The 57671-nt window shown below is 44.2% G+C and carries 58 protein-coding genes, 2 tRNA genes and 2 pseudogenes; 44 read left to right on the forward strand and 18 right to left on the reverse strand.

The genetic code is table 11. From position 1 onward, the window contains the following. Positions 1-101: 101 nt before the first annotated feature. Positions 102-178 (forward strand) — tRNA-Asp (locus ACQEXU_RS15925). A gap of 35 nt (positions 179-213) precedes the next feature. Continuing rightward, positions 214-290 (forward strand) — tRNA-Trp (locus ACQEXU_RS15930). Positions 291-657: 367 nt separating this feature from the next. Here the strand turns inward: ACQEXU_RS15930 and suhB are convergent. After that, on the reverse strand, positions 658-1461 hold the full coding sequence (gene suhB, locus ACQEXU_RS15935) for an inositol-1-monophosphatase (protein ID WP_427011573.1): 804 nt from the start codon (positions 1459-1461) through the stop codon (positions 658-660). Positions 1462-1637: 176 nt separating this feature from the next. Between suhB and trmJ the strand changes: the two genes are divergently transcribed. The 11 genes from trmJ (at position 1638) to ndk (ending at position 10027) form a co-directional block, all read left to right on the forward strand. Then, positions 1638-2363, forward strand: coding sequence for a tRNA (cytosine(32)/uridine(32)-2'-O)-methyltransferase TrmJ (trmJ, locus tag ACQEXU_RS15940; RefSeq protein ID WP_427011574.1), 726 nt, complete (start codon positions 1638-1640; stop codon positions 2361-2363). Positions 2364-2482: 119 nt separating this feature from the next. Next, positions 2483-2989, forward strand: a complete 507-nt coding sequence (gene iscR / locus ACQEXU_RS15945; RefSeq protein ID WP_367988287.1) for a Fe-S cluster assembly transcriptional regulator IscR — start codon at positions 2483-2485, stop codon at positions 2987-2989. A 31-nt stretch (positions 2990-3020) separates the two neighbouring features. Beyond that, a complete protein-coding gene (locus tag ACQEXU_RS15950; protein WP_427011575.1) occupies positions 3021-4235 on the forward strand; it encodes an IscS subfamily cysteine desulfurase in 1215 nt (404 codons plus the stop codon). Positions 4236-4274: 39 nt separating this feature from the next. Continuing rightward, positions 4275-4658: a Fe-S cluster assembly scaffold IscU gene (gene iscU / locus ACQEXU_RS15955; protein ID WP_239837389.1), complete on the forward strand. Its 384-nt coding sequence runs from the start codon at positions 4275-4277 to the stop codon at positions 4656-4658. Positions 4659-4725: 67 nt separating this feature from the next. Continuing rightward, positions 4726-5049, forward strand: a complete 324-nt coding sequence (iscA, locus tag ACQEXU_RS15960; protein ID WP_427011576.1) for an iron-sulfur cluster assembly protein IscA — start codon at positions 4726-4728, stop codon at positions 5047-5049. Positions 5050-5104: 55 nt separating this feature from the next. Beyond that, entirely contained in the window at positions 5105-5620 is a 516-nt protein-coding gene (gene hscB / locus ACQEXU_RS15965) for a co-chaperone HscB (RefSeq protein ID WP_005424897.1), read from the forward strand. Positions 5621-5641: 21 nt separating this feature from the next. Beyond that, entirely contained in the window at positions 5642-7495 is a 1854-nt protein-coding gene (hscA, locus tag ACQEXU_RS15970; protein ID WP_427011577.1) for a Fe-S protein assembly chaperone HscA, read from the forward strand. A gap of 13 nt (positions 7496-7508) precedes the next feature. Then, positions 7509-7847 (forward strand): ISC system 2Fe-2S type ferredoxin, encoded by a 339-nt coding sequence (gene fdx / locus ACQEXU_RS15975; protein WP_005424889.1) that lies wholly within the window; start codon positions 7509-7511, stop codon positions 7845-7847. Positions 7848-7892: 45 nt separating this feature from the next. Continuing rightward, positions 7893-8087 carry a Fe-S cluster assembly protein IscX gene (iscX, locus tag ACQEXU_RS15980; protein ID WP_367988292.1) on the forward strand — a complete coding sequence of 65 codons (195 nt, stop codon included), beginning with the start codon at positions 7893-7895 and terminating at the stop codon, positions 8085-8087. 150 nt (positions 8088-8237) lie between these two features. Next, positions 8238-9533 (forward strand): aminopeptidase PepB, encoded by a 1296-nt coding sequence (pepB, locus tag ACQEXU_RS15985; RefSeq protein WP_427011578.1) that lies wholly within the window; start codon positions 8238-8240, stop codon positions 9531-9533. 65 nt (positions 9534-9598) lie between these two features. After that, a complete protein-coding gene (gene ndk / locus ACQEXU_RS15990) occupies positions 9599-10027 on the forward strand; it encodes a nucleoside-diphosphate kinase (RefSeq protein WP_367988294.1) in 429 nt (142 codons plus the stop codon). 48 nt (positions 10028-10075) lie between these two features. Here ndk and csdA read toward each other — a convergent pair whose 3' ends face one another. From csdA to ACQEXU_RS16010, 4 genes are all read right to left on the reverse strand, one after another. After that, the gene (csdA, locus tag ACQEXU_RS15995; RefSeq protein ID WP_427011579.1) at positions 10076-11287 is read right to left on the reverse strand and encodes a cysteine desulfurase CsdA; all 1212 of its coding nucleotides are present in this window, start codon (positions 11285-11287) and stop codon (positions 10076-10078) included. Further along, entirely contained in the window at positions 11281-11886 is a 606-nt protein-coding gene (locus ACQEXU_RS16000; protein ID WP_427011580.1) for a DJ-1 family glyoxalase III, read from the reverse strand. The genes csdA and ACQEXU_RS16000 overlap by 7 nt, the downstream gene beginning before the upstream one ends. After that, positions 11883-12773, reverse strand: a complete 891-nt coding sequence (gene panE / locus ACQEXU_RS16005) for a 2-dehydropantoate 2-reductase (RefSeq protein ID WP_427011581.1) — start codon at positions 12771-12773, stop codon at positions 11883-11885. Before panE ends, ACQEXU_RS16000 begins: the two co-directional genes overlap by 4 nt. A gap of 110 nt (positions 12774-12883) precedes the next feature. Next, on the reverse strand, positions 12884-13684 hold the full coding sequence (locus ACQEXU_RS16010; RefSeq protein ID WP_367988298.1) for an outer membrane protein OmpK: 801 nt from the start codon (positions 13682-13684) through the stop codon (positions 12884-12886). Positions 13685-14030: 346 nt separating this feature from the next. Here ACQEXU_RS16010 and ACQEXU_RS16015 point away from each other — a divergent pair, with 346 nt between their 5' ends. From ACQEXU_RS16015 to ACQEXU_RS16025, 3 genes are all read left to right on the forward strand, one after another. Beyond that, positions 14031-14606: an LON peptidase substrate-binding domain-containing protein gene (locus tag ACQEXU_RS16015; RefSeq protein ID WP_427011582.1), complete on the forward strand. Its 576-nt coding sequence runs from the start codon at positions 14031-14033 to the stop codon at positions 14604-14606. A gap of 63 nt (positions 14607-14669) precedes the next feature. Next, positions 14670-15254 (forward strand): sigma-70 family RNA polymerase sigma factor, encoded by a 585-nt coding sequence (locus tag ACQEXU_RS16020; RefSeq protein WP_427011583.1) that lies wholly within the window; start codon positions 14670-14672, stop codon positions 15252-15254. Beyond that, positions 15251-15925, forward strand: a complete 675-nt coding sequence (locus tag ACQEXU_RS16025; RefSeq protein WP_427011584.1) for a ChrR family anti-sigma-E factor — start codon at positions 15251-15253, stop codon at positions 15923-15925. Before ACQEXU_RS16020 ends, ACQEXU_RS16025 begins: the two co-directional genes overlap by 4 nt. A 72-nt stretch (positions 15926-15997) precedes the next feature. Here ACQEXU_RS16025 and ACQEXU_RS16030 read toward each other — a convergent pair. From ACQEXU_RS16030 to ACQEXU_RS16050, 5 genes and pseudogenes are all read right to left on the reverse strand, one after another. Beyond that, positions 15998-17029: pseudogene (locus ACQEXU_RS16030) on the reverse strand (AmpG family muropeptide MFS transporter); the annotation flags it as partial. A gap of 486 nt (positions 17030-17515) precedes the next feature. Continuing rightward, positions 17516-17863 (reverse strand): annotated as a pseudogene (locus tag ACQEXU_RS16035) (AmpG family muropeptide MFS transporter); the annotation flags it as partial. Positions 17864-17922: 59 nt separating this feature from the next. Continuing rightward, entirely contained in the window at positions 17923-18468 is a 546-nt protein-coding gene (locus tag ACQEXU_RS16040; protein WP_427011585.1) for a peptidylprolyl isomerase, read from the reverse strand. Positions 18469-18470: 2 nt separating this feature from the next. Further along, a complete protein-coding gene (locus ACQEXU_RS16045) occupies positions 18471-19040 on the reverse strand; it encodes a YajG family lipoprotein (RefSeq protein ID WP_367989137.1) in 570 nt (189 codons plus the stop codon). 62 nt (positions 19041-19102) lie between these two features. Further along, a complete protein-coding gene (locus ACQEXU_RS16050; protein WP_427011586.1) occupies positions 19103-20236 on the reverse strand; it encodes a methyltransferase in 1134 nt (377 codons plus the stop codon). Positions 20237-20392: 156 nt separating this feature from the next. Between ACQEXU_RS16050 and bolA the strand changes: the two genes are divergently transcribed. From bolA to nqrM, 9 genes are all read left to right on the forward strand, one after another. Beyond that, the gene (gene bolA, locus ACQEXU_RS16055; RefSeq protein WP_427011587.1) at positions 20393-20707 is read left to right on the forward strand and encodes a transcriptional regulator BolA; all 315 of its coding nucleotides are present in this window, start codon (positions 20393-20395) and stop codon (positions 20705-20707) included. 417 nt (positions 20708-21124) lie between these two features. Next, complete coding sequence (locus ACQEXU_RS16060; RefSeq protein ID WP_367988307.1) at positions 21125-22465, forward strand: Na(+)-translocating NADH-quinone reductase subunit A; 1341 nt, start codon at positions 21125-21127, stop codon at positions 22463-22465. 3 nt (positions 22466-22468) lie between these two features. Beyond that, on the forward strand, positions 22469-23710 hold the full coding sequence (locus tag ACQEXU_RS16065; RefSeq protein WP_427011588.1) for an NADH:ubiquinone reductase (Na(+)-transporting) subunit B: 1242 nt from the start codon (positions 22469-22471) through the stop codon (positions 23708-23710). Beyond that, positions 23700-24470 carry a Na(+)-translocating NADH-quinone reductase subunit C gene (locus tag ACQEXU_RS16070; RefSeq protein ID WP_427011589.1) on the forward strand — a complete coding sequence of 257 codons (771 nt, stop codon included), beginning with the start codon at positions 23700-23702 and terminating at the stop codon, positions 24468-24470. Before ACQEXU_RS16065 ends, ACQEXU_RS16070 begins: the two co-directional genes overlap by 11 nt. After that, positions 24470-25102 carry an NADH:ubiquinone reductase (Na(+)-transporting) subunit D gene (locus tag ACQEXU_RS16075; protein WP_367988310.1) on the forward strand — a complete coding sequence of 211 codons (633 nt, stop codon included), beginning with the start codon at positions 24470-24472 and terminating at the stop codon, positions 25100-25102. The genes ACQEXU_RS16070 and ACQEXU_RS16075 overlap by 1 nt, the downstream gene beginning before the upstream one ends. Before the next feature lie 7 nt (positions 25103-25109). Beyond that, positions 25110-25706: an NADH:ubiquinone reductase (Na(+)-transporting) subunit E gene (nqrE, locus tag ACQEXU_RS16080; protein WP_367988311.1), complete on the forward strand. Its 597-nt coding sequence runs from the start codon at positions 25110-25112 to the stop codon at positions 25704-25706. Between the two features lie 33 nt (positions 25707-25739). Continuing rightward, positions 25740-26963, forward strand: a complete 1224-nt coding sequence (nqrF, locus tag ACQEXU_RS16085; RefSeq protein ID WP_367988312.1) for an NADH:ubiquinone reductase (Na(+)-transporting) subunit F — start codon at positions 25740-25742, stop codon at positions 26961-26963. 136 nt (positions 26964-27099) lie between these two features. Beyond that, positions 27100-28104: an FAD:protein FMN transferase gene (locus ACQEXU_RS16090; RefSeq protein ID WP_427011590.1), complete on the forward strand. Its 1005-nt coding sequence runs from the start codon at positions 27100-27102 to the stop codon at positions 28102-28104. Between the two features lie 21 nt (positions 28105-28125). Further along, positions 28126-28359 carry a (Na+)-NQR maturation NqrM gene (nqrM, locus tag ACQEXU_RS16095; RefSeq protein ID WP_367988314.1) on the forward strand — a complete coding sequence of 78 codons (234 nt, stop codon included), beginning with the start codon at positions 28126-28128 and terminating at the stop codon, positions 28357-28359. Between the two features lie 27 nt (positions 28360-28386). Here the strand turns inward: nqrM and ACQEXU_RS16100 are convergent, their stop codons facing one another. After that, positions 28387-29601 carry a response regulator gene (locus ACQEXU_RS16100; protein ID WP_427011591.1) on the reverse strand — a complete coding sequence of 405 codons (1215 nt, stop codon included), beginning with the start codon at positions 29599-29601 and terminating at the stop codon, positions 28387-28389. Between the two features lie 160 nt (positions 29602-29761). Between ACQEXU_RS16100 and dinB the strand changes: the two genes are divergently transcribed. Beyond that, positions 29762-30832: a DNA polymerase IV gene (dinB, locus tag ACQEXU_RS16105; RefSeq protein WP_427011592.1), complete on the forward strand. Its 1071-nt coding sequence runs from the start codon at positions 29762-29764 to the stop codon at positions 30830-30832. Here the strand turns inward: dinB and ACQEXU_RS16110 are convergent. After that, positions 30816-32738 carry a RecQ family ATP-dependent DNA helicase gene (locus ACQEXU_RS16110; protein WP_427011593.1) on the reverse strand — a complete coding sequence of 641 codons (1923 nt, stop codon included), beginning with the start codon at positions 32736-32738 and terminating at the stop codon, positions 30816-30818. The two genes, dinB and ACQEXU_RS16110, sit on opposite strands and share 17 nt — an antisense overlap. A gap of 113 nt (positions 32739-32851) precedes the next feature. Between ACQEXU_RS16110 and ACQEXU_RS16115 the strand changes: the two genes are divergently transcribed. Beyond that, positions 32852-33328, forward strand: coding sequence for a GreA/GreB family elongation factor (locus tag ACQEXU_RS16115; protein WP_427011637.1), 477 nt, complete (start codon positions 32852-32854; stop codon positions 33326-33328). 68 nt (positions 33329-33396) lie between these two features. Continuing rightward, positions 33397-34140, forward strand: a complete 744-nt coding sequence (locus ACQEXU_RS16120; protein WP_427011594.1) for a YggN family protein — start codon at positions 33397-33399, stop codon at positions 34138-34140. 70 nt (positions 34141-34210) lie between these two features. Here ACQEXU_RS16120 and ACQEXU_RS16125 read toward each other — a convergent pair whose 3' ends face one another. Beyond that, positions 34211-36754, reverse strand: a complete 2544-nt coding sequence (locus ACQEXU_RS16125; protein ID WP_427011595.1) for an Ig-like domain-containing protein — start codon at positions 36752-36754, stop codon at positions 34211-34213. Positions 36755-37092: 338 nt separating this feature from the next. Between ACQEXU_RS16125 and ACQEXU_RS16130 the strand changes: the two genes are divergently transcribed. After that, entirely contained in the window at positions 37093-38457 is a 1365-nt protein-coding gene (locus ACQEXU_RS16130) for a sodium-dependent transporter (protein WP_427011596.1), read from the forward strand. A 69-nt stretch (positions 38458-38526) separates the two neighbouring features. Here the strand turns inward: ACQEXU_RS16130 and ACQEXU_RS16135 are convergent, their stop codons facing one another. The 4 genes from ACQEXU_RS16135 to ACQEXU_RS16150 form a co-directional block, all read right to left on the reverse strand. Continuing rightward, positions 38527-39621: a succinylglutamate desuccinylase/aspartoacylase family protein gene (locus tag ACQEXU_RS16135; protein WP_427011597.1), complete on the reverse strand. Its 1095-nt coding sequence runs from the start codon at positions 39619-39621 to the stop codon at positions 38527-38529. After that, entirely contained in the window at positions 39581-40486 is a 906-nt protein-coding gene (gene rimK, locus ACQEXU_RS16140) for a 30S ribosomal protein S6--L-glutamate ligase (RefSeq protein ID WP_004415299.1), read from the reverse strand. The genes ACQEXU_RS16135 and rimK overlap by 41 nt, the downstream gene beginning before the upstream one ends. Next, complete coding sequence (locus tag ACQEXU_RS16145) at positions 40486-40926, reverse strand: ATP-dependent zinc protease family protein (protein WP_367988322.1); 441 nt, start codon at positions 40924-40926, stop codon at positions 40486-40488. Before ACQEXU_RS16145 ends, rimK begins: the two co-directional genes overlap by 1 nt. A 292-nt stretch (positions 40927-41218) precedes the next feature. Then, entirely contained in the window at positions 41219-42691 is a 1473-nt protein-coding gene (locus ACQEXU_RS16150) for an aminoacyl-histidine dipeptidase (protein WP_427011598.1), read from the reverse strand. 983 nt (positions 42692-43674) lie between these two features. On the opposite strand from ACQEXU_RS16150, the gene ACQEXU_RS16155 reads away from it, so the two are divergent. The 15 genes from ACQEXU_RS16155 (at position 43675) to pgpA (ending at position 57168) form a co-directional block, all read left to right on the forward strand. Continuing rightward, positions 43675-44964, forward strand: coding sequence for an NCS2 family permease (locus ACQEXU_RS16155; RefSeq protein WP_367988324.1), 1290 nt, complete (start codon positions 43675-43677; stop codon positions 44962-44964). A gap of 73 nt (positions 44965-45037) precedes the next feature. Beyond that, positions 45038-45502, forward strand: a complete 465-nt coding sequence (gene tet(34), locus ACQEXU_RS16160) for an oxytetracycline resistance phosphoribosyltransferase domain-containing protein Tet(34) (RefSeq protein ID WP_367988325.1) — start codon at positions 45038-45040, stop codon at positions 45500-45502. Positions 45503-45588: 86 nt separating this feature from the next. Further along, on the forward strand, positions 45589-46836 hold the full coding sequence (gene frsA, locus ACQEXU_RS16165; protein ID WP_367988326.1) for an esterase FrsA: 1248 nt from the start codon (positions 45589-45591) through the stop codon (positions 46834-46836). Positions 46837-46938: 102 nt separating this feature from the next. Next, the gene (crl, locus tag ACQEXU_RS16170; protein ID WP_427011599.1) at positions 46939-47328 is read left to right on the forward strand and encodes a sigma factor-binding protein Crl; all 390 of its coding nucleotides are present in this window, start codon (positions 46939-46941) and stop codon (positions 47326-47328) included. 122 nt (positions 47329-47450) lie between these two features. After that, complete coding sequence (gene proB / locus ACQEXU_RS16175) at positions 47451-48590, forward strand: glutamate 5-kinase (protein ID WP_427011600.1); 1140 nt, start codon at positions 47451-47453, stop codon at positions 48588-48590. A gap of 10 nt (positions 48591-48600) precedes the next feature. Further along, positions 48601-49851 carry a glutamate-5-semialdehyde dehydrogenase gene (locus tag ACQEXU_RS16180; RefSeq protein ID WP_427011601.1) on the forward strand — a complete coding sequence of 417 codons (1251 nt, stop codon included), beginning with the start codon at positions 48601-48603 and terminating at the stop codon, positions 49849-49851. Positions 49852-49955: 104 nt separating this feature from the next. Further along, the gene (gene nrdR / locus ACQEXU_RS16185) at positions 49956-50405 is read left to right on the forward strand and encodes a transcriptional regulator NrdR (protein WP_427011602.1); all 450 of its coding nucleotides are present in this window, start codon (positions 49956-49958) and stop codon (positions 50403-50405) included. Positions 50406-50417: 12 nt separating this feature from the next. After that, complete coding sequence (gene ribD / locus ACQEXU_RS16190; protein WP_427011603.1) at positions 50418-51530, forward strand: bifunctional diaminohydroxyphosphoribosylaminopyrimidine deaminase/5-amino-6-(5-phosphoribosylamino)uracil reductase RibD; 1113 nt, start codon at positions 50418-50420, stop codon at positions 51528-51530. Then, complete coding sequence (locus ACQEXU_RS16195; RefSeq protein WP_427011604.1) at positions 51531-52187, forward strand: riboflavin synthase; 657 nt, start codon at positions 51531-51533, stop codon at positions 52185-52187. It begins immediately after the preceding gene. 50 nt (positions 52188-52237) lie between these two features. Further along, positions 52238-53347, forward strand: coding sequence for a bifunctional 3,4-dihydroxy-2-butanone-4-phosphate synthase/GTP cyclohydrolase II (gene ribBA / locus ACQEXU_RS16200; protein ID WP_427011605.1), 1110 nt, complete (start codon positions 52238-52240; stop codon positions 53345-53347). 245 nt (positions 53348-53592) lie between these two features. After that, complete coding sequence (locus tag ACQEXU_RS16205; RefSeq protein ID WP_427011606.1) at positions 53593-54489, forward strand: 1,4-dihydroxy-2-naphthoyl-CoA synthase; 897 nt, start codon at positions 53593-53595, stop codon at positions 54487-54489. Between the two features lie 188 nt (positions 54490-54677). Further along, complete coding sequence (ribH, locus tag ACQEXU_RS16210; protein WP_193288390.1) at positions 54678-55148, forward strand: 6,7-dimethyl-8-ribityllumazine synthase; 471 nt, start codon at positions 54678-54680, stop codon at positions 55146-55148. Further along, a complete protein-coding gene (gene nusB, locus ACQEXU_RS16215) occupies positions 55148-55615 on the forward strand; it encodes a transcription antitermination factor NusB (protein WP_367988334.1) in 468 nt (155 codons plus the stop codon). The genes ribH and nusB overlap by 1 nt, the downstream gene beginning before the upstream one ends. A 75-nt stretch (positions 55616-55690) precedes the next feature. After that, the gene (gene thiL, locus ACQEXU_RS16220; RefSeq protein ID WP_427011607.1) at positions 55691-56665 is read left to right on the forward strand and encodes a thiamine-phosphate kinase; all 975 of its coding nucleotides are present in this window, start codon (positions 55691-55693) and stop codon (positions 56663-56665) included. Further along, a complete protein-coding gene (gene pgpA, locus ACQEXU_RS16225; RefSeq protein WP_367988336.1) occupies positions 56662-57168 on the forward strand; it encodes a phosphatidylglycerophosphatase A in 507 nt (168 codons plus the stop codon). Before thiL ends, pgpA begins: the two co-directional genes overlap by 4 nt. Before the next feature lie 76 nt (positions 57169-57244). Here pgpA and ACQEXU_RS16230 read toward each other — a convergent pair whose 3' ends face one another. Continuing rightward, a complete protein-coding gene (locus ACQEXU_RS16230; RefSeq protein WP_427011608.1) occupies positions 57245-57628 on the reverse strand; it encodes a DUF3461 family protein in 384 nt (127 codons plus the stop codon). Positions 57629-57671: the final 43 nt, after the last annotated feature.

Below are 57671 nucleotides of genomic sequence, written 5' to 3' on the forward strand. Positions count from 1 at the left end.
CAGAAGTGAAACGAATTAGCGCCGATGGTAGTGTGGGGCTTCCCCATGTGAGAGTAGGACATCGCCAGGCTTTAAATTTAGACTTTAAGTCTAACCAGTGCGGAGCGGTAGTTCAGTTGGTTAGAATACCGGCCTGTCACGCCGGGGGTCGCGGGTTCGAGTCCCGTCCGCTCCGCCACTTATTCGAGAGTCGTCTCATAAAATACGAAACTTAGGGGTGTAGCTCCAATTGGCAGAGCAGCGGATTCCAAATCCGCGTGTTGGGAGTTCGAATCTCTCCACCCCTGCCATATTTAAGGCCTTAGTCGAAAGACTAAGGCCTTTTTGCTTAAACCGCTAACTTCCATTCTTTCTGCTTCGCTTTTTCTCCAAGAGTATACCTTTCGGAACTGCATCAAAATATCTGCATACGGCTAGTTACTTTGATACTTGTTGTGTTGTTGAAATAATTCAACCTAGTTACATGAAAGAGATTCAGAAAATTTTACAGCTAAAGTAAGTTTTCAACTTTTTTCCCACCAGAACTCGTGCATATATAGAAGTCACTTCCTGTTTTCTGCGAATCAGAAAATGTAGGAGTTTCATTTACAAGTCGTGTAGTACAAAAAAGCCCACTCTAATTAGTGGGCTAAGAATTCAGCTGTGACGGAGTTAGTATTATTTCAAAATAGCATTGTTGCCGTTTTCACGAACATGTTTTAGTAAGTTTTTAACGCCGCGTGCGCTAGATGCTACAACGTTACCTGACTTCATGTATTCTGTGCCACCAGCAAAATCGGTAACAATTGCACCAGCTTCACGAGCAATTAGCTCACCAGCTGCAATGTCCCATGGTTTTAAGCCAAGCTCAAAAAAGCCATCTACACGACCTGATGCTAGGTAACATAAATCAAGTGCCGCAGAGCCTGTGCGACGGAAATCGGCACAATCAACGAACAAAGAAGATAAGATCTTAAAATAAGATTCAGAATGCTGCTTTTGTTTGAATGGGAAGCCAGTTGCTAAAACAGTGCCTTGAAGATCTTTTACTTCTTTCACACGGATGCGAGCATTATTAAGCTGAGCACCGGCACCGCGCTGCGCAGTAAATAGTTCATTCAGCATAGGATCGTAAACACAGGCTACTTCTGTTTTGCCTTTCAGGCGTACAGCGATAGAAACAGAGAAGTGAGGCAAACCTTTAACAAAGTTTGTAGTGCCATCCAGTGGGTCTATGATCCATTGCACGTCTGAGTCTTTACCTTCAATAAGGCCGTTTTCTTCGGCGATGATGCTGTGATCAGGGTAAGAGTTTTTGATCACATCAATAATGATTGCTTCTGCTTCTTTGTCTACGTTAGTTACAAAGTCATTAGTGCCTTTCTGAGTAGATTCAATTTTCTCAGAGTTTTCAAGTGATTTAGCAATATGATTGCCTGCTTTTCGTGCAGCACGAATAGCAATATTTAGCATAGGATGCATAGAAATTTCCCAACGGATGTTAAAGAACAGAAAAACGGGCGCAGTATACACATACTCTACTCAAAATGGAAGTGATGTTTTTTTGAACTTTCAATCGGTGAATTATCATAGGACCTGACTATTTTAGTCGGGTATGTGGTAAGATTCTGCGGCTTAATTTGTACTGGAACTATCACATGCTAGACAACGTAAAAGTCGTACTCGTAGGAACTTCTCACTCTGGAAATATTGGCTCAGCAGCAAGAGCGATGAAGGTGATGGGGTTAAGTCGTATGGTGCTTGTTGACCCACAATGTGAAGTCGATGCTCAAACAGTAGCGCTTGCCGCTGGTGCTAGTGAAATTGCTTTGAATGCAACGGTCGTGTCGACGTTACAAGAAGCGATTGAAGATTGTAATCTAGTGGTTGGTTCGAGTGCTCGCTCTCGGACATTGGAATGGCCAATGTTAGAGCCTAGAGAGTGTGGTAAAAAGTTCGTTGAGTTTGGTAAGTCCTCAAATGTTGCTTTAGTTTTTGGGCGGGAAAGAACAGGACTGAGTAATGATGAATTACAAATGTGCCATTATCATGTTTGCATACCTGCAAACCCTGAATACAGTTCACTTAATTTGGCAATGGCAGTACAAACATTAAGCTATGAAATAAGAATGGCATTTTTGGAGGATCAAGCGGCTGAATATCCAGTTCAACCAGAGCATGATTACCCAAGACATAAAGAGCTCGAACTTTTTTATGCACACCTTGAAAAAGTGATGCTCAATACCCAGTTTTTAAAAGAGCAACAGCCCGGAAAAGTCATGAATAAGATTCGTCGCTTGTTCAGTCGTGCTAGACCAGAGAGCCAAGAGCTCAATATTTTACGAGGCATTCTAACTGCAATAGAGCGTAAGATATCGAACTAACTAATCCATATTAATTTAATGGTTAAATACCTGACTAATTTAGTCAAATAAATACTTGACCAATTTATGTGGTTATGAAAAACTTCATAGTACATAAACGATGTGGATACGGGTGAGTTATGAGACTTACATCTAAAGGAAGATATGCTGTTACAGCCATGCTGGACGTTGCGTTACATTCACAGCAAAGCCCAGTACCTCTTGCTGATATTTCTGAACGTCAGGGAATTTCTCTTTCATACCTAGAACAACTGTTTTCTAAGTTGCGTAAAGCAGGCTTGGTTGCGAGCGTTCGAGGCCCTGGTGGTGGTTACCGCTTAGGTGCAGAAGCAGATACAATTGCTATCGGAACAGTGATCGCGGCTGTAGATGAGTCGGTTGATGCAACTAAATGCAACGGTAAGGGTGATTGCCAAGGTGGTAGTCGCTGTTTAACGCACACTTTGTGGCGTGATTTAAGTTCTCGAATCAGTGGTTTTTTGAACAACATCACTTTGGGTGAACTGATGCGAGATAACGAAGTCCTTGAAATTTCAGATCGTCAAGATGTTGATTTGGCGATCAATCATGGGTTGGCAAATAAAAAAATCAACACCGCACCCATTGGTGTAAATGCCCGCTCGTAATGCGGTCAGTGTTTTTACATTGGAGTAGAGAATGAAACTGCCTATTTATCTAGACTATTCGGCAACATGCCCTGTGGATCCTCGTGTTGCTGAGAAAATGGTTCAGTACATGACGATGGATGGTACCTTTGGTAACCCAGCATCTCGTTCACATCGTTACGGCTGGCAGGCAGAAGAAGCAGTAGATACCGCTCGTGAACAAATTGCAGACCTCCTAAATGCAGATCCTCGCGAAATTGTATTCACATCTGGAGCGACAGAGTCTGACAACCTTGCTATTAAAGGTGCAGCACATTTTTACTCTAAGAAGGGTAAACACGTAATCACTTGTAAAACAGAGCATAAAGCGGTACTTGACCCATGTCGTCAACTAGAACGCGAAGGCTTTGAAGTGACTTACCTAGAGCCAGAATCAAACGGTCTGATCGATCTAAACAAACTTCAAGCAGCAATGCGTGAAGACACTGTTTTAGTATCAATCATGCACGTTAACAACGAGATTGGTGTCATCCAAGACATCGCTGCAATCGGCGAGCTATGTCGTGAACGTAAGATTGTTTTCCATGTGGATGCTGCACAGTCTGCGGGCAAACTACCAATCGATGTTCAAGAATTGAAAGTTGACCTAATTTCACTGTCTGCGCACAAAGTATACGGTCCTAAAGGCATTGGCGCACTTTACGTACGTCGTAAGCCTCGTATCCGTCTGGAAGCGCAAATGCACGGTGGTGGTCATGAGCGTGGCTTCCGTTCAGGTACACTTCCAACTCACCAAATCGTGGGTATGGGTGAAGCGTTCCGTGTAGCGAAAGAAGACATGCAAAAAGATTACGATCACGCGCTAGCACTTCGTAACCGTCTTCTAGATGGCGTTAAAGATCTAGAAGCAGTAACGGTGAACGGTGACCTAGAACAGCGTGTTCCACACAACCTAAATGTGAGCTTTGCATTCGTAGAAGGCGAATCGCTATTGATGTCACTGAAAGACCTAGCCGTTTCTTCTGGTAGTGCTTGTACATCAGCGAGCTTAGAGCCATCTTACGTTCTTCGTGCACTTGGTCTAGATGACGAATTAGCGCACAGCTCAGTACGTTTCTCATTTGGTCGTTTCACGACTGAAGCAGAAATTGATTATGCAATTGAACAAATCCGCGTAGCCGTTACAAAGCTACGTGACATGTCTCCTCTATGGGATATGTACAAAGAAGGGATTGATTTGAGCACTGTTGAATGGGCTCACCATTAATCATTCCAAGGAAAGGTAGAGGATTCGAGGTAATTTATCATGGCATATAGCGAAAAAGTAATTGATCACTACGAGAACCCACGTAACGTTGGTTCGTTCGATAAAGAAGACCCAGCAGTAGGCAGCGGCATGGTTGGCGCGCCAGCTTGTGGTGACGTAATGAAGCTTCAAATCAAAGTGACGCCAGAAGGCATCATTGAAGATGCGAAATTCAAAACATACGGTTGTGGTAGTGCAATCGCTTCAAGCTCTCTTGTAACTGAGTGGGTTAAGGGTAAGAGTATTGATGAAGCGGCAGCGATTAAAAATGCTGAAATTGCAGAAGAGCTTGAATTGCCACCAGTGAAAGTACACTGCTCAATTTTGGCAGAAGATGCGATTAAAGCAGCGGTTGCTGACTACAAGAAAAAACACCAAGATTAAGTAATCTGTATATAATGGGAGCCGTGCTCCCATTCCGAAACGTAATTTAGACAGACTAAGGTGCAGTATGGCCATCACAATGACAGAAACAGCGGCAAGTCGCGTAAAAGCATTCCTAGATAACCGAGGTAAAGGGATCGGTTTGCGTCTTGGAGTGAAGACGACAGGCTGTTCCGGTATGGCTTATGTACTTGAGTTTGTTGATGATCTAAATGAAGAAGACGAAGTATTCGACCACTCAGGTCTGAAGATCATCATTGATAAGAAAAGCCTAGTATACCTAGACGGTACTGAGCTGGATTACGTTAAGGAAGGGTTGAATGAAGGCTTTGAGTTCAACAACCCGAACGCGAAAAGTGAATGTGGTTGTGGTGAAAGCTTCAACGTCTAATTGATTGTCCTTCTGGGCAAACGAGTCCAGAAGGCTTTACTAGGACCCGATCTTAATGAATCACTTTGAATTATTTGGGCTACCAAGTCAGTTTCAGCTGGATGGTAGCCTTCTTTCTTCTCAGTTCCGAGAACTACAAAAACGCTTCCACCCAGACAATTTTGCGACCGCCTCTGAGCGCGATCGCTTGATGGCTGTCCAAAAAGCAGCGCAAATCAACGATGCGTATCAAGTACTTAAGCATCCTATCTCTCGCGCTGAATACATTCTGGCAGAAAACGGCACAGAAATTCGTGGTGAGCAACAAACCATGCAAGATCCTATGTTCCTAATGGAGCAAATGGAACTGCGTGAAGAACTGGAAGACATTGCTGACAGCTCTGATCCTGAATCAGCGCTTTTTGACTTCGATTCTAAGGTCAGCAAAATGTACAAACAGCATTTGGCGAGTGTAGAACAAGAACTTGATCAAGGTCTTTGGGCGGAAGCTGCAGACCGAGTTCGTAAACTCAAATTCATTGCCAAGCTAAAGAACGAAATTGAACTGGTTGAAGATAAACTCCTCGGCTAGTTAGCGCGACAAGGACCCATCATGGCACTACTTCAAATCGCAGAACCGGGCCAAAGCTCGGCACCTCATGAGCACAAGTTAGCAGCGGGTATCGACTTAGGTACCACCAACTCTTTGGTTGCATCTGTTCGCAGCGGCGACGCAAAAACACTGACAGATGACCAAGGTCGTAGCATTTTGCCGTCTGTGGTGAACTACGCACAAGATACGGCGTTAGTTGGTTACGAGGCCAAAGCAAAAGCAGAGCAAGAACCAGAAAACACCATTATTTCAGTAAAACGTCTGATTGGTCGCTCACTAAAAGACATTCAAGCTCGCTACCCATCTTTGCCTTACCAATTTAAAGAAAGCGACAACGGTCTGCCTATTCTGCAAACTGCGCAAGGTGACAAGAACCCGATTGAAGTGTCTGCCGATATTCTTAAATCACTAGGCAAACGTGCTGAAGAGACACTAGGTGGTGAGTTAGCTGGTGTGGTTATTACTGTTCCTGCTTACTTTGATGATGCTCAACGTGCTGGTACAAAAGATGCGGCGAAATTGGCGGGTCTTCATGTACTGCGTCTGCTTAACGAGCCGACAGCTGCAGCGATCGCTTACGGTCTAGACTCTGGTCAAGAGGGCGTGATTGCGGTTTACGATCTAGGTGGTGGTACATTCGATATCTCTATCCTACGTTTGTCGAAAGGTGTATTTGAAGTATTAGCAACAGGCGGTGACTCTGCGCTAGGCGGCGATGATTTTGACCACCTATTAGCGGATTACCTAATGGAGCAAGCTGGCCTAGAAGCACCACTTTCTGCTGAGAAAAACCGTGCACTACTGAACATTGCAACAGCAACTAAGATTGCTTTTTCTGAGCAAGACAGCGTTGATGTTGATGTATTTGGCTGGGAAGGCTCAGTGACTCGTGAGCAGTTCGAAGATCTGATTCGTCCGCTAGTGAAGAAAACCCTGATGTCTTGCCGTCGTGCACTGAAAGATGCAGATGTGGATGCGGAAGATGTACTTGAAGCTGTTATGGTCGGTGGTTCAACACGCACATTGCTTGTTCGTGAAATGGTTGGTGAGTTCTTCAGCCGTACACCACTGACGAGCATTAACCCAGATGAAGTTGTTGCAATAGGCGCGGGTATCCAAGCAGATATCCTAGCGGGTAACAAACCTGACTCTGAAATGTTGCTTCTGGACGTTATTCCTTTGTCCCTTGGCATTGAAACCATGGGCGGCTTGGTTGAGAAAATCATTCCACGTAACACCACCATCCCAGTGGCTCGCGCACAAGAATTTACGACGTTCAAAGATGGTCAAACGGCAATTAGCGTGCACACCGTACAAGGTGAGCGAGAAATGGTGGATGACTGCCGCTCACTGGCTCGTTTCTCATTGAAAGGCATTCCACCAATGGCGGCTGGTGCTGCACACATTCGCGTGACGTACCAAGTGGACGCTGATGGCCTGTTGTCTGTCACCGCGATGGAAAAGAGCACGGGTGTCCAAGCTGAAATCCAAGTGAAACCTTCTTACGGCCTAAGCGATGATGAAGTAGCAAATATGCTGCGTGACTCGATGACTTACGCGAAAGAAGATATGCAATCTCGCGCACTGGCTGAGCAGCGCGTAGAAGCGGACCGTGTGATTGAAGGCTTGATTGCAGCGATGCAAGCTGATGGTGATGAACTACTATCAGACCAAGAGAGACAAGACCTAGTAAAAGTGATTGAAGCGCTGATTGAACTGCGCAACGGCGAAGATGCGGACGCCATCGAGCAAGGCATCAAAGACACCGACAAAGCAAGCCAAGATTTTGCGTCACGCCGTATGGATAAATCGATTCGAGCTGCACTGTCAGGTCAGTCAGTTAATGATATATAAGAGATAAGTAGTTATGCCTAAGATTATTGTATTACCACACGAAGATTTGTGCCCAGAGGGTGCAGTGTTGGAAGCAAACACTGGTGACACCGTTCTAGACGTAGCACTAAAAAATGGCATTGGTATCGAGCATGCATGTGAAAAATCATGTGCATGCACTACCTGTCATGTGATCATTCGTGAAGGTTTTGATTCGCTAGAAGAGAGTGAAGAGCTAGAAGACGACATGCTAGATAAAGCATGGGGTCTGGAGCCTGAGTCTCGCCTTGGATGCCAAGCGAAAGTAGCGGATGAAGACTTGGTTGTAGAGATCCCTAAATACACGCTAAACCACGCATCAGAAGATCACTAATACTATCTCCCCAATATAAGGGATGAAGCAAAAGGAAGACGAGCAATGAAATGGACAGATTCACGCGACATCGCGATTGAGCTTTGTGATAAGTTTCCTGATTTAGATCCTAAAACTGTACGTTTTACCGATCTCCACCAGTGGATCATGGAACTAGATGAGTTTGACGATGAGCCAAGCCATTGTAATGAAAAGATTCTAGAAGCGGTTATTCTGTGCTGGATGGATGAGATGGACTAGAAATCTCACAGAGTTAACAAATTTTACTAAAAGAAACGGACCTTCGGGTCCGTTTCTTTATCAAATTGACATTTTAACCCTACATAATGCTAACATCCGTTAGTTACTACAATAATGGCGACAAAACGCTAATTAAGACAAGGAGAAACCATGTCTACACAGATGTCGGTATATTTAAGCCAAGAAGCGGCGGCTGCCCAATGGGGCGATAAAGCTATTCTATCTTTCAACGAGAGTGGGGCAACGATCCACCTTGGGGAAGGTCATGATCTCGGTGCGATTCAACGTGCTGCGCGCAAGCTTGAAGGGCAAGGCATTCAAGCGGTATTTTTGGCGGGTAATGGCTGGGACTTAGAAACAGTTTGGGCATTCCAACAAGGGTACCGAGCGCCAAAGAAAAAGGCGACACTAGAGTGGACAGCGTTAAGTGAAGAAGACGAAGCTGAACTGAAGGCTCGCATTAGCGCGACAGAATTTGTTCGCGATATCATCAATAAGCCAGCTGAAGAAGTTGCACCACGTCAGCTTGCAACCATGGCTGCTGAATTTATTAAGTCTGTTGCACCTGAAGGCACAGTGACAGCAAAAGTTGTAAAAGATAAAGACTTACTTACCGAAGGGTGGGAAGGTGTTTATGCGGTAGGTCGTGGCTCTTCACGCACGTCAGCCATGCTGCAGCTAGATTTTAACCCAACGGGTGATGAAAACGCGCCAGTATACGCATGTTTAGTGGGTAAAGGCATTACGTTTGATTCAGGTGGTTATAGCATTAAACCATCTAACTTTATGACCGCGATGAAAGCTGACATGGGCGGTGCGGGTACTATCACTGGTGGTTTAGGGCTTGCGATCATGCGCGGTTTAAATAAACGTGTGAAACTGATCCTTTGCTGTGCTGAGAATATGATCTCTGGCCGTGCACTTAAACTTGGTGACATCATTACTTATAAAAATGGTAAGACGGTTGAGATCATGAATACCGATGCGGAAGGTCGATTAGTATTGGCTGACGGTCTTATCTACGCAAGTGAACAGAAGCCTGAGCTGATCATTGATTGTGCAACGCTAACAGGGGCTGCGAAGAATGCTTTGGGTAATGATTACCATGCATTAATGAGTTTTGATGAGGAGCTCTCTCACCAAGCTCTTACTGCTGCAAATCATGAGAAAGAAGGGCTATGGCCATTGCCATTGGCTGATTTCCATCGTGGTATGCTGCCTTCAAACTTTGCTGACTTGTCTAATATTAGCTCTGGTGATTACTCACCTGGTGCAAGCACGGCTGCGGCATTCTTGTCTTACTTTGTTGAAGATTACAAGAAAGGCTGGTTACACTTTGACTGCGCAGGCACGTACCGTAAGTCAGCGTCTGATAAATGGGCAGCTGGCGCGACAGGCATGGGCGTACGGACTCTGGCTCGCATTCTTACAGAACAAGCTAAATAAAAGCTTTGAGCAGCCTGAAAGGGCTGCTTACTATAACTACAAAGACTGAAGTAAAAGGATACCTTATGGCTCTAGAAAGAACTTTTTCTATTATCAAGCCCGACGCTGTAGAACGTAATCTTATTGGTGAAATCTATCACCGTATTGAACAAGCCGGATTACGTATTATCGCTGCAAAAATGGTTCATTTAACGGAAGAACAAGCCAGTGGTTTTTACGCTGAACATGAAGGAAAGCCCTTCTTTGACGATCTAAAAGCCTTTATGACCTCTGGGCCGATCATGGTTCAAGTACTTGAAGGTGAAAATGCGATAGCGAATTATCGTGAGCTAATGGGTAAAACCAACCCGGAAGAAGCGGCGACAGGTACGATTCGTGCGGATTACGCATTGAGCATGCGTCATAACTCAGTCCATGGTTCAGATAGCCCAGTATCTGCAGCAAGAGAAATAGAATACTTTTTCCCTCAAGCTGAAATTTGCCCACGCAAATAATCACAATGCATAAAGAAGAAGCCTCAGCAACTGCTGAGGCTTTTTGTTTTATAGCATGTCAGCTGCTTTGTTGACGGCATTGATGAACTGAGCAACATCTTCTTCAGTATTGTAAGGACCAAACGATACTCTGATGGTACCAGAAAGGCCAAGCGCATCCATTAAAGGGTGGGCGCAATGATGTCCGGCTCTAACTGCAATACCTTGTTGATCCAGTAATGTGGCCATATCTTGATGATGAACCCCATCCATCACAAAGGTGAGCACTGAAGCATTGGCCTGATAGCCAATAACCTGAATGTCTTCAATTGAAGAGAGGGCATTATATGCTAGTTGCTGAAGGTGATGTATATGACATTCTACGTCTGCTTGATCATATTGTTGATACCAGGCGATGGCTGAACTCAATGCAATGGCACCGGCAACATTAGGGGTGCCTGCTTCAAACTTTCCCGGAAGTTGTGAGAAGGTTGTTTTTTCAAACGAGACTCGCTCTACCATCTTGCCACCGCCGTGCCAAGGCGGCATGGATTCTAACAACGCTTGTTTGCCATACAGTACACCAATGCCTGTGGGAGCATAGAGCTTATGACCTGAGAATACGTAAAAATCGGCATCGAGATTGTGTACATTAATGTGTTCATGAACAATGCCTTGAGAACCGTCAATCACTGCAATCGCACCGTATTGGTGCGTAAGCTCAATAATTTTCTCGATTGGTAAGCGCGTTCCGGTCACATTGGTAATATGAGCCACTGCCACGATACGTGTTTTTTCTGAAAGTAACGAGTGAAAGGCATTCAGATCAAAACAACACTCTTTTGTCATCGGGATTTTGATGACTTTCGCTCCTGTTTGTTCGGCGACAATTTGCCAAGGTACGATATTGGCATGATGTTCCATTTCGCTAACCAGTATTTCATCACCAGCTTGCAGGGTGTTTCTGGCATAAGTTTGCGCGATCAGGTTTAACGCTTCAGTTGCCCCTCGTGTCCAGATGATTTCTTTACTGCTTATTGCCCCGATGAAGTCGGAAACATGGCTGCGAGCAGCCTCAAATTCAGTGGTTGCATGAGCGGTGAGGCTATGGCTACCTCGATGCACGTTTGCATTTTGACGGCTGTAGTACTGAGTGATGGTGTCGATCACTTGTTGGGGTTTTTGGGTTGTAGCTGCGCTGTCTAGGTAAACTAAAGATTGCCCGTTCACTTGCTGAGCTAAGGCTGGAAACTGCGCTCTAATTGCTTTTACATCTAGCATACTTCGTCACCCAACTTGTGATATTGCAGGGTCGGGATAGTAATCATAGGTTCTGCAACTGTCCAAGCATGCTGTTTTCCTGAAAGGCGAATGATGATCTCCATTGCGAACTCAAGTGCCGTTCCAGGGCCTTGGCTTGTGATCAGGTTATGGTTAACGTCAATAGTCACACGCTTCACCCGCCATTTCTGCTCAGGGATGTGAGATTGAAAACTTGGATGACAGGTCATTAGTGCATCAGGGTAAAGATGGTGATGTTGAAGAACCAACGCGGGCGCGGCACAGATTGCTGCCACTAATTTCCCTTCGTACATTTGTTGGCGAACAATCTCAACCAAAATGGTGCTATCTCTAAACGTTTCCGAACCACCGACACCACCAGGAAGTACAATCGCATCAAACTCATCATCTGCGATATCTACGAGTTTACAGTCAGCGGTTAGAGTGACGCCACGAGAAGCTTTCATTGTAAGTTTGCCGTCGGAATCAGCACTTGCAACGACGACATCATAACCTGCGCGAACCATCATATCGATAATGGTGACGGCCTCCATCTCTTCAGTTCCAGAGGCAATAGGGACGAGAATTTTCTTACTCATGATTCTTTCCAACTGTTTTCTATTTGTTTGATGCGGTTATACAAGTCGCGGTTTTTTGGTGTTTCAATATGATGTTTGTCAGCTTGCTGCAGCATGTACCCAGTAATGAAGTCAATTTCAGTTTGACGTTGATGAGCAATATCTTGCCTCATTGAAGAGTAGTTCTCGCTGGTGGCTTGTGCGACATTCAGTATCGTTTCAAGTAGCTCTTTAGGGTTGGTGTCGATGTGTTCAAGCATCATGACTTCAACCAACTCTTGAGTGAGATCTCGAAGTGTTGTTCGCCATTTTTCTTGAGTCAGTTGACCATTCTTAAATTGATGGATACCCGTTAATGGATTGATGGCGCAGTTGATCGCCAGTTTCGTCCACAATGCTTGGCGAACATCTTGATTCCAACTGACAGGCGCCAAAGCGTGTTGGAATACCTCGGCTAAAAAGTTGCATTGCTTACCTAACGAGTTATAGCCACCGAGCTGGGTATGACCTGCTCCTGTGTGATGAACCTGCGATTTAGTCGATTTATAGGCTCCATGCGTAGTAGTTGCAAGAATAATGGGATTCTTTGGTAGCAACTGTGCGACGATCTCTGCTGTGCCCATTCCATTATGCATAAGAGTAATTATGGTATCACTGTGTAGCCATGGGATTAGTGGTGTGATCGCTGTTTCTACTTGCCATGCTTTAACGGTCACTAGAAGGAGATCTGCTTGAGAAAGCGATTGGGTACTGCGGTGAGCAAACACTTCTGGTTGGTTTTGATCTAACTGTACTAATGCTGTCTCTGACTGAGACGTACCCCAAAGAGAAACTTGGTGCCCTGCGTGTTTAAGTTTGAACGCCCACAGTGAGCCAATGGCTCCTGGGCCTAGAATGACAATATTCACCCAATGTTCTCGGTAAAAAGCTTTGCAGCAAGGATAATGGGTGGAATTGGGAAAGCAAATAAAAATGGCGCTAAATAGCGCCATTTAAATGTGGTTTTTATTCTACTTGCTTAGAACTTGTAAGTTACTGCAACGTAGTGGCCAAAGCCTGTTGATTTGAAACCGTCACTATCTTTGATACCGTATACGTCTTTGTATCCTTTCAAACCGTAACCTACAGCGAAGCGGTCTGAGTGCCAGTAGATACCATTAAACATCGCACCACCGTTACTCGCTGTTGAGTACTCATCCTTCATGCCAAATTGGTAATCAATGTAACCTTGGTAAGAAATGAATGAACCATTTTCGAAGAAGTAGAAAGGTTTAAACCAGTTTGTCGAGATCTGGAAACCATTCCAATCTTTACGGTTACCATCGTAGTTTCCGTATAGGTTTAGGCCAATTTTGCCTAACCAAGGCACATTTACGTCAGAGCCAATACCAACTTTTTGGTTGTTTACTGAGAATGGGTTTGTTTTGTAGTCAGTACCATCCCATTCAAATAGCGTTGCAACGTATACTTCTTGAACTGGACCAAATGAAAGATCTGCACCAGTTAGAGCATCTAGCGACATACGCGGTGCAAACTTCATAAAGATTTTTGGATCGCCAGCTTTATCGCTACCTTTATCTGAAGTTAGGTTAAATACATCAACGTAACCGTATAGATCGAAGATACCTGAACGACCACCAAACTCCATTTCTAAATAGTCATGGCTTGACTCGCCTGGTAGCTCATCGAAAGCACCCATAAGGTTAAACTGAAGCCACTTGTAATCGTTTTTGTGGATATCGCCGTCTGAGTAGTCAGCAGCTAGAGCTGGTGCAGAAGTTGCTGCAAGCAGGCTAAGAGCTAAAAGTGATTTACGCATAAGGGAACTCTCTATGTCTGTTTATTTTACATTTAGCTAACCTATGTCGTGGGTTGCACATTGGCTGCTATTTATTGTCTGCGGCGAATAATATCGATAAAAATCTCAATTTGAAGTGCTATAGAGTGTAAAAAAATCTAAAACGAGTGATCGTAGTCACATTGTTGATATTAAAAATGAGTCAAATGCAAGGTTTCAGTGATTTGCACACAAAGTGATATGGGTATCGTTTACGCAAGCGTTTACTTGATTTTTTATGTTTATCGAATAACCAACATTTCTAGTTAGTGATCTCTTTGTCTCTTTCAACGTACATGTTACTGAAAGGTTGTATTTTGGAGTGTTCATGACAGAAATAATGCTATTTCCTATCAACGCAATTGTATTACCGGATGGTGTTGTAAAGCTGAGAATATTTGAGTCTCGCTATCTACGTTTAGTAAGAATAGCCTCAATGTCAGCAGCAACTTTTGGTGTTTGTTTGTACGATGTTGAAGAGCAAAACATCTCTAAGGTTGGGACCTTGGTTAGGATTGTCGATTATGAATGGCTTTCTGGTGGGGTCTTAGGGTTATCTGTTGTGGGCGAGCAGCGATTTGAAATTGAAACTCTTCGTCATGATTACGATGGATTACGTTGGGGAAAAGTAAATTATTTGCCTTCCTGGTCAATGCAGAGTGATGCTCTGAGTTATGCGCCATTAGTGCAAAAGTTGGAAGCCTTGTTTATCAATATTCCACAGCTTGCTCAGCATTATGATGAAAGACGTTTTGATGATATTAGTTGGGTCGTCCAACGTTGGCTAGAGTTACTGCCATTAGCTAAGAAAGAATCTGAGCGCCTATTAAAAGAAGAGGATGGTACTAAAGCGTTGGAGTATGTGATGAATGCGGTATCTGATAAAAATTGCAGATTAAATTGATCGTTTTTTTTAGGGGCGCGTATTCTAATAATAAGAATGATAAGTTCGCATTGAGGTGCCTAGATGGAAAACAAAGAGCCAACGAACTTTTCCAAAGCAGACTGGATTGAGTGTATGGAGCGAGTGAAGTCCAAAGACAAGCATGCCTTTGAGCTTATATTTCGTTTTTTTGCTCCCAAGTTAAAGAGTTTTGCTTTCAAACAGCTGAGAAATGAACAAGTCGCAATAGAGTTGGTACAGGAGTCATTGGCGATTGTGTGGCAGAAAAGTCATCTATTTGATGGTAACAAGAGTGCGTTGTCGACTTGGATTTATACTATCGTCAGAAATCAATGTTTTGACACATTACGTAAACAGAAAGGTTCAGCCTCTTTATTGTTAGCTCAAGATATTTGGCCTGAAGATGTGAGCCCTCCTGAAATGGTAGAGCTCTACACGCCAGAACATGATCTAATGAAAGAACAGGTGGTCAAATTTTTGCAAACACTACCAGAAGCACAAAGACAGGTTGTGGAGGCGGTTTACTTGGAGGAGTTGCCTCATCACGCTGTTGCTGAGCGATTTGATATTCCAGTTGGTACGGTGAAGTCTAGGTTGAGGTTGGCCGTGGAAAAATTAAGGCATTCGATAAAGGTGGGTCAGTTATGAATCATCATCCAGACAAACACTTGTTACAAGCTTATGCTGAGGGTTCTATTGATGCTGCCAACGGTTTTGCCATTGCTATTCACCTAGAAACCTGCCCGCAATGTAAAGCGATTGTGGCTCAAGCTGAGGAGTCGTTGGCAAAACAGTCTTTAAGCCTAGATAGCGGCCTCAAGAGTGAGTTGGATCGTTCGTTTGATAATATGCTGAGTCAGATCACGGCATTACCTCAAGAAGAGGTTGGTAGGGTTCTCCTAGAATCTCCACCTGAGGTAGAAGTTAACGGTAAGTCTTTTCATTTGCCTCGTGCATTGAGCCGTTTTACTGATCAACTCGGCAGTTGGCGAAGCTATGGTGGGCGCGTTTATAGTTCCGCAATTGATATTGGTGAGAAAGCTCGGGTAAGCCTGTTGTACATCGGCGAAGAGGTTCAAATCCCCCAACATACGCACAAGGGAGTCGAATCGACATTGATACTTCATGGTGGTTTCAGTGATGAAGATGGGCATTATGAAGCGGGTGATTTTATTGTTCGAGATACGCGCATTGTGCATTCACCATATACAAGCGTCGGGGAGGATTGCTTATGTTTAGCGATTTTGACGGAACCGATGCTATTTACTCAGGGTGTTGCGCGTATTTTCAATCGATTTGGTAAAGGAATGTACCCTTAATAAGGTATACAACAGGCATATTAAGTGAAATAAAAAGGGTTGCACTAGTGCAACCCTTTTTTAATGAGATGGCTAGTTAGTTGTTTCCTGAGAAGAGAGTTTAGCTTCTTCATCTGCAGCGTTGGCTTTGGCTTTCTCTAGCATGTTGGTAAAGTAATGTCGTAGCGAGTACAACATGATTAGGCTAGGTATCACCATCAATGCGGTTAAGATGAAGAAGGTTGACCAATCATTGAGGTAATCAACGAGCTCACCACTGAATGACGCCAATGTTGTTCGACCAAAGTTCCCTAAGGAAGCTAATAATGCATATTGTGTTGCAGAGAAGGCTTGCCCAGTAACTACTGTTAAGAAAGAAACAAAGGCCACGGTAGAAAACGCAGAGGTAAAGTTATCGACAACTAAAGTCGCTAAGAATAGCTGCTCATTCGGTCCTACGTTGGCAATCCAAGAGAACATCAGGTTACTTGCTGCCATTGCAATGCCGCCAATCATCAAACCGCGAACAATACCGAATTTCACGTTGACCATACTGCCTAATAACGTAAATAGAATGGTTAGTCCCCATCCAATCAACTTGGAATAGTAGCCAATTTGTTCGTTTGAAAAGCCGATTTCTTTATAGAATGTTATCGACATTCGGCCAAGGAAAGCTTCTCCAATTTTAAATAGGAAAACAAACAGCAGTAGCGTAAGGGCGACACGGAAGCCATTTCTTCTGAAAAAGTCCAAAAATGGTTCAGCAACGGTTACGGTTAACCAAGCGATCACTCGATTTCCAACGACATCCGAGTGGCGCTTTTCTGCTTGTTGTTGTAATGCATCTCGCTGTGTTTTTGGTTCGCCTACAAGTAAGGTGAACACCATCAATAAGCCCACAATGGCAGCCATGCCGTAGTAAACTCCATTCCAGCCGATGGAATCAGCATTAATAAACGCCAGATAACCGGGTAGTGAGTAACCTGTCCACCAACCAATTACAGCCATAGCTGAGGCTTGAGGAAGTTTCGAAGGTTCAGATTTAGGGAAGGTGTCGATACGGAAAGCATCAATGGCAATATCTTGTGTTGCGGAGGCTATTGCTAACCCCAGTGCAATTAAGGACAACGTAAGAATAACGGAGTTATCTACCAGTACAGAACCCGCATTTTTTGTTTGTAAAAACTGTTTATCTTCATCAGTATTGGATGCAGAAATATCATGCTTTGTTATTGGTAAATAAATACTTTTTTCTTCATTTAAATGTTTTAAATGAATGTCATTTATTTGTGTATGGCCTACACCAAAAAAAGTAAGCTGTATAGAGTCTATTGCAGCTTCTGGTAAGGTATCTAGAGTTTGTTTGATTGATTGTTCTGATAACGATAGAGGGATCTGGCTTCTATATATTTCATCAGTACCAGCTTTTAAGATTAAGGCAGCACTTTCAAAGCTATTGTTGTGGGTCGAAAGTGACAAATACTCATAATCTTTTAGGTTAAATGTTTCTCCTTCAGGAGCTTTCCAGAAAACTGTTGAGTCATTGTATTTCCAATGCTCTCTGTTAGTCAAAGAGATCGAAGAGTTTGATTCCGATGTACTGTAGCTGATACTGGGGCCAACGATAGCCATAGCTACTGTAGATAACAGCATTACTAACTGCATAGAGAAAACCCAGCTACGTCTTTGCCCAAGTACAGCGTGTAAAACAGGAAGCTTTACGCGATCCACTAAAGGTGCCCATAGAAAGTTAATGGCATAAACGGCAAATACACTACCAAAGTAACCAATCGCAGCGCGTGTTAATCCCGCATCTTTTAGCCAGCCAGACATATTGGAGCCGATGAGTACCCACGGGAAGCCACTGGAACAACCCAACATGAAGACCCACAGCAAGCGTTTATCCATGTAGCTGCGAATCGTCTCAGCCCAAGATAAAGAAGAAGAGCTTGAAGACATAAACAAGTCCTTATTTATAAAAATAGAAAAGGCTCTGTATCGTTCAGAGCCTTGATGAGTTACTTAAGTACCGTTGCATTGATAATAATAATGGGTTGAACCGGTACATTCTGATAGCGACCCACATTATGCGTTGGTTTGGTGGCCATTTGTTTTACAACATCAAAACCTTGAGTCACTTTACCAAAAACAGCGTAACCGGGAGGCTGTTGGTCATAGTCAAGAAAGGTGTTGTTATTGTAGTTGATGAAAAACTGGCGGGTTGCGGAGTCAGGATCGTTGGTGCGAGCCATCGCAACAGTAGCAACTTCGTTTTTTAGTCCATTTGAAGCTTCATTTTTAATTGGAGCATAAGTTTTTAACATCTTCATGTCTTTATCAAAACCACCACCTTGAGCCATAAATCCTGGAATTACACGATGGAATTGGCTACCAACATAGCTACCATCTTTAACGTATTTAAGGAAGTTAGCGGCTGTTATCGGGGCTTTTTCACTATTTAATTCGACAACAAATGGTCCAAGGTTTGTTTCAAACATCACTTTAGGGCCAGCCACAGCCAGCTGGCTGACAAGAGCCAGAGAAGCAATCAGTAATTTCCACATATTTAGAAGCGCTCACTCATGTAGTTTTGTAATTCGCGATCATTGGCTACTTCTTTGAGTACAAGGTTAGCCACGTCATTTAGCACTTCTTCGATATCATCGTTTGAAGCACTTAAAGCTCCATTGCGTTTACCTGTACCAGTGTAAGTCTTTACTAACTTGCCAGCAGGTGTTTCAGCGGTGACTTCGAGAACGATTTTCGCATCCATTTGATTCTCCATCACTGAATGCTTAACTGTCACTAACGCTTCTTGAACTTCAACTTCAATTGAATTCTGGCTACTTACTGTGCTGTGGAAGCCTTGAGACTGAAACAGTTGTTGAAGCGCGTTTTCTAACGTAATGCGAATATTTTGTTTTGCATGGATCGGCTCAATGTTAGAGCGACCACTGTCAACCAAAGCGACATATTGAGCCGCGCGTACATCTTTACTGGTTAAAGAATACGTTTTGCCTTTAACTAAGCTGTTTGTGCTCAGCTCGGCTTGAGGCATAAAATTAACTTGCTCTTGTTGTGGAGCGGAACAAGCTGTAAGTAGAACCATTGACGCAGCGAGAACCAGTTTTCTCATCATTTTTTCCTTTTTCTTTTACTCTCAAGTGAGAATTCAATAACTAGAGAGATAATAGTTAACTATTTAGTCGCTTGTAAAATAACAAATTTCTTGTTTGATGCGACAATCTCTACATTCGACTTGCCAAATAACCGACTTAACTTCCCATCGTAGCCGAGGTGACGGTTACCGATAACTAATAATTGGCCACCGGTTTTCAGAACATGCTTTGCATCACAGAACATTTGCCAAGCGATATGATCCGTGACGGTTTGTTGTTGATGAAACGGCGGGTTACAAACCACGAGGCTAGCGCTGTTTTTAGTAAAACCGTCAAGGCAGTTGTTGGCGATACAGTGAATATCTCGTTCTTGGCCTAAGTTGTGAATTAAATTTCGTTTTGCAGATTCCACCGCCATATGACTTTCATCAACACATGTTATTTTTGCCTGTGGGTTTAAACGCCCAAGTGCGACAGACAAAACCCCATTACCACAACCTAAATCAACAAAATCACTTAATTCTGGGTCTTGCGGCAAATGTTGCAAGATGAATCTTGCTCCTAGGTCTAAGCTCTCTCCGGAATAAACGTTGGCAAGGTTTTGCAATTCAATGCCTAATTCATCAATAGTCCATGTGGCTGATTCATCCACGGGCTTGACTGGCTGACAATTTGCTTTGCTAAAAACAAGGCGATGTTTTTTCCATGCTAAAGATGTTGTGGTATCACCTAAGTATTTATCAAACAGCTTTAGCGTAGAAGTGTGAATTTCACGAACTTTGTTTACTGCGATAATTGGGCAGGTTTCTGGCAATGACTGCCTGAGCTGGGTCAGTTGCCAAACTAAATGGCGATTATTTTTTGGGAGCTGATAAAGGACAAGATCAACGTTATCAGGAATAGTGTCCATGGTGGAATGAAAATGGACTTTATTACATTGATTTCGTTGTAAGTTTTTGAGTGTGCCTAAGTGAGAGATGTGTGAGTCACTCATCATGCTCACCTGATGTTGTCGTGAAAACCAACAGGACAAGGCACCGAACTGATCGTTTAAAATTAAGACATGCTTTCCAGGCTCTAATTGCAGCTCCTGTTCAACATAATTGATTAGGTATTCATCACCTGCGTCCCAAGCCTGTAAAGATTCATTGGCTAGCTTAGGGTAACGGTATAGCGTTAAAGTATGGTCATGAAGCGTAAGCTCAGTTTTCATTTTTGCAAGGTTACTGGGTGATTGGAAAAGTGAATTGTCTCAGAAGGCGGGAAAACAAGAAACTAAAACCTTGGGTTCAGGCATAAGTGAGCTTATGATATCACTTCTCTTAGACGTGAATATGTCACTTTATTAACAAAAGATGAGAAGAAGAATATGATCCAGGAAGTCATTGAATCAAAAATCAATACTGCGTTAAAACCAAGTCATCTAGAAGTGCTGAATGAAAGTTATATGCATAACGTTCCTTCAGGCAGTGAAAGTCATTTCAAAGTGATTATTGTTAGTGATGAGTTTGAAGAAAAACGTTTAATTGCACGCCATCGCATGGTTAACCAGATTTTAGCAGATGAACTTGCTCATCATATTCACGCTTTAGCGATTCACACTTATACACCTGATGAATGGACAAAGCAGCACGGTTTTTCCCCTGATAGCCCTATGTGTCTAGGTGGTTCGAAAGAAGAGTAGGTGGATTATTTCGTGCTAGTATTACTTTGAGATATCTCTAGTAACATTGTGTAAACAATTGGCTGTCATGAGAGTAATTAAAATGGATTGTTTCACTTTGTTAATGAAGAAGGTCAATGCAAACCGTATGGTTACTTTTCTTTGTGCGATGGCTCAAAGTTATGACTAATATTTAGCCTTTTAACCTCAATTCCTTTCAAATATCCCTACTTATCCTATCTTTGGTCATGGCATCGTATTCCTAAAAAATGCTAGACTATCGCACCTGATAAATCTCGCTTTCAATTTGTGATGAGATTTTTACTAGGATGTTGCGATTTTGGTGTTTAAAACAGCACCGAAACCGGACACTAATGTCGTGTCTAAAAGTTACGCAAACAAAGAATCTTTTTCCCGATAAAAGTAGTGCAAGTGCGTATGATTACAATAAAGAAGGGTTTGGATCTTCCTATTGCAGGAGCTCCTACCCAGGTGATTAATGATGGTAAGTCCATCAAAAAAGTCGCCTTGCTTGGCGAAGAGTACGTTGGCATGCGTCCTACCATGCATGTCCGCGTTGGCGATGAAGTGAAAAAAGCGCAAGTTCTTTTTGAAGACAAGAAGAACCCAGGCGTGAAGTTCACTGCTCCAGCAGCCGGTAAAGTGATCGAAGTTAACCGTGGCGCTAAACGTGTTCTTCAATCAGTAGTGATTGAAGTGGCAGGTGAAGAGCAGGTTACATTTGATAAGTTCGAAGCAGCTCAGCTAGCTAGTCTAGATCGCGAAGTGATCAAGACTCAATTGGTTGAATCTGGCCTTTGGACCGCTTTACGTACTCGTCCGTTCAGCAAGGTTCCAGCAATCGAGTCTTCTACTAAGGCAATTTTCGTCACTGCAATGGATACTAATCCACTCGCAGCACAGCCTGAGTTGTTAATTAATGAACAACAAGACGCATTCGTTGCCGGTCTAGACATTCTTTCAGCCCTGACAGAAGACAAAGTTTACGTATGTAAATCTGGTACTAGCTTACCTCGTTCTTCTCAGTCAAACGTAGAAGAACACGTTTTCGATGGCCCTCACCCAGCAGGTCTTGCTGGCACCCACATGCATTTCCTATACCCAGTGAATGCAGAAAATGTGGCATGGAGCATCAACTACCAAGACGTTATTGCGTTTGGTCAGCTTTTCTTAACTGGTGAGCTTTACACTGACCGTGTTGTATCTCTAGCTGGTCCTGTTGTAAACAACCCACGTCTTATTCGTACTGTTTTAGGTGCTTCTCTTGAAGATCTAACAGATAGCGAGTTGATGCCTGGTGAAGTTCGTGTGATTTCAGGTTCGGTACTGTCTGGTACTCAAGCTTCTGGTCCACATGCTTACCTTGGTCGTTACCACCAACAAGTTTCTGTATTACGCGAAGGTCGTGATAAAGAGCTGTTTGGTTGGGCGGTTCCTGGTAAAAATAAATTCTCAATCACGAAATCTTTCCTTGGTCATATCTTCAAAGGTCAGTTGTTCAATATGACAACGACGACTAACGGTAGTGACCGTGCAATGGTTCCAATTGGCAACTACGAGCGTGTAATGCCTCTTGATATGGAACCTACATTGCTACTTCGTGATCTATGTGCTGGCGATACGGATAGTGCTCAAGCACTGGGTGCGCTTGAACTGGATGAAGAAGATCTAGCATTGTGTACCTTTGTATGTCCTGGTAAATACGAGTACGGTCAGCTACTTCGTGAATGCCTAGATACCATTGTGAAGGAAGGGTAATCCATGCTTAAGAAATTCATAGAGGATATCGAGCATCATTTTGAACCAGGTGGTAAGCATGAAAAGTGGTTTGCTCTGTATGAAGCAGCAGCGACACTATTCTACACACCAGGTCTAGTAACAAAACGTAGCTCGCACGTTCGTGATAGCGTTGACCTAAAACGTATCATGATCATGGTTTGGTTTGCGGTATTCCCAGCAATGTTCTGGGGTATGTACAACGCAGGTGGCCAAGCTATCGCAGCGCTTAACCACATGTATGTAGGTGACCAACTAGCAGCTGTTGTTGCTGGTAACTGGCATTACTGGCTAACCGAAATGCTTGGCGGCTCTTTAGGCGCTGATGCTGGTGTCGGCAGTAAAATGCTACTAGGTGCGACTTACTTCCTACCTATCTACGCAACAGTATTTATTGTTGGTGGTTTCTGGGAAGTGCTTTTCTGTATGGTGCGCAAGCACGAAGTAAACGAAGGTTTCTTTGTAACTTCTATCCTATTCGCACTTATCGTTCCACCAACGCTACCTCTATGGCAAGCAGCACTAGGTATTACTTTTGGTGTTGTTGTCGCTAAAGAGATCTTCGGTGGTACAGGTCGTAACTTCCTTAACCCAGCACTTGCTGGTCGTGCATTCCTATTCTTTGCTTACCCTGCTCAAATTTCAGGTGACGTTGTATGGACTGCGGCTGATGGCTTCTCTGGTGCGACAGCACTTAGCCAATGGGCACAAGGTGGTAACGGCGCACTAGTGAATACAGTGACTGGTGCTCCAATTACTTGGATGGATGCTTTCATCGGTAACATCCCAGGTTCAATTGGTGAAGTATCGACTCTAGCACTATTGATCGGTGCAGCAATGATCGTGTACATGCGTATCGCTTCATGGCGCATCATTGCGGGTGTAATGATCGGTATGATTGCTGTTTCTACACTGTTTAACGTGATCGGCTCTGACACTAACCCTATGTTTAACATGCCATGGCACTGGCACCTAGTTTTGGGTGGTTTTGCATTCGGTATGTTCTTTATGGCGACAGACCCTGTATCTGCTTCATTTACCAACAAAGGTAAGTTGTGGTACGGCATCCTAATCGGTGCAATGTGTGTAATGATTCGTGTGGTTAACCCTGCATACCCAGAAGGTATGATGTTGGCTATCCTATTTGCGAACCTGTTTGCACCTCTGTTCGACCATCTAGTTGTTGAGAAGAACATCAAGCGGAGAAAAGCGCGCTATGGCAAGTAATAACGATAGCATTAAAAAGACGCTGTTTGTTGTTATCGCGTTGAGCCTGGTGTGCTCAATCATCGTATCAACAGCAGCAGTAGGCCTGCGTAGCCAACAGAAAGCAAATGCAGTGTTGGATAAGCAGACGAAGATTATCGAAGTTGCAGGAATTGACACTGAAGGTAAGAAAGTACCTGAGCTATTTGCACAGTACATCGAACCTCGTCTTCTTGACTTTGATACTGGTAACTTTGTTGACGGTAATGCAGCTGAGTACGATCAGCGTAAAGCGGCTAAGAACCCTTCTGAGTCTATCAAGCTAACTGCTGAACAAGACAAAGCGAAGATCCTACGTCGTGCTAACACTGGCGTTGTTTACTTAGTTAAACAAGGTGATAACGTTGCTAAGATCATCCTACCTGTTCACGGTACTGGTCTATGGTCAATGATGTACGCATTTGTAGCAGTTGAAACAGACGGTAACACAGTTTCTGGCATCACATACTACGAGCAAGGTGAAACTCCTGGACTTGGTGGTGAAGTTGAAAACCCAACATGGCGTGCACAATTTGTTGGCAAGAAACTGTTCGACGAAAACCACAAGCCTGCAATCAAGGTTGTGAAAGGCGGTGCACCAGCTGGTTCTGAGCACGGTGTTGATGGTCTATCTGGCGCAACACTAACTGGTAACGGTGTTCAGGGTACATTCGACTTCTGGTTAGGCGATATGGGCTTTGGTCCTTTCCTAGCAAAAGTTCGTGACGGAGGTCTGAACTAATGTCTAGCGCACAAAACATTAAAAAGAGCATTATGGCGCCGGTGTTGGATAACAACCCGATCGCGCTGCAAGTTCTTGGTGTATGTTCTGCTCTTGCAGTAACAACTAAACTAGAAACTGCATTTGTTATGACTCTAGCGGTAACGTTTGTAACTGCTTTGTCTAACTTCTCAGTATCTCTAATCCGTAACCACATTCCTAACAGCGTGCGTATCATCGTTCAAATGGCGATCATTGCATCTTTAGTAATCGTGGTTGACCAAGTGCTAAAAGCATACCTATACGATATCTCTAAACAGCTATCTGTATTCGTAGGTCTGATTATCACGAACTGTATTGTAATGGGTCGTGCTGAAGCATTTGCGATGAAGTCTGAACCATTCCCATCATTTATCGATGGTATTGGTAACGGCTTGGGTTACGGCTTCGTTCTTATCACTGTAGGTTTCTTCCGTGAACTATTTGGCTCAGGTAAGCTATTTGGTATGGAAGTTCTACCTTTGGTGAGCAACGGTGGTTGGTATCAGCCAAACGGCATGATGCTTCTTGCACCGTCTGCATTCTTCCTGATCGGCTTCCTAATCTGGGTAATCCGTATTCTGAAACCAGAACAAGTAGAAGCGAAGGAGTAAGGGCGTCATGGAACATTACATTAGTCTATTAGTTAAATCGATTTTCATCGAAAACTTAGCACTATCGTTCTTCTTAGGTATGTGTACTTTCCTTGCCGTATCTAAGAAAGTTAAAACTTCGTTCGGCCTTGGTGTTGCCGTTGTTTTCGTACTGACAGTAGCAGTACCAGTAAACAACTTGCTTTATAACCTCGTACTGAAAGAAAACGTGCTAGTGGAAGGTGTGGATCTAAGCTTCCTTAACTTCATCACCTTTATCGGTGTAATTGCCGCACTAGTACAGATTCTAGAAATGATCCTCGATCGTTTCTTCCCACCTCTGTACAACGCACTAGGCATCTTCCTTCCACTGATCACAGTAAACTGTGCGATCTTTGGTGGTGTGTCTTTCATGGTGCAGCGTGACTACAACTTTGCCGAATCTGTAGTATATGGTTTCGGTTCTGGTGTGGGTTGGTTGCTGGCAATCGTTGCTCTTGCAGGTATCCGTGAGAAGATGAAGTACTCAGACGTGCCTCCAGGTCTTCGTGGTCTAGGTATCACGTTTATCACTGTAGGTCTTATGGCGTTAGGCTTTATGTCTTTCTCTGGTGTTCAACTGTAAGTCGGGTAAACCGCAACAATTAAGGAATAGTCAATGGACATTATTCTTGGTGTAGTGATGTTTACTCTGATCGTACTTGCGCTAGTTCTAGTGATTCTTTTCGCTAAATCTAAGCTTGTACCAACAGGTGACATTACAATTTCGGTGAACGATGACCCATCACTGGCGATCGTTACACAACCAGGCGGTAAGCTTCTGGGTGCTCTAGCTGGTGCTGGCGTATTCGTATCTTCTGCTTGTGGTGGCGGTGGCTCTTGTGGTCAGTGTCGCGTAAAAGTTAAATCAGGTGGTGGTGACATTCTACCTACCGAGCTTGACCATATTACAAAAGGTGAAGCGCGCGAAGGTGAGCGTCTAGCGTGTCAGGTTGCAATGAAAACTGACATGGACATCGAGCTTCCTGAAGAAATCTTCGGCGTTAAGAAGTGGGAATGTACTGTTATCTCTAACGATAACAAAGCAACATTCATTAAAGAGCTTAAGCTACAAATTCCAGATGGTGAATCAGTACCTTTCCGTGCTGGTGGTTACATCCAGATTGAAGCGCCAGCTCACCACGTGAAATACGCTGACTTCGATGTACCTGAAGAGTACCGCGAAGATTGGGACAAATTTAACCTGTTCCGTTACGAGTCTAAAGTAAACGAAGAAACAATCCGCGCTTACTCTATGGCTAACTATCCAGAGGAAGAAGGTATTATTATGCTTAACGTGCGTATCGCTACGCCGCCGCCTAATAATCCTGATGTACCACCTGGTATCATGTCTTCGTTCATCTGGTCTCTTAAAGAAGGTGACAAGTGTACGATTTCTGGTCCATTCGGTGAGTTCTTCGCGAAAGACACTGATGCTGAAATGGTATTCGTTGGTGGTGGTGCGGGTATGGCGCCTATGCGTTCGCACATCTTCGACCAACTTAAGCGTTTGAAGTCTAAGCGTAAGATGTCTTTCTGGTATGGTGCACGTTCTAAGCGTGAAATGTTCTATGTGGAAGACTTCGATGGCTTAGCGTCTGAGAATGACAACTTCGTATGGCATTGTGCTCTGTCTGATCCACTTCCAGAAGATAACTGGGATGGCTACACAGGCTTTATCCACAATGTACTTTACGAGAACTATCTACGTGATCATGATGCTCCAGAAGACTGTGAGTACTACATGTGTGGTCCACCAATGATGAACGCAGCTGTTATCGGCATGCTAAAAGATCTTGGTGTAGAAGATGAAAACATTCTGTTGGATGACTTCGGTGGTTAATTCCATTTAAGTACTTGAATGTTATGGCTGGCTCATTTGAGTCAGCCATTATTTTTTTACCAAGTTGATATAGAAGAAAGTCATTATGTTTCAATGCAGTCTTCTATATCCATTTCATGATAATAGGAGTAAACAAGTGAAAAAGTGGCTTGTTGCATTCGCTTCTCTATTGATTCTTGCTGGTTGTGACCGAGCAACAGAGCAGGTTCATTTAAGTGGCCCTACGATGGGAACCACATACAACATTAAGTATATTCCAGCTAAAGAGAGTCCAGCTCCCGCTGAATTGCAAAAAGAAATCGATCGTCTGTTGGAAGAAGTAAACGACCAAATGTCGACGTATCGCAAAGACTCAGAGCTTAGTCGTTTTAATCAGAATCTTTCCTCTGAAGCATTTGAAGTTTCCCCTCAAACTGCGGCCGTGGTGAAAGAAGCGGTCCGACTAAACGGTCTTACTTTAGGTGCATTAGATGTAACGGTTGGGCCGTTAGTGAACTTATGGGGCTTTGGACCGGAAGCACGTCCTGAGGTAGTACCAACTGATGCTGAGCTCAGTGAGCGTAAAGCGATGACAGGTATCCAACACTTAACGGTCAAAGGGAATACGTTGCAAAAAGATATCCCGAATCTTTACGTTGATCTCTCGACGATTGCTAAAGGTTGGGGGGTAGATGTTGTTGCAGATTACATTCAGTCCCAAGGTATCCTAAACTACATGGTTGAGGTTGGCGGTGAAATGCGTCTTAAAGGTGTAAACCGTGAAGGCGTTGCGTGGCGTATTGCGATAGAGAAGCCTTCAGTAGAAGAGCGCGCGATCCAAGAGATTATTGAACCTGGCGACATGGCGATAGCGACCTCAGGTGATTACCGCAACTACTTTGAGCGTGATGGTGTACGTTATTCCCACATTATCAACCCAGAAACAGGTAAGCCAATTAACCATAAAGTCGTTTCTGTTACCGTACTAGACAAGTCATCGATGACAGCGGATGGCTTGGCGACAGGATTGATGGTTTTAGGTGAAGAACAAGGGATGAAAGTTGCGGAAGAGCACAATATTCCTGTATTTATGATTGTAAAAACGGACGATGGTTTCCAAGAGCTTGCATCATCGGCCTACAAACCATACATGAACAAATAATATTTAAGTGAGCATGTCATTATGAGTACATATCTAATTACATTTGGTGTGTTTATGGCCGTGATTGCTGCTATGTCAATCGGCTACATTATCCAAAGAAAAGTTGTGAAAGGCAGCTGTGGTGGTCTTGGGGCTGTGGGTATTGAAAAAGTGTGTAATTGTCCTGAACCATGTGATGCACGTAAAAAGCGTGAAGCTCGAGAGGCAGCTCGACAAGAAAAACTCGCCGCTTGGGAAAAAGATAGAATTGCTTAAGTAAAAAAGCCCATTTATGGGCTTTTTTTATTGATAAATCAGCTTATTCCTGCCAGCTTCTTTGGCCTGATAGAGGCGGTTATCTGCCCCAGTTATTTGCTGGGCAAGTGGGGCAAGTTGCTGATTAGCTCCAATACTGACAGTGAGGTTTATCGGGCTACCTTGATGAGAGATTGGTGTTTTCTCAACGCGTTGTCGCATTTGCTCTAACCGGGTAACAAAATCATCATACGGCCCACAATTAACGATACAAAACTCCTCTCCACCAAAACGAACAATGGTGTCGTTGGCGAAATAGATTTTGAGGATATTTGCGACCATCAGTAATGCCGCGTCTCCGCCATCGTGACCATACACATCGTTCACCTTTTTGAAATAATCGATATCCACCATGGCAACAGAGCGATCATGACAGTTTTTACATGTTTGTTCGAAGAGGTAACGACGATTCCAAAGCCCAGTTAGTGCATCTTGGTTTGCTAGTTTAAAAAGCTCATCTCGTGCTTCTTTCATATCGAGCATTTGGTGAATGCGGCAGTAGAACTCTTCATGATTAAAGGGTTTATGAAGGAAGTCGTTAGCACCTGCTTTTAGAAAACGTGCTGTCATGGTGCGATCATTACTGCCCGATACACCTAGTATCGCCATGCTATTTTTATCGTGGATCTGGCGAATTTCTTTGGTCATGGTAATGCCATCTTTCTCTGGCATGTCGTGGTCACTAATGACAAAGGTGATATCTGGGTTACGTTGAAGAATGTCTAACGCTTGCTGCCCGTTTTCTGCTTGAGTTGTTTTTATGTACTGGTGCTCCAAAAGGGAGGAAATATGTTTGCGTACTGTCGGAGAGTCATCCACAACCAAAGCATGATGGTTTGGGTTATTCATCAATCGTTTGGCTAAAGAAATAACGTAAGAGACAGAGCTAGTGCTTTCTTTGAGGATGTAATCGACAACGCCTTTAGAGATAAAATGTTCACGAGTATGTTCGTTAAACGTGGCTGTCAGTACAATGACCTTTTGTTGCCGATTTAAGACTAAGTCGATGACTTCGCCATTTTCTGCATCAGGAAGACAATAATCCAACAACGCAAAAAGGAAGTCGTCTTGCTGCTCAAGTACGTGTTCGGCTTCTTTATACGAACCAACGTCTACGATCTCAAAACCTAACGCAGAGAGTTGCTGGCAAAGGTACTTTCTAAATGTACGGCTGTCTTCAACTACGAGGATTCTGTAACTCAACCGAAGGCTCCTTGATAAAATTTTCGCCACTTTAGTTTAGCGTGATTATTAATCATATTTAATAATTTAATTTATAAATTGTATACCTAGACAAGGTTATTGGCTTCTTTGTTGTAAAATAATATACTGTTTTTTTATACAGTCCGTTAAAAGGTGTGATATGGAACCCGCAACACTCCGCAAGATCATTCATATTGATATGGATTGTTTCTATGCTGCTGTTGAGATGCGTGATAATCCAGAATATCGTCATCGACCCTTCGCCGTGGGTGGTAGCGAGCGCCAACGGGGAGTGATCAGTACGAGTAATTATGAGGCGCGTCAATTTGGCGTTCGAAGTGCGATGTCTACGGCAAAGGCCCTTCAATTATGTCCTGAGTTACTTGTCATTCCAGGACGAATGTCCGTTTATCAAGCCATTTCAAAGCAAATTCGTGAAATCTTTTCTCGTTATACAAACCTCATTGAACCGCTGTCGTTAGACGAAGCGTTTCTAGATGTGACGAATTCAACTGCATGTAAAGGCTCTGCGACACTTATTGCCCAAGCGATCCGAAATGACATATTTAAGGAGTTGGGTTTAACCGCATCAGCAGGCGTCGCGCCGATTAAGTTTTTGGCTAAAGTAGCGTCAGATATGAATAAGCCGAATGGTCAATTCGTTGTTCCGCCAGAGCAAGTGCAATCGGTTATAGATACATTGCCGTTAGAGAGGATTCCGGGGGTGGGCAAAGTATCACTCGAAAAACTGCACAGTGCTGGATTTTATTTGTGTAAGGATGTCAGAGACAGTGATTATCGTGAGTTCTTGCGTCAATTTGGGCGCTTAGGCGCTTCTTTGTGGCAGCGCAGTCATGGCATTGATGAACGTGAAGTGATTGTAGAGCGAGAGCGTAAATCGGTGGGGGTTGAGCGCACCTTTACTCAGAATATTGTGACCTATGAACAATGTTGGCAAGTCATTGAAGATAAACTTTATCCAGAACTAAAATCGCGGTTGGATGAAGCTCGGCCACAAAGAGAGATCATTAAACAAGGGATAAAAGTTAAATTTGCTGATTTCCAACTGACGACGATTGAGCACATTCATCCTAAATTAGAGTTGCAAGATTTTAAAGCGCTACTTGGTAAAATATTAGAGCGTCAAAAAGGGCGAGAGATACGTTTGTTGGGCTTGAACGTCATGCTCAAGCCCGAAGTAGAGAGTAAACAACTTAGCTTTTTTGAATAGTTAGGGTCTCAACTATATTTACTACTTGTTGAAAAGGTACGTTCGCTAGTTTCCCAAATCCCTCCATCTTATTTGCTTTCAGCTTTGTGGTGAGTGGGGTGGTAATTCCGCAGAGAAAGCGCGCTTGGGCTTGTAATGATAATTTTTGACTTGCCGCCTGAGTAAGAGGCGTTAGCCAATGATGGACTTGTTCTACCTCAACATCTTGTTGAGGTTGTATCGGAAGCTGAGCAACATTTCCTCGGCATACGGAGCAATGCCCACAATGCTCTGGTGCATTGGTATCGGCAAAATAGCGTGCCAGTTTCGCACTCAAGCAGCTATCAGACTCAAAAAATGTAAGCAATTGCCTTAACCGCTTTATCTCGTGCGTTTCTTTAGTTAAGAATAATTGATGCAGTTGTTCAGTTAGAGTCGCAATAGATTGAGGGGAGTCTTTTACGCTATAGACGTCTGTGATCTGCTTGCTTTCCAGCTCGATCCAACCTTGTTCGTGGAAGTAATCAAGTGCACTGATCACTCTTTGCCTATTTGCGCGATAATTGATCCAAAGTGCTTCGAAGTCGAGTTGGCACCATAATCTGGCTTGCGGAGCACATTGAAAAATCGCTTCAACAAATTGTCTACGTTCCGCTTGAAAGTGTTGGATGATCTGCTCTTTAGGACGGATAAACTTAAAGCGATAATCGGCAAAGTAGCTGTATTTGGGCTCAATGACATTGGCAAGTTCTAGATAAACCAATAACGTTTTTAAAGGGAGCTGACGAATATTACTCTCTTGCGATAAACGGTTGAGCATGAGTTCCCATTGCGGGACGTGTTGGATTGCTTGCTCAATCACATACTGTATGGCAGTGGCATCTGGAGTGTCGCCAAATACAAAGTTTTCTAATGTATTTAAGCCGTTTTGATTTGCCAAAAGTAAGCATTGTGATGGTTGTCCATCTCTTCCTGCTCGGCCGATCTCTTGTGAGTAGTTCTCGATCGACTTAGGTAAGTCATAGTGGATCACGCGGCGAATATCCGCTTTATCTACTCCCATACCAAAGGCGATAGTAGCAACAATGCAAAAAACCTTCCCTTGCATAAATTGTTGCTGCAGTTCGCTTCTTACTTCACTTTTTAGTCCTGCATGATAAGCCAAAGCATGAATACCACTGTCTCTTAGTGCGGCAGCTACTTGTTCAGCACTTTGCTGCAATGTGACATATACAATGGTGGGGGCATTAGGCTGCTGGTTTATGATTGAAATTAAAGTTGGAAGCTTTTCTTCATCTTGGCAAGGCTGAATGGTTAGATCTAAATTTGAGCGATAAAAGCCCGTTACCGTAATGTTTTCGGGTGCAAGTGCAAATTTACTCTTCATGTCGGCAATGACATCATTTGTTGCCGTGGCAGTGAGTAGCAAAACCTGCGGAATATTCAGTTGGCGTTGGTAGTCTGGAAGTTTTAGGTAGTCCGGACGAAAATTGTGCCCCCATTCAGAAATACAGTGGGCTTCATCCACGACCAACAAAGAAATTGGAATTTGCGAGATAAATTGACGAAAGCGCTCGTTTTTTAATCGCTCAACGGAAATCATGAGGATCTTCGTTTGGCCTTCTCGTACTGACTGCATGACCTGTTGGGTGGTTTGGCGATCTTGTCCGGAATCAATTGAAGCGGCAGCGATTCCTTTACTGTGCAGAAAACTCAGCTGATCTTTCATCAAAGCGAGTAAAGGAGAGATCACCAAGGTCAGATGTGGCAGGTGAAGTGCTGGAAGTTGATAACAGAGAGACTTACCAGAACCCGTTGGAAATATTGCAGCGCAAGAGCGTCCTTCTAGGATGGCATCAATCACTTGCTTTTGTCCTAGGCGCAGTGAATCGAAGCCAAAGGTGGTCTTTAAAGTGTGTTCTAGCATGGCATTTATCTCTGTATCAGTATGGCGCTTATACTACCGGATTTTTACAAAACCTGTACCTGAAAAGGGCATGCGTATAAGCTGTCGCCATGAGCAAATTGACATTGAATAGTATGAATAAGTTTGAGCTTGTAGAAAAAATTTGTCAGCAGTTAGAACACAACCTGAAGATTGCTCAGTCAGCGACACAACAGGCAATGTCGGCGGCAACGGATGAGGAAACGGTCCCTGAGCACAAGTACGATACATTGGCGTTAGAGGCCTCTTATTTGGCTCATGGCCAAGCAATGCGCGTTGCAGAATATGAAGCTGATTTAGCGCAGTATCGTGCTTTAATTATGAAAGAGGGAATGGATAAAGTGGCATTGGGGGCGTTGGTGGAACTGGTGGATGTTGAAGACAGTTATCGCTACGTCTACCTTGGCCCATGCGCTGGTGGAATCAAAGTCTATCACGAAGGCGTCGAAATTAGTGTTGTGACGCCAAAGTCGCCAATAGGCGCGGTACTCATTGGCAAAGTATTGGATGATGAAGTCAGTTATCAGATTGGAGACAACGTATTTAGTTACGAAATTAGCGCGATTGATTGACAGTTTGATAACGATAACTGAACCTAATCTGTTATGTTGTGATGAAAAGCTATGATGAGTAGATGATGATGAAACGTTTTATTTTTACCTTACCATTCTTATTTACCAGCCAGATTTGGGCGGCGCAGTGTCAGGTCGATCTTAAAAATGAAATCCGCCTTGGTGGTCAACAGCTAGAGATCCATCAAGCAAATGGTGAGACCGCAATTCTGGATGACAATGATAACTTAGTGATCCACGGTGAGAAAATTGAATTAGATGCAGGGCAAAAAGAAGCCATTGCTCAATACCGCCAACATTTGAATGATCACTTACCGCGAGCTAAGCAGATCGCTGAAGATGGTCTGAATTTAGCGAATGATATCATTGATGATGTCGCTAAAAGTTTAGATTCTCCCGAAGCATTCGATAGCGTCAAAGTTGCGATGAAAGATTTTTGGGCAAGCATTGAAGCCCGTTATTATAAAAATGGTGATTTGATTTTACCTGCTGAAAGTTTTGAATCCATGAGTAACACTTGGATGGAAGACTTTGCCAAGGCAAAAGACATATTTAATGATGAGTTCATTACCAGTGCCTTTGAAGCCATGTCTACCAAAATGAAAGAAGAGGGTGGTTTGAACCTAACTGAGATGGCGAACAGCATGACTGAGCTCAAAGCTCGTATTTCTGAACGTATTGAATCTCACTCGGCAGATATTGAACAGCAAGGACAGGAGTTTTGTGACTCTTTAAACCAAATGGCAGAAGAAGAGCAGCAACTTCATAAGAAGATCCCAGAGCTAAAAAATTATCAGATCTTCACCATATAATTTAGCGTCCTAGATAAAACAAACGACTGAGAAATAAAGAGCGCCATATTGGCGCTCCTTTAGTTTCTCTCTATTGCCCGTTATTCATTTGGGTCAGCTTGTTCCCCACTGGCGTCGAGAAGTTAAAGCCATCATGTTGATCCCAGTTTATTGACCATGTCATGACGCCTGCATAATTCGGATAATTAAATGCAGGAACAATTGAGCCACATTTACTGCTTTTGGTCAGGCAATCCAACGCATCTAAAATATTTTGTGTTGGAGCTTGGCCTGAGTTAGCAGAACTTGGGCCCGAAGGCAGCCCGATAGCAACTTGATCATCACGTAGCGGTGCAAATAGGGTACCGTCTGCCAGTTCAAAACCTTCAATCAACATTTTTGATTGTGCAACCATCATATCTACAGAGCCTTCCGGAGCGCTACCTGGCATGTATGGGTTAGGTAATCCTCCGTTGTTGTACAACTGAACATGCAGCAGATCCAAGGTACTGCGTGTGTCATTGATCACCGGGATATAAGCCCCCCAAATTCCACTGTAAGCAACGTAGCCACCTTGAACATATGGATGTTCCGGCGCCATCGTCAAGTACATGTCTCCGCCCATGTTTTGCTCAATTTGCAGTAATGCACGACCTAAACGAGCTTGAATTTGTGAACCATGAACGAGATTCGAACCACTTTCTAGATCCACATCTAAACCATCAAAGCCCCATTCTTGAATGATCGCGGTGAGACTGTTGACGAAGTTCGCCTCATCGGTGTCTGTGTTGAGTGTAATGGTACCTTCAGCGCCACCTAAAGATAGAACAAACTTCTTACCTTTCGCTTGTAACGCTGCCATATCTTGTTTGAACTGAGCTGGGTCTAAGGCAGGACAGCTGCTATGGATATCACCAGAGTAAAGATTGAAGTGAACCGTACCGTCGCTATTGCGATCGTTTTCTGCAAAAGCAATATCAATCACATCCCATGCTTGTGACATGTCAGCCAATCGAATCGGACAACCTGCACCATTGACGAAGTTGTGCCAGTAACCGATCAATTGATGTTTCTTCTGCGTTTGTTCAACAACGGTTACCGCCGCTGCATCGGACAATACGCTGCTGCCAACTGCATCGGTTGCTTGTGCTGCAACGGTGTAGTTACCAACGGCACCCGGCGTCCAGCTATAAGAGTAGGGTGCTGTTGTATCCGTGCCGACGACAGCACCGTTCACCATAAACTCAACTTTGTTGACTGAGCTTGTCAGAGAGGTCGCATCAGCGGCTAGATTCAATGCCTTACCTAATCCCACTGTTTGACCAGAGGTTGGAGAGGTAAGTGATACGACCAAGTCCTGATCACTGACCGTGACGGTAACGCTGCTTTCAGTGGTGTTACCATCATTATCGGTGGCGATGGCTTTCAAAGTATTCGCACCGATATTTGTTGCTAACCAATCAACACTATATGGCGCTTGAGTGATGACACCAAGTGAGGTGTTACCAGCAAAGAACTCAACGCCAGTGACGCTACCATCAGCATCGCTTGCTGAAGCGCTGATCGTTACATTAGCACCCGCCAGTACAACCTGATTGTCTGTTGGAGAAGTTATGCTGATGCTTGGCGGTGTGCTGCATGCTCCTAAGCCTGTCCATGCTTCTTGCCAGTAATCCCCTTTGCCAGGCTCGTAAGCCCAAGCCGAATCAGAAGAACACCAGCCTGCAATGTCACATTGATATTTCTGATTTAAGTTTTGTACTAACTGGCCTGCTGAATAGCTGGTTCCTGCAACATAGTGAGGTAATCCAGCACACCCGCCATTAGATCCGCCTGCAACTGAAAGAGATACTTGAGCACTATGGGTTGATTGATTGTCGTTGTCGGTTGCTTTAGCTGAGAAGGTTTGGTTGCCAGAAACGGCGCTCCAATCATGTTGGTAAGGTTCGGTTGTATCCGTTGCAACGACCTGTCCATTAACAAAAAACTCTACTTTTTCGACGCTACCATCACTGTCGCTGGCGTTGGCACTGAGCGTGACCACATCGCCTTCGCTGGCCTGTTCTGATCCTGTCGGACTGGTAAGTGTGACACTTGGAGGGACTAGTGTGCCTGATGGGGTTACTGAAATCGTTGCGCTGCTGGTGGTTGAGGCGTTCTCGTTGTCAGTAGCGGTTGCTTGGATCTGGCTTGCCCCTAACATCGCAGTCCAGCTAGCGCTGTATGGTGGTTGGGTTACTACAGCAATACTTTGACCATCAACAAAAAATTCTACTTGAGCCACGCTGCCGTTAGCATCTGTAGCAGTAGCTTCAATGCTGGTAACTGTGCCTTCTGGGATCTCAGCATTGTTAAGCGGCGAGGTTAACGATACTTCTGGTGGAATATTACCGCCAGCTGCATCACACAGTCCTAAGCTTTGCCATGCCTGCCAATCGCCTGAGTTGGTCGCTGGATCATTGCCTTGTGTCCAATGTTGGGCTTGGTATGCGGTTCCAGATTGCTGAACCTGATCGCCAGAGGTATAGATTGAACTTGAGTCCCAGATTGTTAGCGTCGAACAATCATAAGCATAAGCTTGAAAGCTCATTCCCAAGGCGGTGATGATCGCCCCTCTAAGTACATGAGAACGCATGTTCCTCTCCTTGTTTTTTAACGGGTAGATAACTGATTAACTAATAAGACAGGAACAGAAAATTGCTGAAGAAACAGGCAATTCAATCTGAATTTTCCACATGGCTTCACGAGAAAACAAAGTATGAAAAAGTGCTTTCACGACTCTTTCGGCTCACTTCACGAAATTCTTGTTATGTTATTGGTCGGTTTTTTTATCCTCTGATAATTGGTGAATTAATAGTCTTATAAACTGGTAATTTTGCGATGGATGGCGAATCTGGTGACTTTCTGGTTGAGTTATCGATATATCTGTAATACCGTACTAGCCAACTAGTTCGGCGGTATTGTGTAAGTGGTATGACACAGCAAACAAACTCTTCTTCTCGTGAGCATTTTGGCTCACGTCTCGGTTTTATTCTTGCGGCAGCTGGTGCTGCGGTTGGTCTTGGCAACATTTGGGGTTTTCCTACCCAAGCAGCCAGTAATGGTGGTGGTGCTTTTTTATTGGTTTATCTTGTGATGATTTTGATCGTTGCTTTCCCAATGCTTGTCGTTGAGATGGCAATTGGTCGTCATGGACAAGCGAACCCAGTCGATAGTATGCGTGCCCTTACAGCAAATCCTGTAGGTAAGCGTGTTGGTGCTGCCGTTGGTTGGATAGGCTTAAGTGTGCCGAGTGCGGTATTGGCTTTCTACAGCATCGTGGGTGGTTGGTTGATCTGCTTCTTACTTGGTGCTGTGACTGATGTGTTAGGTATGGAGGCGGCAACCGCTTGGTTTAAAGGCTTCAGTGTTGAACGTAACCTTTTTGGTACGATTACTTTTTACGTTCTCACTATCTTAATTGTTCAAGGTGGCGTTAAAGAAGGGATTGAGAAGTGGTCGACACGCTTGATGCCGGCTCTGTTCATTTTATTTGGTCTGCTGTTTATCTACATCATGACGCAAAATGGCGCGATGGAAGGTTTAAAACATTACTTGATCCCAGACTTTGAGAAGGTGATGGACCGTAAGTTGATTCTAGCGGCAATGGGGCAAGGGTTCTTCTCGCTCACTATTGGTGGCTGTTCAATGCTGATTTATGGTTCTTACCTCAGTAAGAAAGAGAACCTGCCAAAGATGGCGATGAATGTGACGCTGGTGGATACCGCAGTCGCGTTTATTGCCGGTCTGGTAGTGATGCCTGCTATGTTTGTCGCAATGCAAAAAGGCGTACAGATTTATGCGCAAGATGGGTCACTGCTAAGCTCTGATACCTTGGTATTTACGGTGCTACCGTTGATGTTTGATAGCTTAGGTCTGTTAGGCCAGCTATTTGCGATAGTGTTCTTCTTGCTCCTGACCATTGCTGCGTTGACCTCTTCTATTTCAATGTTGGAGTGTCCTGTTGCTCTGGTAAGCGAACGTTTCAACACTAAACGTACACCAACCAGTTGGGTACTTGGCGGTCTGATTGCTCTGTTTAGCGTCGTCATCGTCTATAACTTTGGTGAGTTGTTTGGTTTGGTGGCGATGGTCGCGACACAGTACCTACAACCAGCGGCAGCACTGCTATTCTGCCTATTTGGTGGCTGGGTATGGAACCGTCATTCAAAGATTAAAGAGCTAGAGCAGGGCTGTCCTGAGTTCACTCAAGGCTGGTTTGGTAAGTTATGGCCTGCCTACGTGAAGTTTGTTTGTCCGATTCTAGTCGCGACGGTTATCTGGGCTTCATTTGGTTAACTGGAAAGCGATAGACAATAAAAAGCCCGCATAGTGATATGCGGGCTTTTTGTGTTTAACGGCTTCTGTTTACTGAGCAGGGGCGTTGATTTGACCAGTTGTTAAAGGATCAACGTCAAGGTCTGTGACCTCTTCAATGAACTCTTCTACGACTTGTTCCACTTCTTCGTCATCTTGCTCGAAGTAAGCTAAGTGGAAGATTGCATCGCCTTCGTTGACCAAAGGTAGTGTTTGTTGACCGATAACAATACCGCCTTTGCGAGCGGTGAGTTCAATCTCACTGTGGCCAAGTGGGGCGCTGATGTAAGCCAGAACCTGGCCTTTTTCAACTTTCTCACCCAGTGTCACAACAGTACGTAAGATGCCATCACTTTCAGCACGTAGCCAGCTAGTGGACTTGGCAATCACTGGGGTTGGCAGCTTTTTACGGCTTGAGCGCAGCATGCCAATCGCCTGCATCACACGTTGTACACCGATGAAACCCGCACTGATACAAATCGGCTCAAAGCGTAATGCTTCACCCGCTTCGTAAGTCAGAACCGGAATGCCCAGGCGTTCAGCCTCGCTACGCAGAGAACCATCACGTAGTGGAGCATCGACTATCACTGGCGTAGCGAACGCCTGAGCAATACGAAGCGTCTCTGGGTTACTTAAATCTGCACGAATTTGTGGCAGGTTAGTGCGGTGAATCGCACCCGTGTGTAAGTCCAGAATGTAATCACAGCGCTTAGCAACCTGAGAGAAGAAAGTATTGGCCATGCGTGATGCTAGCGAGCCTTTCTCACTTCCTGGGAAGCAGCGGTTTAGATCGCGTCGATCCGGTAGGTAACGCGATTTATGAATAAAGCCAAATACGTTGACGATTGGCACAGCAATCACGGTACCTTTGAGCTTGCTAGCATCAATGGTGTTGATCAACTGACGTACAATTTCAACGCCGTTAAGCTCATCACCATGGATAGCAGCATTGACCATTAAAACCGGTCCTGCTTGTTTACCATTGATGATCTCAACAGGGATCGATAAAGGCGAATGGGTATAAAGCTTCGCAGCTTCTAACTCAACAACCTTACGCTCTCCCGGCGAGATAGACTCGCCGAGAAATTCAAATGCGCTATTCTTCTTAGCCTTTGCCACGAGTTTTAGTCCTTTTGCTTGCCGCATTCTTCTCAATAAATTCGACAATCATTCCAGCAATGTCTTTACCAGTTGCGGCCTCAATACCTTCAAGACCTGGAGATGAGTTTACTTCCATGACTAATGGACCACGGTCTGATCTTAGTAGATCCACCCCAGCCACATTTAGACCCATTATCTTCGCAGCCGCTACCGCAGTACGGCGCTCTTCTGGAGTGATCTTAATTAAAGATGCACTACCACCACGGTGTAGGTTTGAGCGGAATTCGCCTTCAGCACCTTGACGCTTCATCGCAGCAATCACTTTGTCGCCCAGTACGAAGCAGCGAATATCAGCACCGCCCGCTTCCTTGATGTACTCTTGCACCATGATGTTTGCTTTTAGGCCCATGAACGCTTCTACAACGCTTTCTGCTGCTTTACGAGTTTCAGCTAGAACCACACCGATGCCTTGAGTACCTTCAAGTAGTTTGATCACTACCGGAGCACCACCGACCATTTCAAGTAGGTCTTTCACGTCATCAGGTTTGCTTGCAAAACCTGTGATTGGCATGCCGATACCTTTGCGTGATAGCAACTGCATTGAGCGTAGCTTGTCACGAGAACGAGTGATCGCAACAGATTCGTTGACTGGGTAAACACCCATCATTTCGAACTGGCGCAATACCGCAGTACCGTAGAATGTTACTGACGCGCCGATTCGAGGAACAATCGCGTCAAAGCCAGATAGCTCTTCACCTTTGAAGTGGATCTCTGGTTTCTCTGAGTTGATATTCATGTAACAACGTAGCGCATCGATCACTTTCACTTCGTGACCACGGCTTTCTGCCGCTTCAATTAGACGCTTGGTTGAGTACAGGTTCGCGTTGCGAGACAGAATACCAATTTTCATTATTTGCTTTCCTCGAAAGGGACTAAAAACGATTCAACAGGGTCGACAATGATGCGATCGTGCATTGCAGTGCGACCTAATAACATGCGAAAAGCCATATTTTCGCGATTAGTTAAAGTAATTTCGATTGGCCAACTTTTTCCGCCAATGCTCAGTTCAGATTCGATAACGTAACGTGATTCTTCGTGACCACCTGAGTCGCGCACTGTGCGCTCATCAATTACTTTAGCTTCACAAACTTTTTCGAATTCCGTGTTGTGCTGCATTGGGTGGATCCAGAATCTGACCCAAAGAGCTTCGTCCTTTTTAAAGCTCTCTACTTTGAACGCGTGTAAGCAAGACGTCCTGGCTCCGGTATCAATCTTTGCGTTAATTTCATTAATACCTAAACCTGGCAGGCTAAGAGTTTCTCGCCAACCGACTAATAGTTTTTCTTTCATCGCAGTAACATAATTTTAGAGAGTATTTAAGATGCTCGAGTGAAGTGAGCATCCCCAACATAACACGGTCGAATTGTGCCGAGTCTTGTGCTTGAAGAGGGTAAGAATGTACCCAAAGGCGCTTCAAGGAGGGCGACTGTAGCAACCAAGGATAGGTGTGACTAACGAAAAAATAATACCGTTACGACAAAAAAAATTTATCGATAGAAAATGAGTAGCAATAAAAAAGCCAGCTAATCTGAGCTGGCTTTTTCGATAAGTTTTTCTAATGGAATGTTGCTATTTTAGCAAATTATGCCTTTTCAGGAATTGCTTCTAATAGCGCAACCATTTGATCCCAGAATAGGGCAACGGTATCGATCTTCACTTTCTCATCAGGAGAGTGAGGGAACTTGATCGTTGGGCCAAAAGAAACCATGTCCATGTTCGGGTAAGGTTCTTTGAATAGACCACACTCAAGGCCTGCGTGAATCACCATGATGTTTGGTTTGTGACCGTAGATGCCTTCATACATATCACGGAAGATAGCCATGATTTCAGAATCAGCGTCTGGTTTCCAACCTGGGTAAGCGCCAGAGAATTCAATCTGTGCACCTGCTAGCTCTGCAACAGAAGTTAGCATGCCTTCTACTTGCTGACGACCTGAGTCAATCAGTGAGCGAACTAGACATAGCACTTGAATTTGGTTCTCTTCCGTTGTGATAACACCAACGTTAAGAGAAGTCTCAACGACGCCTTCGATTTCATCGCTCATACGAATCACGCCATTTGGACATGCGTTTAGCGCAGCAATAAAGCGTTGTTGGTCCGCAACAACTAAAACCTGTGCGTCTGTTTCGATTGCTTCATTGAAAGAAACAATGTCCGTTTCCACTTTACCTAGCTCTGTTTTAAGCAGGTTAGTGTAGAACTCAAACAGTTCTGCAAGTTTTGCTTCGTTTTCAGCTGGAACCGCTACCGTTACGAACGCTTCGCGAGGAATTGCGTTACGTAGGCTACCACCGCGGAATTCAACTAGACGAAGATCAAGCTCTTGTGCGTGACCTGCTAGGAAACGTGCAACGAGTTTGTTGGCGTTACCACGACCGGTGTGAATATCACAGCCAGAGTGACCGCCTTTTAGGCCTTTAAGGATTAGCTGGCGAGTTACATAACCTGCAGGGATTGCTTCACGTTTGATGTCAAAAGTCATTTCGCCATCGATGCCGCCAGCACAACCCATGTAGACTTCGCCTTCTTGTTCAGAGTCAGTATTAAGAAGGATATCGCCTTCTAACCAACCCGCTTCAAGACCAAATGCGCCAGTCATGCCTGCTTCTTCATCGATAGTGAGTAGTACTTCGATTGGACCATGCTTGATCTCAGTCGATGCCAGTACTGCTAGGCAAGAAGCCATACCCATACCGTTGTCAGCACCTAGGGTTGTGCCTTTGGCGGTAACCCACTCACCATCAATGTAGGGTTGGATAGGATCTTTAGTGAAGTCATGATCCGTGTCTTCGTTTTTTTGAGGAACCATATCAATGTGAGCTTGAAGCACCACACCTTTACGGTTTTCCATTCCAGCCGTCGCAGGCTTTTTGATAAATACGTTGCCGGTTGGATCTCGGCGAACCTCTAGACCTTGTTCCGTTGCCCAATCTACGATGTATTGAGCAAGCGTTTCTTCATGTTTTGAAGGGTGTGGAATAGAACAAATCTTGTCGAAGAACTGCCACAAAGGCTGTGGTGACAAGTGGCTAATTTCAGAATGGAATTCAGACACGGAAGACTCCTTTTGTAGTGTTTTTCCACATATTTGATTGCATTTTTGCCTATCAAATAGAGTTAATATCCAAAATTTGGGTATTGAGTAGAGAGGGCAGCATACCACTACAGCGTCTCTTGGAGTAGTCGCAGTGGCTAGATTCCATCATTCTCATCAAGAGTTGCAAGATTGGTATTTATCGAATATGACACAGGGTTTGTATTGATTTGTTCTTTACTTAGAAAACTGACTGATAATGCTGTAATTTAATTACTAAATTTTATTGATCATTATCATGTTATGAACTTTTTGTGACTTTGGTCACTTTCGGGGTTGTAATTTTATTTCTTTGGGGTATATTGTAACCAACTTCGCAAACGAAGAGAAAATGCTCAAAGGATGAGTCCGATTTATCGCCTCCAAGGAACCGAGAAATCAACGTATGTTTCATTGATTTAGAAGGTGATGTTTATGAAAGGTTTACCAAGTGCAACGTTCTGGCTAAACAGCTCTGTTTACACAAGTAACTTTGCATACCCTACAACTTTTGGCTACTAAGCCGGGAATTGTAACTCTCGAACAGTATGTTCACCCCTATATATTGGAATTTATCGACAGCGTGTTTGCTGACATGATTCAACCGCCGCTCAAATTGAGCGGCGTTTTTTTATCCTTAATTTCTATTTTTATTGCAACTCGCGATATTTTTATTCGTATAAATTCATATTTCTTCATTCAAAAATGCCTTCAATACGAGAAGTAAACTTCGACAGAGTACAAAAAAACATCATTTGATTTTTATTCGTTTTTTGATTGATTGTTTAATATTATCATGTAGTTATGTTGTTTTTACTTGCTGTTGTACACCTCTGCTGCCTACTTAATAATAACTATTGTTGATTTGGGTCAGATTTCTGTCTGGAATTTGTTATTTGATAACTTTATAATCCACGGCCAATCGATTACGCAACCGTTTACTTTTACCGTTATAGGATTCGAACATGCTCGAAAGGCTATTTAAACTAAGCGAAAATGGCACGAACGTGAGAACTGAGATCATCGCGGGTCTGACTACGTTCTTGACAATGGCTTACATCATTTTTGTTAACCCAGCAATTCTCGCTGATGCAGGAATGGATCGTGGTGCAGTATTTGTGGCCACTTGTTTAGCGGCGGCTATTGGCTGTTTCATTATGGGCTTTGTTGCCAATTACCCAATCGCGCAAGCACCGGGCATGGGGTTAAATGCATTCTTTACCTATGCGGTAGTGCTTGGCATGGGCTACACCTGGCAGGTTGCGTTAGCGGCGGTTTTTGTGTCGGGTGTTCTATTTATTTTCCTAAGCGTGTTCAAGATCCGTGAGTGGATCATCAATTCGATTCCGATGTCGTTACGAACAGGTATTTCAGCGGGTATCGGCCTTTTCCTTGCTTTCATTGGTTTGAAAAATGCAGGAATTGTCGTTGATAACCCAGCGACACTTGTTTCTATGGGCGCAATCACATCGCTGCCTGCAGTGCTTGCTTCAATTGGCTTTTTCTTGACGATTGCCCTGGTTCACCGTGGTGTGAAAGGCGCAGTGATGATCGCTATCTTGGCTGTGACAGGGCTGGGCCTATTGTTTGGTGATGTACAGTGGGGTGGAGTAATGTCAGCGCCTCCAAGCATCGCACCTACGTTCCTTCAATTGGATTTCTCCGCTGTATTTGAAGTCGGCATGATCTCAGTGGTGTTTGCTTTCTTGTTTGTGGATTTATTTGATACAGCAGGTACGTTAGTTGGCGTTTCTCAAAAAGCAGGTTTAGTGGGTGAAGATGGCAAGATCCCTCGTTTAAATAAAGCGTTACTGGCAGACTCTACTGCAACATCGGTTGGTGCACTTTTGGGTACATCAAATACCACGTCATACATCGAAAGTGTGTCTGGTGTTGCTGCGGGTGGACGAACTGGCTTAACTGCGGTTGTGGTTGGCATTTTGTTCCTACTTGCACTGTTCTTCTCGCCATTAGCTGGTATGATTCCGGCGTATGCGACAGCAGGCGCGTTATTTTATGTTGCGATTCTGATGCTTTCTGGCTTAGTTAGTATCGATTGGCGTGACCTAACGGAAGCTGCACCTGTTGTGGTTACTTGTTTGTTGATGCCTCTGACGTTTTCTATCGCAGAAGGTATTTCGCTAGGCTTTATTGCTTATGCCGCAATCAAGTTGTTCAGTGGTAAAGGGCGAGAGGTTTCCATGAGTGTATGGGTGATGTCTGCTATCTTTATCATCAAATATATTGTCGCTTAAGAATTCAAAAGACTTGTAGGGGCCATTATAAAAGCGTCTACAAGTTTTCATTTTTATAAATTAGGTTATTGCAATGAGTAAGAAATTCATCATTACCTGGGATCAGATGCACTCTTTTTGTCGTGAACTCGCTGCGAAGCAAATGCCAGCCGAACAGTGGAAAGGCATTTGGGCAGTAAGCCGTGGTGGCTTAGTTCCTGGTGCTATTTTGGCTCGTGAACTGGGTATTCGCTACGTCGATACTATCTGTATTTCAAGCTACGACCATGATCACCAACGTGACATGAGCGTGCTGAAGGCGCCTGAAGGAGATGGTGAAGGTTACTTGATTGTTGAAGATCTTGTAGATAGCGGTGATACAGCACGTAAACTTCGTGATTTATATCCTAAAGCGAAACTGATTGCGGTATGTGCAAAACCTTCTGGTGCTGAGTTGCTGGATGACTACGTTGTCGACATTGCTCAAGAAACTTGGATTGAGCAACCATGGGACATGGCAATCCAGTACATCGAGCCGATTAATCGTAAACAAAAATAATCATTAAGCAGATTATTGAAAATGACCCTTTCACGGGTCATTTTTTTTATTACTATGTAGAGTAAGTTCTCCAATTGGGCGTATTCATGTCTGAAGAAGTAAGTAAAAACCTCTCTGAAACTCTCTTTGTGAAGCACAAGCAAGCAAAAGAGACCTCCGCTTTAACTCGATATATGCCAACCAGTTTGGAGACGTTAGAGCAAAAGCGTCAGTCAGAAGGCTATCGTTGGTATCGAAACTTAAGGCGTTTGCAGTGGGTATGGCAGGGAATTGAGCCGATTGAACAAGAGAGTGTGCTGTCACGTATTGCTTCTTCAGATGGTTCGCGTACAGAAGACCAGTGGCTAGACACTGTGATGGGCTATCGCAGTGGCAACTGGGCTTATGAATGGACCAAATTAGGCATGCAGCATCAAAAGCGAGCGAATGATCTCGATGGTGATCAAGCGGCTGATGAGCTGTTTAGTGCATCGCTCTGTTTTAGTATTGCTGGTTACCCTCACTTAAAAAATGACAACCTTGCATTACAAGCACAGGTGCTGGCGAACAGTGCCTACAATGAAGCAGCGAAGAAAAGTCGCTTTATTATCAAGCAAATTGAAGTGCCTTATAAAAATAAGCGGATCATAGCTAACTTACACCTTTCCAAAACAGACAAACCTCAACCTGTGGTGATCGTCAGTGCCGGATTAGATAGCTTGCAAACTGACATGTGGCGATTGTTTCGCGATCACTTAGCTGAACGTGATATTGCAATGTTAACCGTGGATATGCCGTCGATTGGTCACAGCAATCACTGGTCTTTGAGTGAGAATTCATCGTGCCTACATCAAGCCGTCTTAGATTATTTACCGCAATTGCCATGGGTTGACCATTTCCGTGTCGGCCTGATTGGTTTCCGCTTTGGTGGCAATGCGATGGTGCGGTTATCGTTTGTTGAGCAAGAAAAAATCAAAGCGTGTGTGACATTGGGGGCGCCCATTCATGATGTTCTTTCTTCACCAGAAAAACTGAAAAAAATGCCTAAAATGTACTTGGATGTATTGGCCTCTCGCTTAGGGAAAACTGCTGTCGATATAAATAGCTTAGCGTCACAAATGATGGCGTGGTCGCTTAAGGTGCAAGGCTTTTTAACCAGTCGCAAGACAAAAGTGCCAATTTTAGCGCTGAGTTTGGAAGGCGATATGATTTCGCCACCATCGGATAATCAGCTAGTAGCACTTTTTAGTGAATACGGCAAGGCGAAGAAAATAAGTGCAAAAACAATTACTCAAGGATATGAGCAATCCCTCGATTTAGCCATAAAATGGTTAGAGGATGAGTTATTGAGATGACAAATCTCCTAATTTAGTTAAGAGTGATATTAGAGGTTAGTTAATAACCCGCTGATAAATAAAAATAATAGTCATTCTTAACATTGAATATGGAGAGTCAATATGTCTGAGATGACGGCAAAACCTACTCATTACCGCTTGCTGACGACGTTAAAAGCCATTGGTCCTTATCTTAGAGAAGGGCAATGTAACGAGGAGCAATATTTGTTCGATTGTTTGTCGGTTTGTGTTGACGACAAGAAGTCACCTGAAGAACGAGAGTTCTGGGGCTGGTGGCTAGAATTGGTCAAAACGGATGAGGGGTTCGCTGCAAAATATTACACGGGACAATACGATGTCTCTGGAAATTGGCAAGATCTAAAGGTTCCAGCGAAAATCGTACCAGAAATAAATCGAACTCAAGAAGTATTTCATCAAAAGCTGGTTGATACTTTGCAAGAAAAATTTTCTTTAGACGTTAATTTACATGCAGAGTCAGCGGAATTTGTCTGATATTCCCCATTAATTCCCTTCCAACGATAAAAAGGTGCTTTTGAGCACCTTTTCTACTTGTGCATTATTCGTTTGATTGCTAAAACATCAGCTCTTACACGTAAATTCATTTTTTAGACATCATGACAATGAATCAACACAACGGAAAAGCTCAACAACCACAAACGGTGGTTGTAAAACTGGGAACCAGTGTGCTTACTGGTGGAACCTTGGCGCTGGACCGTGCTCACATGGTTGAGCTGGCGCGTCAATGTGCGGAACTAAAGAAACTTGGCCATGCAGTGGTCATGGTTTCCTCTGGTGCAATAGCTGCAGGCAGAGAGCACTTAGGCTACCCTGCACTCCCCAATTCGATGGCGAGTAAGCAATTACTTGCTGCAGTTGGTCAGAGCCAGTTGATTCAAACATGGGAGTCACTCTTTGCTATTTATGGCATCAAAATTGGTCAAATGTTGCTAACACGTGCTGATTTGGATGACCGTGAGCGTTTCCTTAATGCGCGCGATACCATCAATGCTCTGGTTGAAAACGACATTATTCCAGTGGTGAATGAAAATGACGCGGTAGCGACCAGCGAAATTAAAGTCGGCGATAATGATAATTTATCTGCTTTAGTCGGTATTTTATGTGGTGCAGATAAGCTACTACTGCTGACTGACCAAAAAGGTTTATTTACTGCTGACCCGCGCAAAAACCCAAATGCCGAGCTGATTAAAGAAGTTAAGACCATTGATGATACCCTGCGCAAAATTGCAGGTGGTAGTGGTACCACGCTAGGTACGGGTGGTATGGCAACTAAGCTACAAGCGGCAGATATTGCTCGCCGAGCGGGCATTGAAGTCATCATTGCAGCGGGTAGCGCACCAAATGTAGTGTTTGATTCACTTGGTGATACCCCTCAGGGAACGCGTTTCTTACCGTGTGAAGAAGCATTAGAAAACCGCAAGCGTTGGATTCTAGCAGGGCCAGCCGCTTCAGGTGACATTGTGATTGATGATGGCGCAGTCAACGCTGTGGTGGGTAAGGGTAGTAGCCTACTTGCGAAAGGCCTCACCAAAGTGAGCGGAGAGTTTGCTCGCGGCGACGTTGTGCGCGTGACCGACACACAAGGCAAGTTGATTGCACGTGGTATCGCCAGTTACTCGAGCCAAGACATGGCAAAAATTGTCGGCAAACACAGTAAAGATATAATTGGAATTTTAGGTTACGACTACGGCAATGAAGTATTGCACCGTGACGATATGGTCGTAATTCAGGAATAAGGAAAGAAAAGTGGAATTGATTTCTATGGGTATCGCTGCCAAAGAGGCGGCTTTCCAACTGGCAACAGCATCAACAGCGCAAAAAAACCAAGCCTTGGCAATTATTGCTGATGAACTTGAAGCCAATGCTGATGCGATTTTAGCGGCAAATGCGAAAGATATCGAACAAGGTCGTAATGCAGGCCTAACAGAAGCGCTGCTAGATCGTTTATTGCTGAACCCAGAGCGTCTTACAGGGATTGCTAACGACGTACGTAATGTGATTAGTCTAAATGATCCTGTAGGTAGTGAACTAGACAGTAAAGTGCTTGAAAACGGTATGTCGTTGTCACGCCGCCGTGTACCACTTGGTGTGGTTGGTGTGATTTATGAAGCTCGCCCTAACGTAACAATCGATATCGCTGCTCTGTGTCTAAAAACAGGTAACGCAAGCATCCTACGTGGTGGTAAAGAGACATTTTTCTCTAACATGGAACTGGTTAAAGTGATTCAGTCTGCGCTGGCGAAAGCAGCGTTGCCTGCGGCATCAGTTCAGTACATCGAAAAGCCAGATCGTGAACTGGTTTCTCAGCTACTGAAGTTGGATGAGTACGTGGATATGATCATTCCACGTGGTGGTGCTGGCCTGCACAAAATGTGTAAAGAAAACAGTACGATTCCTGTGATCATTGGTGGCTTTGGTATCAGCCATATCTTCGTTGATGAAAGTGCTAACCTAGAAAAGTCATTGGACGTGGTTGAAAACTCAAAAGTACAACGTCCGTCGGCATGTAACTCATTAGATACGCTCTTGGTTCACGAAAAAGTAGCGGCGGAGTTCTTACCTATGCTAGCAGAACGTTTGGCGGATAAGGTTGCGCTGGTTGCTGAGCCAAAAGCGAAAGCACTGCTTAACAATGCAAAAGAACTACGTGATGCTGGTGAAGGTGACTTTGATACCGAATGGCTAAGCTACACGCTAGGCGTTAAAGTGATTGCTGACGTTCATGAAGCCGTTGATCACATGCGTGTTCATAACGCCAGTCACTCAGATGCTATTATGACTAACAGCCTAGAAAACTCAGAAGTGTTTATTAACTCCGTTGGTTCTGCGGCGGTCTATGTGAATGCTTCGACGCGTTTCACTGATGGTGCGCAGTTTGGTCTTGGTGCGGAAGTGGCTGTATCTACTCAGAAACTTCATGCTCGTGGTCCAATGGGCTTGGAAGAGCTGACCAGCTACAAATGGGTAGGTAAGGCAAATTACTTGCCGCGTAGTTAACAAAACTTGCGAAACTTAGTTTGAAAGGGGGCTTAATGCCTCCTTTTGCGTTTCTTAGCGTAGGTAATTCCGTTACACTAGCGGCTACGTGAGATGGAGGTGATATGCATTGTCCTTTTTGTTCTGAGAACGACACTAAAGTGATCGATTCTCGCTTGGTGGCCGATGGTCATCAGGTACGCCGCCGCCGGCAATGTCTGGCATGCAGCGAACGATTTACCACTTTTGAAACCGCTGAACTTGTGATGCCTCGCGTCATTAAATCTAACGGCAACCGCGAACCATTCAACGAAGACAAAATGGTCGGTGGTCTTCAGCGCGCATTAGAAAAGCGTCCGGTTAGCGCCGATGCAGTGGATGTGTCGATCAGCCTGATTAAGTCTCAACTCCGAGCTACTGGTGAGCGAGAAGTACCAAGTGAAATGATTGGTAATTTAGTGATGGATCAGCTTAAAGAGCTCGATAAAGTCGCCTATATTCGATTTGCCTCTGTATACCGTAGCTTCGAAGATATTCGTGAGTTTGGCGAAGAGATCGCTAAGCTGGAAGATTAAGCTGGATTGATGATGACAACATTCAGCAAGTTTGATCACCAAATGATGTCGCGTGCTATTTCACTCGCTAAAGGCGGCATCTACACAACTGCCCCTAACCCCAATGTAGGGTGTGTGTTAGTGAAAAACGGAGCCATCATCGGTGAAGGATTTCACTATCGTGCTGGTGAACCCCATGCAGAAGTTCATGCATTACGCATGGCCGGAGAGAAAGCAGAAGGTGCGACAGCCTATGTCACACTTGAACCGTGTTCTCATTACGGAAGAACGCCGCCATGCGCAGAAGGGTTGATTAAGGCGAAGGTTGCGAAAGTCATTTGTGCCATGCAAGACCCTAACCCACAAGTTGCAGGGCGAGGTATTCAGATGCTTCGTGATGCGGGTATTGATGTCGCAGTTGGATTGCTAGAGCCGGATGCTGAAGCCTTAAACCCTGCTTTCATTAAACGAATGAAAACGGGCATGCCTTACGTTCAGCTCAAGATGGCAGCAAGCCTCGATGGACAGACAGCACTATCAAATGGTCAAAGCAAGTGGATCACCTCTTCCCATGCGCGCCAAGATGTACAGGCCTTTCGTGCTCAAGCTGGTTCAATCTTATCAACCAGCAAGACCGTCATCGAAGACAATGCTTCACTCAATGTGCGTTGGGATGACCTACCTCCATCGATTCAACAACAAATTCCTCAAGCGCAACTACGTCAGCCAACTCGCATCATTCTCGATAGAACTAATCAACTATCAACGTATCCAGAGCTAAAATTTCATCAAGCTGAAGGGACTCAACTGGTGCTAAGCGAGTATGGTGAGATACCTTGCACCATTGATGAAGACGGCAGTATTGATTTAGAAAAGGCGATGTTTACGCTGGCACAGCAACATAATATCAACCATATTTGGGTCGAAGCTGGAGCCACGTTAGCGAGTAGCTTGCTTAAAGCCAATTTAGTCGATGAAATTGTGTTATACCAAGCCCCTAAACTCATGGGGAGTGATGGTCGTGGGTTATTTGGCGCATTCGGCTTACAGGCCATGAATGAAGTATTAGATCTCACGTTGCTCGATGTTCGCCAGATAGGCCAAGATATTCGCATCATTGCCAAACCAACGAAGAAAGAAAATTAAATGTTTACTGGAATTGTAGAAGCAGTTGGTACGCTGACTGCAATCACTCCGAAAGGAGAAGATATTACCGTAACCGTGGAAGCGGGTAGGCTGGATATGTCTGACGTTAACTTGGGTGACAGTATTGCAACCAATGGTGTATGCCTGACAGTTATTGAGTTTAACAGCCACAGTTACAGCGCTGATCTATCACTTGAAACCTTAAATAAAACTGGTTTTACCCACTATCAGGTTGGTGACAAAGTGAACCTAGAAAAAGCAATGTTACCCACCACACGTTTTGGTGGGCATATTGTTTCTGGGCACGTTGATGGTGTCGGTGAAATTGTCGAGCGCCAGCAAGTAGGTCGTGCAATCGAGTTTTGGGTTTCAATGCCTGAAGAGCTGACTAAGTACATTGCTGAAAAAGGCTCAATCACGGTTGATGGTATTAGCTTGACGGTAAACGCACTACGTAAAGATGCATTTAAATTGACCATAGTGCCTCACACCTCTTCGGAAACCACCATTGACAGTTTCCATGTTGGGTGCAAAGTCAATTTGGAAGTGGATGTGCTGGCGCGATATATGGAGCGCTTACTGACTGCAAATCAAGCATCGACACAGCCTGAATCTAAGATCACAATGGAATTCTTACAACAAAATGGTTTTGCCTAAGCAAACCCAGTTACCTTGCAATTAGCAGCTAAAATCATAGGAACTACAGCATGCCAATTAGTACGCCACAAGAAATTATTGAAGATATCCGCTTAGGCAAAATGGTTATCCTTATGGATGATGAAGATCGTGAAAATGAAGGCGATCTGATCATGGCCGCAGAGCATATTACCCCAGAAGCCATTAATTTCATGGCAACTCATGGCCGCGGTTTGATTTGTTTGACCATGACAAAAGAACGTTGTGAGCGTTTGGGTTTGCCGCCGATGGTACAAGACAATAATGCGCAGTATACGACAAACTTTACGGTTTCTATTGAAGCTGCTGAAGGTGTAACAACCGGTATCTCGGCAGCGGATCGCTCTCGCACGGTTCAGGCAGCAGTGGCAAAAGATGCTAAAGCAGCTGACTTAGTTCAGCCTGGCCATATTTTCCCTCTTGCGGCGCAAGAAGGCGGGGTATTAACACGTGCGGGTCATACCGAAGCTGGTTGTGATTTAGCTCGTTTAGCTGGCCTTGAACCATCCGGTGTTATTGTCGAAATCCTAAATGATGATGGCACTATGGCTCGTCGTCCAGACCTCGAAATCTTTGCCGAAAAGCATGGACTGAAACTGGGTACCATTGCGGATCTGATCGAATATCGTAACAACACGGAAACCACCATTGAGCGTGTTGCTGAATGCAAGCTACCAACTGAGTTTGGTGAGTTTAATTTGGTGACGTACCGTGACACCATCGATAATCAAGTCCATTATGCGCTTCAGAAAGGCGATCTAAAGGATACCGCACCGTTAGTGCGCGTTCACTTACAAGATACATTCACTGATTTATTGCGTAGTGACCGTAATGCAGAACGTAGTTGGACACTCGAAAAAGCGATGAAACGCATTGGCTCTGAGGGTGGTGTATTAGTGATTCTTGGCAATGAAGAGTCAACCGATCTATTGATTCATCGTGTGAAGATGTTCGAAGCACAAGATAAAGATGAAGCGCCAACGTTAGCGAAGAAGCAAGGTACATCACGTCGTGTTGGGGTCGGTTCACAAATTCTAGCAGACCTTGGTGTACACGATATGCGTTTATTGTCATCGACGAATAAGCGTTACCATGCTTTGGGTGGTTTTGGCCTTAATGTGGTCGAGTACGTATGTGAGTAACTGCTCACCATCGTGAAAAATGTAAGAACGTGAATGAGGAAAGCCATTCACGTTTTTTTATGCTTATTGTTTACTATCGCGTGTTGTTTTTGACTTGGCTTAAGTTTGCTACAGATTGCAGACGAAAATTCCTAGCAGCCCGTACTTTTTTCACTAGAATATGCCTTTTATGATTGGCCATAAACGTGTCTATTGTTGACTGTGGTTAATCGAAGTATCAGACAATCCAATGGAGCTCGTATTGTATGCAAGACAAAACGATTTTTGATCCGCAATTGTGGGACGCCGTCGAAGGTTTCGATTTTGAAGACATCACTTATCACCGTGCTAAAGATCAGGGAACCGTCCGAATTGCAATTAACCGCCCGGATTGTTTGAATGCATTTCGCCCCAAAACGGTGGATGAATTATTTACGGCACTGGATCATGCGCGTCAATGGTCAGATGTTGGTTGTGTATTGTTAACGGGCAACGGACCATCGAAAAAGGGACAGTGGTCTTTCTCATCAGGTGGTGACCAACGCATTCGTGGTAAAGATGGTTATAAATACGAAGGTGAAGAAGCTGGTAAAGCTGACGTTGCTCGAATGGGGCGTCTTCATATCCTTGAAGTGCAACGTATGATCCGTTTTATGCCAAAGGTTGTGATTGCGGTTGTACCTGGATGGGCCGTCGGTGGTGGTCATAGTTTGCATGTTGTTTGTGATTTGACCCTTGCTTCTAAAGAGCATGCGGTGTTTAAACAAACCGATCCCGATGTGGCTTCATTTGATTCTGGTTATGGTTCTGCTTATCTAGCAAAAATGATTGGTCAGAAACGAGCTCGTGAGATTTTCTTCTGTGGTTTTGATTACAGTGCGCAAGAAGCTTATGAAATGGGCATGGTTAACAAGGTGGTCGATCACTTTGAACTAGAGCAAGAGGCGTTGCGCTGGGCGAAAGAGATCAACAGTAAGTCACCGACTGCGATGCGTATGCTCAAATATGGTTTTAACTTGCCAGACGACGGGTTAGTAGGGCAGCAACTATTCGCAGGAGAAGCAACTCGCTTGGCTTACGGTACTGAAGAAGCGCAAGAAGGACGAGATGCCTTTTTAGAGAAGCGCGATCAAGATTTCAGTCGTTTCCCTTGGCACTATTAATATCGCTTAAATGCTATTCAGTAAACGGAGCCTTAAACGGCTCCGTTTTTGCTTTTTAAGCCGACTTATTCTCGCTCGAAAAATCCATTTTTAGCATCAAGCCGCGGCAAATATCATTAGATATTGCTCACAAAACTGTGCTAGAATCCGGCGATTCTCACTTGATGAATATAGTTAAAGGAAGGCTTATGAAAGTGATCGAGGGCGGCTTCCCTGCGCCAAATGCAAAAATTGCTATCGTTATTTCTCGTTTCAACAGTTTTATTAACGAAAGTTTGCTATCTGGTGCGATCGATACACTAAAACGTCACGGCCAAGTTAGTGAAGAGAATATTACCGTTGTTCGTTGTCCTGGTGCAGTCGAGCTACCATTGGTTGCTCAGCGTGTTGCAAAAACAGGTAAATACGATGCGATCGTATCTCTTGGCACAGTTATTCGTGGCGGTACACCACACTTCGACTATGTTTGCAGTGAATGTAATAAAGGTTTGGCGCAAGTGTCTCTGGAATACAGTCTTCCAGTCGCATTTGGCGTATTGACCGTTGATACTATTGATCAAGCTATCGAGCGCGCAGGAACCAAGGCTGGTAATAAAGGTGCAGAGGCTGCACTGAGCGCGCTTGAGATGATTAACGTTCTTTCAGAAATCGATTCCTAATGGGGGCCAGTGTGAAACCAGCCGCACGTCGTAATGCACGTCGATTTGCTTTACAAGCAATCTACTCATGGCAAATTACTAAAGAAAATGTTGCCACAATTGAAGAGCAGTTCTTATCTGGTGGTAAGTATGATGAAGAAGAGCATCATGCATCAGAGCCTGCTTTGTCAGCTCCTGACACAGACGTTGCATACTTCCGTGACCTATTAACAGGTGTTGTGCTAAGTCACACAGAGTTAGATTGCAAGATCCGCCCTTACACATCTCGTCCAATGCAAGATCTGGATATGATGGAACTGGCACTACTTCGTCTTGCTATGTATGAAATGACTCGTCGTGAAGACGTACCATACAAAGTGGTAATTAACGAAGCTATCGAGCTAGCAAAAGTGTTTGCAGCAGAAGATAGCCATAAGTTCGTTAATGGTGTGCTGGACAAAGCCGCACCACACGTTCGTAAGAAATAATCGCGATTCAGCGAATAAAAGGTCAGCTAATGCTGGCCTTTTTTGTTCGTTACTCTGACCAAGGTAGGTAATAAGTTGGCTGGTGAATTTAATTTGATCGAGAAGTATTTTGTTGCTCGGCAACCAAATCGCGCTGATGTCATTTTAGCGGCAGGAGATGATTGTGCGATCGTGTCTGTTGCGCAAGGCCAACATGTCGCGATTAGCACAGATACATTGGTTGCAGGAACTCATTTCCTCGCTGATGCTGATCCTGCAATGGTTGCCCATAAAGCTCTGGCGTCGAATATTAGTGACTTAGCGGCAATGGGAGCCACGCCTGCATGGGTTTCTTTCGCACTAACCATGCCAGAAGTCGATGAAGCATGGCTTAAGCCTTTTTGTGATTCATTTTTTGCATTGGCTGATCAATTTAATATCCAGTTAATTGGTGGTGACACCACCAAAGGGCCATTAAGTCTGACACTAACAGTTCAAGGCCTCATTCCTAGCGGTCAGTCATTGCGTCGAGATAATGCGCAAGTGGGTGACAGAATTTACGTTACGGGTGATCTTGGTGATAGCAAAGCTGGCTTAGATGTTATTTTAGACCCGTCTTTATCGACTCGTCCTTTTGCACAGCAACTTATGAGGCGGCACTACCTTTCTACTCCTCAAATTGCATTGGGGGAAGCCTTACGTGGCATTGCTAGCGCAGCGATTGACATCTCAGATGGCTTGATTTCCGATCTGCAACATATTTTGCGTCGCTCAGGCTTGGGCGCACGGGTGGATATCGATACACTGCCGTTTTCTCAAGAGCTGTGTGAGTTTATTGGTAGCAGAGAAGGGGCTCAACGCTATGCATTGACCAGCGGTGAAGAGTACGAACTGTGCTTTACCGTGCCAGATAGCAAACGTGAGGAGTTTGAGCAGGTTATCTCCACTCATGCTGTGAAGGTGTCTTGCATTGGCCAAACATGCCATGGTAGCGATATAGAACTTCATCAAAATAGCTTAGCGTTAGATTGGCAGTTAAGCGGGTATGATCATTTTAAGGTGGGTTTATGACCAATCCTCTTTCTCTTATTTCATTGAAAAACCCATGGCATTTATTGGCTACCGGGTTTGGTAGTGGTTTATCGCCAGTGATCCCGGGAACGATGGGAACCTTAGCGGCGATTCCGTTTTATTTGTTGTTGGTGCAACTGCCACTACCTTTGTATCTAGCTGCCGTTTTGATCTCATGCCTTATCGGGGTGAAGATCTGTCAGATCACCTCTGATGATATGGGGGTACATGATCATGGCTCTATCGTATGGGATGAATTTGCCGGTTTTTGGATCACCATGCTGGTGGTTCCGCTGTTCCAGCTTTCTGCAACGGATTGGAAGTGGTTGGTGACCGGTTTCGTGCTATTCCGTTTTTTCGATATGGTGAAGCCATGGCCTATTGGCTGGTTAGATAAGCGTGTTCATGGCGGCTTAGGTATCATGCTGGACGATATTGTAGCAGGTATCATGGCGGGCGTAGCACTGTACCTTGTTGGACTTTATGCTGGTTGGTTAGCATAAGATGGTACATTGATGTTAGCTGGTGAGTGAATAGTTTAAAGGGTTGTCATAGTGACAACCCTTTTTCATTTCATGTCTATTTTAATTTATCGAGATCTGCTTCTATTTCAGCAATTTTACTCGAAACCACTTTTTCTAAGTGGCGTAAGTCGGTCAAGATCTTTTGTTTTACATCGACTTCGGCCAATTTTTCTGGTTTGGTAATTTTATTTAGCTCATCAATCACTAAGGTTAGGTTGCGATTGATTTCGGTCACCTCTTTATACTGATGGCTACCACTATCTACCAGCACATTTTTAACTTGCCTTGGGTATTTAAACTTCACGCTTTTCGCAAACAGTTCTCCCTTTTGTTTACGAAAATAGATTTTTAAAACATCCTTATGCGCTTCTTGACGAAGTGAATAGCGCTCAATCTGTTTAGGTTCATGAATGCCTAAACCAGTGAGGTGTGGAAACATAGGCTACCTCTGTTAGTTTGATGTTATTAACATAACTAATGTA

The organism is Vibrio sp. TRT 21S02 (genome assembly GCF_050113675.1).
In the GTDB taxonomy this organism is placed as follows: Bacteria; Pseudomonadota; Gammaproteobacteria; order Enterobacterales; family Vibrionaceae; genus Vibrio.

Excerpts from the sequence above, each read along its gene's own strand:
- suhB (WP_427011573.1), bottom strand. The coding sequence starts at position 1,461 with ATGCATCCTATGCTAAATATTGCTATTCGTGCTGCACGAAAAGCAGGC.
- trmJ (WP_427011574.1), top strand. The coding sequence starts at position 1,638 with ATGCTAGACAACGTAAAAGTCGTACTCGTAGGAACTTCTCACTCTGGA.
- iscR (WP_367988287.1), top strand. The coding sequence starts at position 2,483 with ATGAGACTTACATCTAAAGGAAGATATGCTGTTACAGCCATGCTGGAC.
- ACQEXU_RS15950 (WP_427011575.1), top strand. The coding sequence starts at position 3,021 with ATGAAACTGCCTATTTATCTAGACTATTCGGCAACATGCCCTGTGGAT.
- iscU (WP_239837389.1), top strand. The coding sequence starts at position 4,275 with ATGGCATATAGCGAAAAAGTAATTGATCACTACGAGAACCCACGTAAC.
- iscA (WP_427011576.1), top strand. The coding sequence starts at position 4,726 with ATGGCCATCACAATGACAGAAACAGCGGCAAGTCGCGTAAAAGCATTC.
- hscB (WP_005424897.1), top strand. The coding sequence starts at position 5,105 with ATGAATCACTTTGAATTATTTGGGCTACCAAGTCAGTTTCAGCTGGAT.
- hscA (WP_427011577.1), top strand. The coding sequence starts at position 5,642 with ATGGCACTACTTCAAATCGCAGAACCGGGCCAAAGCTCGGCACCTCAT.
- fdx (WP_005424889.1), top strand. The coding sequence starts at position 7,509 with ATGCCTAAGATTATTGTATTACCACACGAAGATTTGTGCCCAGAGGGT.
- iscX (WP_367988292.1), top strand. The coding sequence starts at position 7,893 with ATGAAATGGACAGATTCACGCGACATCGCGATTGAGCTTTGTGATAAG.
- pepB (WP_427011578.1), top strand. The coding sequence starts at position 8,238 with ATGTCTACACAGATGTCGGTATATTTAAGCCAAGAAGCGGCGGCTGCC.
- ndk (WP_367988294.1), top strand. The coding sequence starts at position 9,599 with ATGGCTCTAGAAAGAACTTTTTCTATTATCAAGCCCGACGCTGTAGAA.
- csdA (WP_427011579.1), bottom strand. The coding sequence starts at position 11,287 with ATGCTAGATGTAAAAGCAATTAGAGCGCAGTTTCCAGCCTTAGCTCAG.
- ACQEXU_RS16000 (WP_427011580.1), bottom strand. The coding sequence starts at position 11,886 with ATGAGTAAGAAAATTCTCGTCCCTATTGCCTCTGGAACTGAAGAGATG.
- ACQEXU_RS16010 (WP_367988298.1), bottom strand. The coding sequence starts at position 13,684 with ATGCGTAAATCACTTTTAGCTCTTAGCCTGCTTGCAGCAACTTCTGCA.
- ACQEXU_RS16015 (WP_427011582.1), top strand. The coding sequence starts at position 14,031 with ATGACAGAAATAATGCTATTTCCTATCAACGCAATTGTATTACCGGAT.
- ACQEXU_RS16020 (WP_427011583.1), top strand. The coding sequence starts at position 14,670 with ATGGAAAACAAAGAGCCAACGAACTTTTCCAAAGCAGACTGGATTGAG.
- ACQEXU_RS16025 (WP_427011584.1), top strand. The coding sequence starts at position 15,251 with ATGAATCATCATCCAGACAAACACTTGTTACAAGCTTATGCTGAGGGT.
- ACQEXU_RS16040 (WP_427011585.1), bottom strand. The coding sequence starts at position 18,468 with ATGTGGAAATTACTGATTGCTTCTCTGGCTCTTGTCAGCCAGCTGGCT.
- ACQEXU_RS16045 (WP_367989137.1), bottom strand. The coding sequence starts at position 19,040 with ATGAGAAAACTGGTTCTCGCTGCGTCAATGGTTCTACTTACAGCTTGT.
- ACQEXU_RS16050 (WP_427011586.1), bottom strand. The coding sequence starts at position 20,236 with ATGAAAACTGAGCTTACGCTTCATGACCATACTTTAACGCTATACCGT.
- bolA (WP_427011587.1), top strand. The coding sequence starts at position 20,393 with ATGATCCAGGAAGTCATTGAATCAAAAATCAATACTGCGTTAAAACCA.
- ACQEXU_RS16060 (WP_367988307.1), top strand. The coding sequence starts at position 21,125 with ATGATTACAATAAAGAAGGGTTTGGATCTTCCTATTGCAGGAGCTCCT.
- ACQEXU_RS16065 (WP_427011588.1), top strand. The coding sequence starts at position 22,469 with ATGCTTAAGAAATTCATAGAGGATATCGAGCATCATTTTGAACCAGGT.
- ACQEXU_RS16070 (WP_427011589.1), top strand. The coding sequence starts at position 23,700 with ATGGCAAGTAATAACGATAGCATTAAAAAGACGCTGTTTGTTGTTATC.
- ACQEXU_RS16075 (WP_367988310.1), top strand. The coding sequence starts at position 24,470 with ATGTCTAGCGCACAAAACATTAAAAAGAGCATTATGGCGCCGGTGTTG.
- nqrE (WP_367988311.1), top strand. The coding sequence starts at position 25,110 with ATGGAACATTACATTAGTCTATTAGTTAAATCGATTTTCATCGAAAAC.
- nqrF (WP_367988312.1), top strand. The coding sequence starts at position 25,740 with ATGGACATTATTCTTGGTGTAGTGATGTTTACTCTGATCGTACTTGCG.
- nqrM (WP_367988314.1), top strand. The coding sequence starts at position 28,126 with ATGAGTACATATCTAATTACATTTGGTGTGTTTATGGCCGTGATTGCT.
- dinB (WP_427011592.1), top strand. The coding sequence starts at position 29,762 with ATGGAACCCGCAACACTCCGCAAGATCATTCATATTGATATGGATTGT.
- ACQEXU_RS16110 (WP_427011593.1), bottom strand. The coding sequence starts at position 32,738 with ATGCTAGAACACACTTTAAAGACCACCTTTGGCTTCGATTCACTGCGC.
- ACQEXU_RS16115 (WP_427011637.1), top strand. The coding sequence starts at position 32,852 with ATGAATAAGTTTGAGCTTGTAGAAAAAATTTGTCAGCAGTTAGAACAC.
- ACQEXU_RS16120 (WP_427011594.1), top strand. The coding sequence starts at position 33,397 with ATGAAACGTTTTATTTTTACCTTACCATTCTTATTTACCAGCCAGATT.
- ACQEXU_RS16125 (WP_427011595.1), bottom strand. The coding sequence starts at position 36,754 with ATGCGTTCTCATGTACTTAGAGGGGCGATCATCACCGCCTTGGGAATG.
- ACQEXU_RS16130 (WP_427011596.1), top strand. The coding sequence starts at position 37,093 with ATGACACAGCAAACAAACTCTTCTTCTCGTGAGCATTTTGGCTCACGT.
- ACQEXU_RS16135 (WP_427011597.1), bottom strand. The coding sequence starts at position 39,621 with ATGCGGCAAGCAAAAGGACTAAAACTCGTGGCAAAGGCTAAGAAGAAT.
- rimK (WP_004415299.1), bottom strand. The coding sequence starts at position 40,486 with ATGAAAATTGGTATTCTGTCTCGCAACGCGAACCTGTACTCAACCAAG.
- ACQEXU_RS16145 (WP_367988322.1), bottom strand. The coding sequence starts at position 40,926 with ATGAAAGAAAAACTATTAGTCGGTTGGCGAGAAACTCTTAGCCTGCCA.
- ACQEXU_RS16155 (WP_367988324.1), top strand. The coding sequence starts at position 43,675 with ATGCTCGAAAGGCTATTTAAACTAAGCGAAAATGGCACGAACGTGAGA.
- frsA (WP_367988326.1), top strand. The coding sequence starts at position 45,589 with ATGTCTGAAGAAGTAAGTAAAAACCTCTCTGAAACTCTCTTTGTGAAG.
- crl (WP_427011599.1), top strand. The coding sequence starts at position 46,939 with ATGTCTGAGATGACGGCAAAACCTACTCATTACCGCTTGCTGACGACG.
- proB (WP_427011600.1), top strand. The coding sequence starts at position 47,451 with ATGACAATGAATCAACACAACGGAAAAGCTCAACAACCACAAACGGTG.
- nrdR (WP_427011602.1), top strand. The coding sequence starts at position 49,956 with ATGCATTGTCCTTTTTGTTCTGAGAACGACACTAAAGTGATCGATTCT.
- ribD (WP_427011603.1), top strand. The coding sequence starts at position 50,418 with ATGACAACATTCAGCAAGTTTGATCACCAAATGATGTCGCGTGCTATT.
- ACQEXU_RS16195 (WP_427011604.1), top strand. The coding sequence starts at position 51,531 with ATGTTTACTGGAATTGTAGAAGCAGTTGGTACGCTGACTGCAATCACT.
- ribBA (WP_427011605.1), top strand. The coding sequence starts at position 52,238 with ATGCCAATTAGTACGCCACAAGAAATTATTGAAGATATCCGCTTAGGC.
- ACQEXU_RS16205 (WP_427011606.1), top strand. The coding sequence starts at position 53,593 with ATGCAAGACAAAACGATTTTTGATCCGCAATTGTGGGACGCCGTCGAA.
- ribH (WP_193288390.1), top strand. The coding sequence starts at position 54,678 with ATGAAAGTGATCGAGGGCGGCTTCCCTGCGCCAAATGCAAAAATTGCT.
- nusB (WP_367988334.1), top strand. The coding sequence starts at position 55,148 with ATGGGGGCCAGTGTGAAACCAGCCGCACGTCGTAATGCACGTCGATTT.
- pgpA (WP_367988336.1), top strand. The coding sequence starts at position 56,662 with ATGACCAATCCTCTTTCTCTTATTTCATTGAAAAACCCATGGCATTTA.
- ACQEXU_RS16230 (WP_427011608.1), bottom strand. The coding sequence starts at position 57,628 with ATGTTTCCACACCTCACTGGTTTAGGCATTCATGAACCTAAACAGATT.